This window comes from Novipirellula artificiosorum, from assembly GCF_007860135.1.
Lineage (GTDB): Bacteria > Planctomycetota > Planctomycetia > Pirellulales > Pirellulaceae > Novipirellula_A > Novipirellula_A artificiosorum.
This window is the reverse complement of the sequence record NZ_SJPV01000003.1, coordinates 154,698-212,368: the sequence shown is the minus strand read 5'-3', so window position 1 is coordinate 212,368 and position 57,671 is coordinate 154,698. Positions and strand designations below refer to the sequence as shown.

Annotated in this window: 58 protein-coding genes and 1 other RNA gene (1 of these 59 only partly in view); 36 read left to right on the top strand and 23 right to left on the bottom strand. The window is 55.0% G+C overall.

The window, feature by feature from the left end; genetic code table 11:
• The 4 genes from Poly41_RS10325 to Poly41_RS10310 all read left to right on the top strand — a co-directional run.
• Positions 1-920 carry the 3' portion of a DEAD/DEAH box helicase gene (locus Poly41_RS10325; RefSeq protein WP_146526126.1) on the top strand. Its footprint begins 736 nt before the window's first position, so 920 of the gene's 1,656 nt are visible here — the last part of the coding sequence; the start codon falls outside the window, past its left edge; the stop codon is at positions 918-920.
• Complete coding sequence (locus tag Poly41_RS10320; RefSeq protein WP_146526124.1) at positions 917-2,842, top strand: bifunctional DNA primase/polymerase; 1,926 nt, start codon at positions 917-919, stop codon at positions 2,840-2,842. Before Poly41_RS10325 ends, Poly41_RS10320 begins: the two co-directional genes overlap by 4 nt.
• 427 nt (positions 2,843-3,269) lie before the next feature.
• Positions 3,270-4,010: a hypothetical protein gene (locus Poly41_RS10315; RefSeq protein ID WP_146526122.1), complete on the top strand. Its 741-nt coding sequence runs from the start codon at positions 3,270-3,272 to the stop codon at positions 4,008-4,010.
• An 82-nt stretch (positions 4,011-4,092) separates the two neighbouring features.
• Positions 4,093-5,400 carry a DNA modification methylase gene (locus tag Poly41_RS10310; RefSeq protein ID WP_146526120.1) on the top strand — a complete coding sequence of 436 codons (1,308 nt, stop codon included), beginning with the start codon at positions 4,093-4,095 and terminating at the stop codon, positions 5,398-5,400.
• Here Poly41_RS10310 and Poly41_RS10305 read toward each other — a convergent pair.
• From Poly41_RS10305 to Poly41_RS10250, 12 genes are all read right to left on the bottom strand, one after another.
• Entirely contained in the window at positions 5,397-5,795 is a 399-nt protein-coding gene (locus Poly41_RS10305; RefSeq protein WP_146526118.1) for a type II toxin-antitoxin system death-on-curing family toxin, read from the bottom strand. The two genes, Poly41_RS10310 and Poly41_RS10305, sit on opposite strands and share 4 nt — an antisense overlap.
• Positions 5,796-6,023 carry an AbrB/MazE/SpoVT family DNA-binding domain-containing protein gene (locus tag Poly41_RS10300; RefSeq protein WP_146526116.1) on the bottom strand — a complete coding sequence of 76 codons (228 nt, stop codon included), beginning with the start codon at positions 6,021-6,023 and terminating at the stop codon, positions 5,796-5,798. It abuts the gene before it with no gap.
• Between the two features lie 101 nt (positions 6,024-6,124).
• Entirely contained in the window at positions 6,125-6,445 is a 321-nt protein-coding gene (locus Poly41_RS10295) for a hypothetical protein (RefSeq protein WP_146526114.1), read from the bottom strand.
• Between the two features lie 12 nt (positions 6,446-6,457).
• Positions 6,458-6,679: a DUF4314 domain-containing protein gene (locus tag Poly41_RS10290; RefSeq protein WP_146526112.1), complete on the bottom strand. Its 222-nt coding sequence runs from the start codon at positions 6,677-6,679 to the stop codon at positions 6,458-6,460.
• 11 nt (positions 6,680-6,690) lie between these two features.
• Positions 6,691-6,924: a hypothetical protein gene (locus Poly41_RS10285; RefSeq protein WP_146526111.1), complete on the bottom strand. Its 234-nt coding sequence runs from the start codon at positions 6,922-6,924 to the stop codon at positions 6,691-6,693.
• 240 nt (positions 6,925-7,164) lie between these two features.
• Complete coding sequence (locus tag Poly41_RS10280; RefSeq protein ID WP_146526109.1) at positions 7,165-7,398, bottom strand: hypothetical protein; 234 nt, start codon at positions 7,396-7,398, stop codon at positions 7,165-7,167.
• Positions 7,399-7,407: 9 nt separating this feature from the next.
• The gene (locus tag Poly41_RS10275; protein WP_197231204.1) at positions 7,408-7,905 is read right to left on the bottom strand and encodes a winged helix-turn-helix domain-containing protein; all 498 of its coding nucleotides are present in this window, start codon (positions 7,903-7,905) and stop codon (positions 7,408-7,410) included.
• A gap of 26 nt (positions 7,906-7,931) precedes the next feature.
• Positions 7,932-7,993: hammerhead ribozyme type II (locus Poly41_RS10270), an RNA gene on the bottom strand.
• A 59-nt stretch (positions 7,994-8,052) separates the two neighbouring features.
• Positions 8,053-8,304, bottom strand: a complete 252-nt coding sequence (locus Poly41_RS10265; RefSeq protein ID WP_146526106.1) for a hypothetical protein — start codon at positions 8,302-8,304, stop codon at positions 8,053-8,055.
• 282 nt (positions 8,305-8,586) lie between these two features.
• Positions 8,587-8,796, bottom strand: a complete 210-nt coding sequence (locus tag Poly41_RS10260) for a hypothetical protein (RefSeq protein WP_146526104.1) — start codon at positions 8,794-8,796, stop codon at positions 8,587-8,589.
• 132 nt (positions 8,797-8,928) lie between these two features.
• Complete coding sequence (locus Poly41_RS10255) at positions 8,929-9,204, bottom strand: hypothetical protein (RefSeq protein ID WP_146526102.1); 276 nt, start codon at positions 9,202-9,204, stop codon at positions 8,929-8,931.
• Positions 9,205-9,492: 288 nt separating this feature from the next.
• A complete protein-coding gene (locus Poly41_RS10250) occupies positions 9,493-10,353 on the bottom strand; it encodes an amidoligase family protein (RefSeq protein ID WP_197231203.1) in 861 nt (286 codons plus the stop codon).
• A gap of 269 nt (positions 10,354-10,622) precedes the next feature.
• Here Poly41_RS10250 and Poly41_RS10245 point away from each other — a divergent pair, with 269 nt between their 5' ends.
• Entirely contained in the window at positions 10,623-10,832 is a 210-nt protein-coding gene (locus Poly41_RS10245; RefSeq protein ID WP_146526098.1) for a hypothetical protein, read from the top strand.
• Positions 10,833-10,845: 13 nt separating this feature from the next.
• Here the strand turns inward: Poly41_RS10245 and Poly41_RS10240 are convergent, their stop codons facing one another.
• Positions 10,846-11,367 carry a hypothetical protein gene (locus Poly41_RS10240; protein WP_146526096.1) on the bottom strand — a complete coding sequence of 174 codons (522 nt, stop codon included), beginning with the start codon at positions 11,365-11,367 and terminating at the stop codon, positions 10,846-10,848.
• A gap of 55 nt (positions 11,368-11,422) precedes the next feature.
• Here Poly41_RS10240 and Poly41_RS10235 point away from each other — a divergent pair, with 55 nt between their 5' ends.
• Complete coding sequence (locus Poly41_RS10235; RefSeq protein WP_146526094.1) at positions 11,423-13,690, top strand: terminase gpA endonuclease subunit; 2,268 nt, start codon at positions 11,423-11,425, stop codon at positions 13,688-13,690.
• 94 nt (positions 13,691-13,784) lie between these two features.
• Here Poly41_RS10235 and Poly41_RS10230 read toward each other — a convergent pair whose 3' ends face one another.
• Positions 13,785-17,630 carry a protein kinase domain-containing protein gene (locus tag Poly41_RS10230; protein WP_146526092.1) on the bottom strand — a complete coding sequence of 1,282 codons (3,846 nt, stop codon included), beginning with the start codon at positions 17,628-17,630 and terminating at the stop codon, positions 13,785-13,787.
• 75 nt (positions 17,631-17,705) lie between these two features.
• The gene (locus Poly41_RS10225; protein ID WP_146526090.1) at positions 17,706-18,281 is read right to left on the bottom strand and encodes a sigma-70 family RNA polymerase sigma factor; all 576 of its coding nucleotides are present in this window, start codon (positions 18,279-18,281) and stop codon (positions 17,706-17,708) included.
• Positions 18,282-19,134: 853 nt separating this feature from the next.
• Here Poly41_RS10225 and Poly41_RS10215 point away from each other — a divergent pair.
• The 24 genes from Poly41_RS10215 (at position 19,135) to Poly41_RS10100 (ending at position 43,483) form a co-directional block, all read left to right on the top strand.
• Complete coding sequence (locus Poly41_RS10215) at positions 19,135-20,094, top strand: hypothetical protein (RefSeq protein WP_146526089.1); 960 nt, start codon at positions 19,135-19,137, stop codon at positions 20,092-20,094.
• A gap of 497 nt (positions 20,095-20,591) precedes the next feature.
• Positions 20,592-20,789 (top strand): hypothetical protein, encoded by a 198-nt coding sequence (locus tag Poly41_RS10210; protein ID WP_146526088.1) that lies wholly within the window; start codon positions 20,592-20,594, stop codon positions 20,787-20,789.
• A gap of 61 nt (positions 20,790-20,850) precedes the next feature.
• Positions 20,851-22,338 carry a phage portal protein gene (locus Poly41_RS10205; RefSeq protein WP_197231202.1) on the top strand — a complete coding sequence of 496 codons (1,488 nt, stop codon included), beginning with the start codon at positions 20,851-20,853 and terminating at the stop codon, positions 22,336-22,338.
• Positions 22,310-24,328: a phage major capsid protein gene (locus Poly41_RS10200; protein WP_146526085.1), complete on the top strand. Its 2,019-nt coding sequence runs from the start codon at positions 22,310-22,312 to the stop codon at positions 24,326-24,328. The genes Poly41_RS10205 and Poly41_RS10200 overlap by 29 nt, the downstream gene beginning before the upstream one ends.
• Positions 24,329-24,571: 243 nt before the next feature.
• Positions 24,572-25,312, top strand: coding sequence for a PDDEXK family nuclease (locus Poly41_RS10195; protein ID WP_146526083.1), 741 nt, complete (start codon positions 24,572-24,574; stop codon positions 25,310-25,312).
• Positions 25,313-25,642 carry a DUF2190 family protein gene (locus Poly41_RS10190; protein ID WP_146526082.1) on the top strand — a complete coding sequence of 110 codons (330 nt, stop codon included), beginning with the start codon at positions 25,313-25,315 and terminating at the stop codon, positions 25,640-25,642.
• Positions 25,639-27,207, top strand: coding sequence for a S1 family peptidase (locus Poly41_RS10185; RefSeq protein ID WP_146526080.1), 1,569 nt, complete (start codon positions 25,639-25,641; stop codon positions 27,205-27,207). The genes Poly41_RS10190 and Poly41_RS10185 overlap by 4 nt, the downstream gene beginning before the upstream one ends.
• Positions 27,204-27,581: a hypothetical protein gene (locus Poly41_RS10180; protein ID WP_146526078.1), complete on the top strand. Its 378-nt coding sequence runs from the start codon at positions 27,204-27,206 to the stop codon at positions 27,579-27,581. Before Poly41_RS10185 ends, Poly41_RS10180 begins: the two co-directional genes overlap by 4 nt.
• Entirely contained in the window at positions 27,578-28,021 is a 444-nt protein-coding gene (locus tag Poly41_RS10175) for a hypothetical protein (protein WP_146526076.1), read from the top strand. The genes Poly41_RS10180 and Poly41_RS10175 overlap by 4 nt, the downstream gene beginning before the upstream one ends.
• Positions 28,018-28,629: a hypothetical protein gene (locus Poly41_RS10170; protein WP_146526073.1), complete on the top strand. Its 612-nt coding sequence runs from the start codon at positions 28,018-28,020 to the stop codon at positions 28,627-28,629. Before Poly41_RS10175 ends, Poly41_RS10170 begins: the two co-directional genes overlap by 4 nt.
• A 12-nt stretch (positions 28,630-28,641) precedes the next feature.
• A complete protein-coding gene (locus Poly41_RS10165; protein ID WP_146526072.1) occupies positions 28,642-29,055 on the top strand; it encodes a hypothetical protein in 414 nt (137 codons plus the stop codon).
• Positions 29,056-29,083: 28 nt separating this feature from the next.
• Entirely contained in the window at positions 29,084-29,584 is a 501-nt protein-coding gene (locus Poly41_RS10160) for a hypothetical protein (RefSeq protein WP_146526070.1), read from the top strand.
• A 234-nt stretch (positions 29,585-29,818) separates the two neighbouring features.
• On the top strand, positions 29,819-30,061 hold the full coding sequence (locus tag Poly41_RS10155; protein WP_146526069.1) for a hypothetical protein: 243 nt from the start codon (positions 29,819-29,821) through the stop codon (positions 30,059-30,061).
• Positions 30,062-30,108: 47 nt separating this feature from the next.
• Positions 30,109-33,207, top strand: a complete 3,099-nt coding sequence (locus tag Poly41_RS10150) for a phage tail tape measure protein (protein WP_146526068.1) — start codon at positions 30,109-30,111, stop codon at positions 33,205-33,207.
• Complete coding sequence (locus tag Poly41_RS10145) at positions 33,204-34,010, top strand: hypothetical protein (RefSeq protein ID WP_146526066.1); 807 nt, start codon at positions 33,204-33,206, stop codon at positions 34,008-34,010. Before Poly41_RS10150 ends, Poly41_RS10145 begins: the two co-directional genes overlap by 4 nt.
• Positions 34,010-35,653: a hypothetical protein gene (locus tag Poly41_RS10140; RefSeq protein ID WP_146526065.1), complete on the top strand. Its 1,644-nt coding sequence runs from the start codon at positions 34,010-34,012 to the stop codon at positions 35,651-35,653. Before Poly41_RS10145 ends, Poly41_RS10140 begins: the two co-directional genes overlap by 1 nt.
• A complete protein-coding gene (locus Poly41_RS10135; RefSeq protein ID WP_146526063.1) occupies positions 35,650-36,186 on the top strand; it encodes a hypothetical protein in 537 nt (178 codons plus the stop codon). Before Poly41_RS10140 ends, Poly41_RS10135 begins: the two co-directional genes overlap by 4 nt.
• On the top strand, positions 36,183-38,570 hold the full coding sequence (locus tag Poly41_RS10130; RefSeq protein ID WP_146526062.1) for a LamG domain-containing protein: 2,388 nt from the start codon (positions 36,183-36,185) through the stop codon (positions 38,568-38,570). Before Poly41_RS10135 ends, Poly41_RS10130 begins: the two co-directional genes overlap by 4 nt.
• Before the next feature lie 56 nt (positions 38,571-38,626).
• Positions 38,627-38,992 (top strand): hypothetical protein, encoded by a 366-nt coding sequence (locus Poly41_RS10125; RefSeq protein ID WP_146526060.1) that lies wholly within the window; start codon positions 38,627-38,629, stop codon positions 38,990-38,992.
• Complete coding sequence (locus Poly41_RS10120; RefSeq protein ID WP_146526058.1) at positions 38,982-39,836, top strand: hypothetical protein; 855 nt, start codon at positions 38,982-38,984, stop codon at positions 39,834-39,836. Before Poly41_RS10125 ends, Poly41_RS10120 begins: the two co-directional genes overlap by 11 nt.
• Complete coding sequence (locus Poly41_RS10115) at positions 39,833-41,239, top strand: sulfotransferase (protein WP_231615563.1); 1,407 nt, start codon at positions 39,833-39,835, stop codon at positions 41,237-41,239. The genes Poly41_RS10120 and Poly41_RS10115 overlap by 4 nt, the downstream gene beginning before the upstream one ends.
• Positions 41,236-41,880, top strand: a complete 645-nt coding sequence (locus tag Poly41_RS10110) for a hypothetical protein (RefSeq protein ID WP_146526056.1) — start codon at positions 41,236-41,238, stop codon at positions 41,878-41,880. The genes Poly41_RS10115 and Poly41_RS10110 overlap by 4 nt, the downstream gene beginning before the upstream one ends.
• Positions 41,877-42,662 (top strand): glycosyltransferase family 2 protein, encoded by a 786-nt coding sequence (locus Poly41_RS10105; protein ID WP_146526054.1) that lies wholly within the window; start codon positions 41,877-41,879, stop codon positions 42,660-42,662. Before Poly41_RS10110 ends, Poly41_RS10105 begins: the two co-directional genes overlap by 4 nt.
• Positions 42,659-43,483 (top strand): radical SAM protein, encoded by an 825-nt coding sequence (locus Poly41_RS10100; protein ID WP_146526053.1) that lies wholly within the window; start codon positions 42,659-42,661, stop codon positions 43,481-43,483. The genes Poly41_RS10105 and Poly41_RS10100 overlap by 4 nt, the downstream gene beginning before the upstream one ends.
• 125 nt (positions 43,484-43,608) lie before the next feature.
• Here the strand turns inward: Poly41_RS10100 and Poly41_RS10095 are convergent, their stop codons facing one another.
• Together Poly41_RS10095 and Poly41_RS10090 are read right to left on the bottom strand one after the other, a co-directional pair.
• On the bottom strand, positions 43,609-44,043 hold the full coding sequence (locus Poly41_RS10095) for a hypothetical protein (RefSeq protein WP_146526051.1): 435 nt from the start codon (positions 44,041-44,043) through the stop codon (positions 43,609-43,611).
• A 124-nt stretch (positions 44,044-44,167) separates the two neighbouring features.
• Entirely contained in the window at positions 44,168-44,707 is a 540-nt protein-coding gene (locus tag Poly41_RS10090) for a hypothetical protein (protein ID WP_146526049.1), read from the bottom strand.
• A 289-nt stretch (positions 44,708-44,996) separates the two neighbouring features.
• Between Poly41_RS10090 and Poly41_RS10085 the strand changes: the two genes are divergently transcribed.
• The 6 genes from Poly41_RS10085 (at position 44,997) to Poly41_RS10060 (ending at position 53,382) form a co-directional block, all read left to right on the top strand.
• Positions 44,997-45,338, top strand: a complete 342-nt coding sequence (locus tag Poly41_RS10085; RefSeq protein ID WP_231615562.1) for a hypothetical protein — start codon at positions 44,997-44,999, stop codon at positions 45,336-45,338.
• 417 nt (positions 45,339-45,755) lie between these two features.
• A complete protein-coding gene (locus tag Poly41_RS10080) occupies positions 45,756-46,466 on the top strand; it encodes a transposase (RefSeq protein WP_146526047.1) in 711 nt (236 codons plus the stop codon).
• A gap of 176 nt (positions 46,467-46,642) precedes the next feature.
• Positions 46,643-47,230 carry an ECF-type sigma factor gene (locus Poly41_RS10075; protein WP_146526046.1) on the top strand — a complete coding sequence of 196 codons (588 nt, stop codon included), beginning with the start codon at positions 46,643-46,645 and terminating at the stop codon, positions 47,228-47,230.
• Positions 47,231-47,318: 88 nt separating this feature from the next.
• Positions 47,319-51,545 (top strand): protein kinase domain-containing protein, encoded by a 4,227-nt coding sequence (locus tag Poly41_RS10070; protein ID WP_146526045.1) that lies wholly within the window; start codon positions 47,319-47,321, stop codon positions 51,543-51,545.
• Positions 51,546-51,890: 345 nt separating this feature from the next.
• Positions 51,891-53,165 carry a hypothetical protein gene (locus Poly41_RS10065; protein ID WP_146526043.1) on the top strand — a complete coding sequence of 425 codons (1,275 nt, stop codon included), beginning with the start codon at positions 51,891-51,893 and terminating at the stop codon, positions 53,163-53,165.
• Positions 53,166-53,178: 13 nt separating this feature from the next.
• Complete coding sequence (locus Poly41_RS10060; RefSeq protein ID WP_146526042.1) at positions 53,179-53,382, top strand: hypothetical protein; 204 nt, start codon at positions 53,179-53,181, stop codon at positions 53,380-53,382.
• A 791-nt stretch (positions 53,383-54,173) separates the two neighbouring features.
• Here the strand turns inward: Poly41_RS10060 and Poly41_RS10055 are convergent.
• From Poly41_RS10055 to Poly41_RS10030, 6 genes are all read right to left on the bottom strand, one after another.
• A complete protein-coding gene (locus Poly41_RS10055; protein WP_146526040.1) occupies positions 54,174-54,488 on the bottom strand; it encodes a TMEM14 family protein in 315 nt (104 codons plus the stop codon).
• Between the two features lie 478 nt (positions 54,489-54,966).
• A complete protein-coding gene (locus tag Poly41_RS10050; protein WP_146526038.1) occupies positions 54,967-55,245 on the bottom strand; it encodes a VOC family protein in 279 nt (92 codons plus the stop codon).
• Between the two features lie 14 nt (positions 55,246-55,259).
• Positions 55,260-55,625 (bottom strand): YciI family protein, encoded by a 366-nt coding sequence (locus tag Poly41_RS10045; protein WP_146526037.1) that lies wholly within the window; start codon positions 55,623-55,625, stop codon positions 55,260-55,262.
• Positions 55,622-56,062 (bottom strand): VOC family protein, encoded by a 441-nt coding sequence (locus Poly41_RS10040; protein ID WP_146526035.1) that lies wholly within the window; start codon positions 56,060-56,062, stop codon positions 55,622-55,624. The genes Poly41_RS10045 and Poly41_RS10040 overlap by 4 nt, the downstream gene beginning before the upstream one ends.
• A 55-nt stretch (positions 56,063-56,117) precedes the next feature.
• Entirely contained in the window at positions 56,118-56,906 is a 789-nt protein-coding gene (locus Poly41_RS34810) for a YciI family protein (protein ID WP_146526034.1), read from the bottom strand.
• Between the two features lie 132 nt (positions 56,907-57,038).
• Positions 57,039-57,671, bottom strand: a 633-nt coding sequence (locus tag Poly41_RS10030; protein ID WP_315853732.1) for an RNA polymerase sigma factor, incomplete at its 5' end; no start/stop codon positions are given.

Sequence of the window (57,671 nt, the reverse complement as noted above, 5' to 3'; positions counted from 1 at the left end):
TGATCTTCGCAGCGGGCGTCGACCATGCTCATTCGATCGCTCTCGCTTTGAAGCAGCGAGGTCAAGACTGCGAAGTTGTGACTGGCCAAACCAGACAAGGCAAACGAGATCAAACGCTCGACGACTTTCGCAACCAGCGATGCAAGTACCTCGTTAACGTCGGCGTCCTGACCACCGGGTTTGATGCCCCTACGATCGACTGTGTAGCGCTTTTGCGTCCGACGATGTCACCCGGTCTCTACTACCAAATGATCGGCCGCGGCTTTCGTCTGCATCCCGGCAAAGAAAATTGCTTGATTTTGGACTTCGCCGGCAACGTGATGCGTCACGGTCCGGTGGACTGCATCGAACCGCCGACGCCGCAGCACGATGATCGGCCCAAAGCCAAAGAGTGTCCCCAATGTGGAGCCATCGTCGCGGTCGCCAAGCGGGAATGTCCGTCCTGCAACCATGAATTCCCAGTCATTGCATCACCCCGTGTGATCAGTCACACCAGTCAACCTGCATCGGCAGCAGTGTTGTCGGAAGACATCACCGAGCAAACGCACGAGGTCCAAGACGTACTCTACAGCGTTCATACCAAACGCGACGCAGAAGAGGATGATCCGAAGTCGATGTGCGTTGAGTATGTCATCGGCATCAACTTTCATCATCGCGAGTACGTCTGTTTTGAGCACACCGGATTCGCTCGCAACAAAGCGGTTTGGTGGTGGCGAGAACGATCCTACGAACCTGTTCCGCGCACGGCGGCCGAAGCGGTTTCGTTAGCGATCCGCGGGGCGCTCGCGTTCCCCGAGGAGATTACCATTCGCAGTATCGCTGGCGAAAAGTTCGATCGGATCGTCGACACCAAGCTAACTGAAAAACCCTGCTTCTGTCTCTCTGGCATGGATGACGACGATGACGAGGTTCCGTTTTGACTTCCCAAGCAAATATCTCCAAACTTCTCGACGCCGCGCTCACGCTGGCCGATCTCGGCTACGCGGTATTTCCGTGCGCGTCGGGAACCAAACAACCGATCACGTCGCATGGATGCAACGATGCGACGAAAGACCTGGATACCATCGAGGATTGGTGGCGACGGTCGCCTTCGGCCAATATCGGCGTTTCGACCAACGGCATCTTCGTGCTTGACGTTGACGTCGGTAGCCATTGGTTGCTCGAAGATCCCGAGCGATCGATGGACCTGGCCGTTGCACCTTTGTCGCTAACCGCACGAGGCGGTCGGCAGTACTTCTTCCGCCGTCCCGAAGGCGTCACCTGGAAGAATTGGAACAGTGAGCTGGCCAAGTTCGTCGACATCAAAGTCGATGGAGGCTACGTCGTCGTTCCGCCCTCCGTCCTCGAAGGCGGCCGGCGGTACCACTGGGCACCGACGATGGGACTCGATATCGGTCCCGAAGATCTGCCTTTGCCGCCTCAGTGGCTGGTCGATGATCTCAATCGTCTATCCGACGGCCACCCATCCGAACGTGTCACAACGACCGAGGTTGGCGGTAACCGAATTCCCGCCGGCCAACGCAACGGCACACTGGCCCGCCTGGGCGGCACGATGCGGCGAGCCGGAATGTCGGTCGACGAAATCGCTGCCGCCATTCAGGAAACAAATCGCGTTCGTTGCGATCCGCCGATGGATCGCGACGAGGTCGATCGGATCGCGGCCAGCGTTGCTCGGTACGAGCCTGATCAAATCAACGTGGCGACGATCGAGAATCATTTCGAGCAAGATCGTCGGGCTGCCGAAGAGAAACTGTTCAACATTGTCTCCAGTCGAGATCTCGACGCATCGCAGTACGATATGGAATACCTCATCAACGGTATCCTCGTCCGAGGACAACCGTCGATGATTGCCGGCCCAAAGAAAACGCTCAAAACCAACATTAGTGTCGACTTGGCATTATCGCTCGCCGAAGCGACACCGTTTCTTGGTAAATTCGATGTCAAGCTATCCCGACGTGTCGGTGTGATGTCCGGCGAGTCGGGTGCGGCAACCATCCAGGAAACCGCACGCCGAGTCGCGCGTTCAAAACAGCTTCGTCTCTCGGATTGCCAAGGTGCTGTCTGGTGCTTCGACGTTCCGCAGTTGACCAACCAAGAGCACATCGACGCGATGAAACGCGTGATTGAGGACCATGCACTTGACGTGCTGATCCTCGATCCGACCTACTTGATGATGCTCGGACTAGGCAACGACGCCGGCAACCTGTTCATCGTTGGCGGTCTGCTCAAATCCATTGGCGAGCTGGCGCAAGAGACCGGCTGCACGCCGATCCTGTGCCATCACCTCAAGAAGAGCATCGCCGACCCGTACGAACCTGCGGAACTGGAAAACATCGCCTGGGCTGGCTTTCAAGAGTTCGTCCGTCAATGGATTTTGCTGAACCGACGCGTCAAATACGATCCCGAACGTGGCGGCCATCACGAACTATGGATGAGTGTCGGTGGCTCGGCCGGCCACAGTGGTCTGTGGGGCGTTGATGTGCAGGAGGGAACGCGTGACGACCCCGGCGGTCGACGTTGGGACGTGAACATACTGGAGTCCAACGACGCATATGCACAGCGTGACGCCCAAGAGGAACAGGCAGGCGAACAACGCAAAGTGTCCCGCGCCGAACGCAAGCATGAGAAGGAGCGTGCGTCGCTGCTCAGTGCACTTGCGAAGTTCAAGACCGGTGAGACAAGCCGCGTCATCCGTGAAGCCGCTGGCGTCAGCGGCAACCGTTTCAACAACCTAATCGAGGAACTGATTGAAGATGGAATGGCCCGCCAATGTGAAATCACGAAAGCAAATGGACAAAAATATGAAGGCTATATCATCAGTGGGACTGAACTGTCCCAGTGAGTCCCACCAGTGGCGTTCGAATCGCCAGCGACAGTGGGACAACGCTGTCCCAGTGTGTCCCACTGCTGTTGCTGTGTTCACTGGGACCACTGGGACTCAGTGGGACAAACGTGTTGTCCCAGTGGGCGAGCACACCAGTGGGACAAAGCCCCTATAGGGGGCTGTCCCACTGATGTGCGGTGTGCCGTCGAATCCCACTGATGTGTCCCAGTGAAAGTTGTCCCAGTGAAATCGATGGTGGGCGAGCAGGGCTGACGCTGGCGAACGCAGACGAAAGATGACCCCGGAAACATTTTAGGTACTCCCCGGCGATTTGAACGCCAATATGGGCACACGGAACAGGCACCTTGTCCAGCACAGTTTGTTTTGATTGTCCGAGTGTGAGACAATACAATTAGCGTGATCGGTCACTGAAATGGAGGTTTCCATGCCTAGTCTCAAGAACAAGTCCCGATTAGCTCGTTGGTTGCTCCTAATTGTCGGTTTACTTTGCTTTGCGATCGGAGTGTGGTACCTGCTTTTGGCACCGCCGTTCGAAATGGCAGGAGCACATGGCACGCCTCTTACCTTTCTTGAGGAGGAAGTAGAAAAGAACACTCTGATTGTTGTTGGAGGGTTTCTACTCACACAATGGCTGTTCTTGTGTCCCCATGGTCGCTTGAAAATGCACCTGACCGATAGTGGACGACCGATGTGGTTGTCTCTCGTATGTGCGGCGCTGGCAACTGCAATGCTATCCATCGCAATGATCGCTACGCTTCTTGAGATCCCAAATCTGTGGGGACCATTTATTGAGAACATGAGTGTCGCCTGGACTGTAATCGGAATTCTCTGGCTGATATGGATTGGTGTATTTTTCGTTTACTGGCGTGGTGTCGACCGGATGGACTCCATGACGAGAATGATTCGCCTCTTGATCAAAGGGAGCATCCTTGAACTTCTTGTAGCCGTACCCGTGCATGTGGCTGTCTGGGATCGCGAGAAAGAGTGCTATTGTTCGCGAGGTTCGTACACCGGCATTGTATTAGGGACAACGGTACTGCTGTGGGCATTTGGCCCTGGGCTTGTTCTCCTCTTTGCCAGAGAGTTTCAGCAGAGGAAATGCCTCCACAAGATTAGTACCAGAGAAACGGTAGAGCAGCAGAGTTCCGAGAACGATAAGAACTAACCACCTAGCCAACCAAACATCTAACCATCCACCCAACGACCGACCCTTTTCCGTTTCTTCACCTCTGGAAAAGGACTCTGCCATGCAGGTCGAAATGTGGTCGCTTGATCGAATCAAGCCTTACGAAAACAATCCGCGTCTGAATGACGATGCTGTTGACGCGGTCGTTCATAGCATCAACGAATTCGGTTTCCGACAACCGATCGTCGTCGACACCGACGGCGTCATCATCGTCGGCCATACGCGGTTCAAAGCCGCCAAGAAGATCGGGCTGACCGAAGTCCCGGTCCACGTCGCAAAAGACATGGAACCCGAAGCGGTCCGAGCCTACCGGATCGCCGACAACCGTACTGGCGAGAATGCAGAGTGGGACTTCGACCTGCTGCCACTCGAAATGGGAGCGTTACAAGACGCAGGTTTTAATTGTGAACTGATCGGTTTCGATGCCGATGAACTCGCCAAATTGCTGCATGCCGACGAGACGCAAGGGCTGACGGATCCCGATGACGTACCCGAACCGCCTGATGAAGCCATCACCCAGTCCGGCGACATTTGGATTCTTGGCGATCACCGATTGATGTGCGGCGATTCGTCAAAACCGGACGACCTGGACCGGCTACTGAATGGACAACCGATCCATTTGATCCACATGGATCCGCCCTATAATGTCAGCGTTTCGCCCCGCAGCAAGAACGCGATCGCTGCCGGCAACAGCACCTTCGCCGGCGATGGCAAGAAGGCCAAAGGTGAGCGAAAGATGCGTGCCAAAGATCGCCCGCTGGCCAACGACTTCATCTCCGAAGAGGAGTTTGACCGGCTCTTGTTGGCTTGGTTCGAAAACGCTTCTCGCGTGCTCGTTCCTGGCGGATGTGCGTATGTGTGGGGAGGCTACGCAAACCTGGGTAACTATCCCGGCCCTCTCAAACAGGCCAAAATTTACATGAGCCAAGCGATTGTTTGGGACAAGCAGCATCCTGTGATGACAAGAAAAGATTTCATGGGCGCGTTTGAAATTTGTTTTTACGGTTGGAAAGAAGGGGCCGGCCACAAGTACTTCGGGCCGAACAACGCCACCGACCTTTGGCACGTCAAGAAGATCCCGCCGCAACAGCTCGAACATCTCACCGGCAAACCGGCGGAACTGGCGGTCAATGCGATGCAGTATTCGTCACGCAGGGGCGACAACGTGCTTGACTTATTCGGCGGCAGTGGATCGACATTGATCGGCGCGGAACAGACTGGTCGGAAAGCATACTTGATGGAACTCGATCCGCCGTACTGCGACGTGATCGTCGACCGCTACCAACGCTTCACCGGCAAACCCGCGATCTTGGAGCGGACCGGCGAATCGCCGATCCCAGTCGGCAAGCGTGAGGAAAATATGCGTTAGTCGGTTGAGACGTGATGTGACTCAAAGAAGTTGGCGATGTCTTGCTTCGTTACTTTGCTCGACGTTGTATCAAGCACAAGTTGCACAAGTTCCTCATCCGTCGCTTCAATTGCAACCTCGTTGATTTCCAAGAAGATTAATGCAGCTTCCAGTCCGACTCGTTTGTTGCCATCGACGAACGGGTGGTTCATGACCAAGTGAAACAAGTAAGCCGCGGCCATCTCGAATGGAAACACATGAAGAAAGTCGCCGCCGAAAGAAGCTTGTGGTTGTGCGATCGCAGACTCAAGTAGTCCCGCGTCTCGCAGGCCATCGTCACCACCATACGCTCGAATCTGAAACGCATGCGACTCCAGAATATCATCAACCGCCAGCAACAGAATGCCATCAATCATCTACTCCGCCAACTTTCTGAATGCCTCGGAGTGTTTCTTATTGACAGCTGTTCGAGCCGCGCGGACGCGAGTTTTCTTGTCAGCCTCGGAATAGGGAGCGATGTTAATCGTTCGCCCGTCCGTGGTCAGCTCGACCTGCGATTCCGGTTCAATTTTCAACAGATCCAAAATCGGGCGATCGATCACGATTGCCCAGCTATTGCCGTGCTTCACCAATTTCTTAATCATTTTTACCCCACAAACATGGTCGACCAATGTATCACCATTGTGATAACGCGGTATCCGGGCGTCAAGCCATGGGTCTGGACGAGAAATGCAAACGCAAATGACTAGAATTCCTTGCAAGACCAAGTTCCGTCTTCAAAGACATAGACGTATTTGGCACCGCAGTTCCTCGCGAACTCGATCAACGCTGCGCCCGTCGGCATCATCACCGCTGGGTGACCGTCGGAAAAGTACTCCGGCTCGCCGGACTCTCTTTGCAGGCAACGAAGGTCTCCACCAGCGACGAGGTTTGCAGCATCGGCTTGGTTCGCATAGTGGTGCATTAGTATTGCTCCAGTGTGGTCAGGGTATCCGTCATAGTGAAGGTAAACGGCGTCGTAGAAACCGTCGGCGCGGCGGACTGCGATGGTGGCACGGGTGGACATTGGGGTTGCTCCTTAGTTCGGTTGGTCAGGTTTGGTGGAAACGATCTCCACCTGGTCCGGCGGCATGGAAAGCATCAGCGATCGGCCGCAGTCCCAATCGACATCGACTTGCGTCCAATCGCCGTGAGGATAGACGCCGACGACCGTTCCGGTGGAGCCGGCGGGAATCGGGTCGGGATCGTCAGCCATCGAAAGCAGCCGCACGCGATCGCCCACCTTGAGTTTGGTTTGCATCGTGGTGTTCCCTAATTGCGAGCGTTGTTTGTTTCGTCGACCAGCGCGGCGACTTCCGAAAGTTGAGCGTTGATCAGGTTCAAAGCACGCAGGTGCGTCCAACGAAGTGCCTTGTTGTCGGGCCGAATCATTCGGTCAAGCTGCAACTCGATGTGTTGAAGCAAGTCGCGTGAAATTTGATGAGCGTTCTCGTAAGCCGCGGTCGGCTCGATTGGCCGCGGTGCGAGGGTTTGAAGTTTTGCCATATCGTTTCTCCATTTGAGTCTTTGCAAAACCGTTCGTACAAACACACAGGAGCCATGGGTTTGGCGAAAGATCAAGCTAGGACCGCAAAACATGTGAAGGATTCTGCATGTTTCTTGCGAGCGGCTGTCGGCCCGCGACGTTGCCGCGTGTCGCGTCGCTCAGGGGTTTCGCATCGTCATGCAATCAACGAGCAAACGCCCGTACGTTTTGAACGTCGGGCGTTGTCGGCGGCGTTCAGTTCAGAACGCGAGTGGGACCAAGACGTGGGCGTTCGTGCCCGTCACCGCGAACTCTTCTCCAGTCATGGTCCGCGCGTAGATGCAATCGCCGCGGCGAACCAAGCATTCCACCACGCTGGATTCAAAAGTGTCGCCGGCAATCGACCGCAACTCGTAGCCCCTGTCGGGTTTCGGCGATGCCGTTTCTCCGTCGAACAAATCCGCGACCTGGCGGACGTCGCAAATGAATTTCACAGCGTCACCCTACGCGCGTGCCGTGAACCGACCACGTTCAGTTTTGATAAACCGGCTTTCGTCGCCCTTCTTCATCTCGCGGAGGATCGCCGAGTACAGTGTGGCGTGGGGCGTCTTGCCTCCGGGGCTTTCCCACAAACCGGCCTCGGTCATCGCGGCGATCATTTCTTGAGCGTTCATCGGTCCGGGCGAATCTGCCAAGACTTGCAATGCCGCTTTGACACACGACAGCTTTTTCTCACCGTGGTCGACGTTTGTAGCTTTCGCTTTCTTAACCCTCTTCACCGCACGCGTTGGAGTCGATGGCTCTGCCGATTCAACCGCTGGAGTTTGTCGTGCCGAACCAAGCAGTCGCTGGGCAGACTTGATCCGCACTTTTTTATTGGTCGTCAAGTTCGTCGCGTCCCAGCCGCCGCTGGAATTCTCCGCGTCGATCCGAACAACCACCTTCCTGTTGGTGACGTTCGCGTAGTATTCGCCACCGATTCGTACTTCTGTTTTCTTCATCGTCGTTTCTCCAATTCGTGTTTTGTAGTTGGCTGCCATCGTCAGGCCGCGGGAACCACCCGCGACAACGGTGGCGGGCGTTTCGGCTTTCATCCCTGTGAATTGCGCTGCGAATCCGTCCGCGGCGTTGGCCTTTTGGCCGGCGGGTTATACGATCGCGCCAAGGACGCTCTTATTGAGCCGATCCAGCATCTCGCAAAAGATATAGTGCTCTTCCAAGATCGGGCCGTTCGGTCCCAGGTCCGCATCGGCCTTTTCGAGGGCGTCGACCAAGGGGCGAAGGTTGTCGGCGATTCGGTAGTAAGATTCGCGAATGTCTTGGTAGGTCGCCGGGTCCAGTTTTTTCATCTCTGTGCGAAGGGCGGCGGCTCTGGTCTTTTGGGATTCGTTCATGGCCATGCTTGGGTCTCTCGTGCAAAGGGTTTTGAAATCGTTTTGCCGTTTGGCGTTAACACACATCAGCCATGCTCTTGGGAACACATCAAGCGAAGTCCGGCAGCAATTCGCACTCTTTTGCGATATTTTCAAGCTTCGCCGACGTTCGCGTTTGTGGGCCGGAAAGAGATGTCGGCATGGTCTGCCGCATGTTGGCAACCGCTCGCAACACGGGCTAACGTCGGCGGCGATTCAACGAGAAACAGCCACGCTGGCGAGCGTGGCGGAAAGGTTGCGGGTGAGAATCTATTCGCCGGCCGGAGCAACGAAATCTTTCAATTCTTTGAGCCGCTCGCAAAGGTGTTGCAGCGAACCGACGTGTTCCCAATTAATGGGATGGTCGGAGTCGGGGGCCGGCATGTCTTCGACGATTTGGTGAAGGTCTTCGAGCAAGGTCAAAGCCCGGACATGCGCGGTTACGTAAGCGTCTTCAACTCGAGCGGTGTTTTTTGCCATGGTTGGGTCTCCGTTATTGGAAAGGGGAAATGCGTTTGCGTTGACACACATGAGCCATGCATCGCCCGCAACATCAAGCGAAGTTCGGAAAACGTTTTGAATGTTTTCCAAACACTTTTTCGCCGGCCGAGATCAGCTCGTGCGAGCAGTTTCCCAAGCCCGTTTGCTGCCGTAGCAAATCTGCCCACCTTCGACGATGTAGACCATCGCGTCGTCGGCCACGTCTTGGTCGTCGAAGTACTCGCTGGGGTCATCTTCGCTCGCTTCGTTCATTTCCGCGCCGCTGGTCACACCGGCAATGCGGTTCTCGAATGGCCAGTTCTCTTGCGTCATCAACCGTACCTCGGCGTCGCCGCCGTGTTCTTCTGCGTATTCGGCCAACAGGTTGATCAAGGTTTCGAGCGTCATGTTTGGGTCTCCGTTTCGGTGAAAGTAAATGCGTTTCGCATGTCTACACATCAGCCATGGATTTCAGAACACCTCAAGCAAGTTTTGCGAGGAACATGCAGTCTTTTTCAATGTTTCTGGATGTCGCCGACGTGGCCGACAACCGCATCGTGTGGCGTCAGGGAACACAATGGCCTCCTACCTTTGACCTACCGGAAGATCGCGACGTTTGACGAACGTTGCGGCGAGAACACGAAGAAACGCCGCGTTGCGGTCCGCGGCGTTACATGCTTGGCGATTGGTCGGTTATCAAATCGCCCGGTCGTACTTGCGGGCCATTTCCAAAAGCTTCGTTTTGGTCGCCTTCCAGTCGCATGTTTGGTCGGCGGCCGAAAGTTCACCGAACCGTTTGTTGCAAAGGTTGCCCTTGTACCAACCCTTCGTCCAACCGAGCCGGTAGAAGAGTCGGTTGAGCTCCGTTTCGCCTTCCCCCGCGCCGGGGCGATCCCAGCAACTCTTGGTTCCGGGCTTCTTGGCGTAATCCCAGCCGCTACAGCGATTTGTATTCAAGGCGAGTTCTACCAAGCCGATGCACATTTGGATGTAGCCGAGGGCCTTGGCCTTGTTGGTCGTTCCGGCGAAGGCCCGGAATTCGATTCGGTTTCGGCCGCGGGCCATGTGCGTCAGGTTCAAAAGGTGGTAGCGGTCCGATTCGCAGCGTCGTTTCGCTTCGTCTTTGTTGCCGTAGGCTTTGACCGTTTTGGCCCAGTTGGTTCGTTCGCGTCGTTTCGTTCCGGTCGAGGCGTAGATGGCTCGTTCGTGGTTTCCGACCAAGCTGATCAGGCGGGAAAGGGCCGCGGCGTCTCCGTTGAATTCGATCGTGACGTGGACGCCGCAAGAAAAGTTGACCCGCGCGCCGTGCGCGTTGATCTTGTCGAGGGCCTCTTCGACCTGGCGGAGCCCTTCGTAGCCGCGAAGTTTCGGCGATACGAATTCGCATCCTTTGCGGTTGGGAGCAAGCGTTCGAATACTGCTGTCGCGTTCGGCTTTCCAGCCTGTCGGCAGCCAAGATACTTGCGTTCCGTTGTGGTATCCGCCGATCGGCGTTGTGTCATTGGTGGGGAGGGTCGTTTCGAATTCAATACCGAAGGCGATGTTGTTGGCGTGCATGTTTGGGTCTCCGAAGGCTGGTTGGTTATGTGTGTGTTTCGTGGTTGCGTTAACACACATGAAGCCATGGCTTTCGGGACACCTCAACTCAGTTCTGGCAGTAATGTTTCAATAATCCTAAGCTTTCCTTTCACCCCCACACGCCGCCAGTTTTGGCCCACTGTCGCGTGAAATACATGCTCGCATTACTAGGCAAACATGGACCAATGACGCGACACGCAACGACGTGTTGCCGACGTTTCGAAATTCACAAATCACGGAGAGATGAGATGACAAACCCATCAGGGCCGGTCGATCCAGGGCGGATGTCGATTGAAGTGGCTGCCAAGCTTTTGTCGTCGGCGTATCGGCAACGGATTGCCGAAGAAAAGATCCGACAAGACGTCGCCAATGGAGCACCAACCAATGCCGACGGAACGATCAGTGTCGTGGCGTATACGGCCTGGCTGCTGCATCAAACGCTACGCGATGAATCGTAGTCAAGAGAGCTGGCTATTGAATCGGATAGAGTTCAGCGTTGCGTTTCGCCTCGTCCGCCATCTCTCGATTGAACGAACCGTGTGGAAGGGTGCCATCTTGGAAATACCTTTTCAAAACGGCACCAGGGTTGATCCAATGAAAAGCAAACCCGCGAATTGGATGAACCACCGAAGGATCCAACGAATCGATCTTGCCATCGTGGAGTCGTTTCATTGCCTCAAAGTCAATACGGACGTTCTGTTTCGCTGCGTCGATTGTCTTGGGATCCGGCAAATAGGGCGAGAAGTACTCGTAGCCGACGAGGTCATCCCACTTCGCCGGCGGCTGGCCACCATGCTCTTCAGCATACGAAACGATGATGTTCGTGACGCCCCATTCATAGTACGACGAATGAATGCCGCGTTGAAGATTCACGACAGCCCAGACACCGACGGCAAAGAGCAGAATGCAAACCAATGGAAGCGATCGAAGAAGCCTGTTCGGTCGCTTCTTCGTGTCATCGGATTTCTTCGTTTCGCGATCTACGGGATCCATATCCCAAATTGTACCTAACGGTTGGCATCCATGTTGACATCCCAGGAGACGAAGAATGGCTATTGACCCACGGAAACTAAAGCCTAGCGAATGCGTTCGCACGCTCAACTCAACGAGTCTGGGCGAGGTCTCGAGTGAACGCCAACTGTACCGACACCGTCAACGAGCAGGGCATCGCATCGGTGATGGAAAGCACGTCGATTTGCTCCGCTACTGCGCTTGGTTGCATCAAGAACGGCATGCGCCAACCCCGCCTGCCGAAGTAGATCCGTATAGCAGAGTCAAAGACAAGGCTCGTGCACGAAACGCCGCGATCGCCTTGGCCGGTCGCGACATCGGTGACTTGCCTGATGTTGAGAATTCAGAGCGAAAAGAGAAGGCCGCGGGAAGCTTTCGTTCATTTTGCGAAGCGTATTTCTCGTTGACGTTTCATCTTGCATGGTCGCCGGACCACTTGAAGGTAATCGAACGCATCGAAGAAGCCGTCGTTCGCGGCGGGTTGTTCTCGTTGGCAATGGCACGCGGTAGTGGCAAGAGTTCGCTTGCGGAGGTCGCGTGTATCTGGGCGGTGTTCAATGGCTACCGTGACTTCGTCTGCTTGATCGGCAGTGACGAAGGTCATGCCTGCGATATGCTCGAATCAATCAAAACCGAACTCGACGCCAACGAACTGCTCTTGGCCGACTACCCTGAGGTTTGCTTTCCAATCCAGGCGTTGGACGGCATCTCCAACCGAGCCAACGGGCAACTCTATCAGGGCAAACGTACGCAAATCGGTTGGACTGCAAAGGAAGTCGTTCTACCAACAATCGCCGGCAGCAAAGCGAGCGGCGCAATCATCAAGGTCGCAGGCTTGACCGGCCGCATCCGCGGGATGAAATTCAAACGCCCCGACGGAAAGACCGTTCGGCCGTCGCTCGTGGTGTTGGATGACCCGCAGACGGACGAGTCCGCGAGGTCGCTGTCGCAGTGTGCAAACCGCGAGGCCATCCTCGCCGGTGCCGTCCTCGGACTCGCCGGACCCGGTAAGAAGATCTCGGGCATCATGCCATGCACCGTGATCCGCCCCGGCGACATGGCCGACAATATCCTCGATCGCGACAAACATCCCGAGTGGAACGGTGCGCGGACGCGAATGGTCAATTCATTCCCAACCAACGAGACGTTGTGGGAACGCTACGCCGAGATTCGTGCCGAAGGTTTGCGTGCCGGCGACGGTGGCGCGACTGGCACCGAGTTTTATCGACAGAACCGCGAGGCAATGGACGAGGGTGCCGAGGTTTCATGGAAAGAACGCTTCAATCACGACGAGTTGTCGGCGATTCAACACGCGATGAATCTAAAACTGCAAGATGAAGCCGCATTTTTCGCCGAATACCAAAATGAACCATTGCCGGCTGAGACGATCGACGCCGATCAACTCACTGCCGAGCAAGTCGCCAATAAGATCAACGGAACGGATCGGTGCTGCGTTCCCATCGCGGCAAACCACCTCACCGCTTTCATCGACGTCCAAGGCAAGCTGCTGTTCTACGTCGTCGCCGCATGGGAGGACGATTTTACTGGCTATGTCGTCGATTATGGAACTTTTCCTGATCAGAAGCGAGGCCATTTCACGCTGCGAGATGCACGCCAGACGCTCGCTACCGTTGCCGACGGAACCGGTCTCGAGGGATCCATCTACGCTGGCCTCGATGCGTTGACCGACGATCTACTCGGCCGTGAATGGCAGCGTGACGACGGCGCGGCAATGAAGATCGGCCGTTGTATGATCGACGCAAACTGGGGCCATTCAACCAACGTCGTTTACCAGTTCTGCCGACAAAGTCCGCACGCATCGATCCTGCTCCCCTCACATGGTCGCTTCGTTGGCGCCTCATCGAATCCGTTCAGCGAATACAAACGCCGACCTGGCGATCGTGTTGGTCTCAACTGGCGAGTCCCCTCGATTCACGGCAAGCGAGCGATCCGGCACGTCATCTACGATACGAACTGGTGGAAGTCGTTCACGCACGCCCGTCTTGCGGTCGCGATGGGAGATCGAGGATGCCTCTCAGTCTTCGGAGACCGAGCCGAACAACATCGCATGTTCGCCGAGCAAATCACCGCTGAGTACTTCATCAAAACCGAAGGCCGCGGCCGAACCGTTGACGAATGGAAAGCCCGCCCCGAACAGCCCGACAATCACTGGCTCGATTGCCTCGTTGGCTGTGCGGTCGGAGCGTCGATGCAGGGTGCGTTGCTCTTCGGAACTGATGTGTCTAGTTCACGGACTCGCGGGCGGTTGAGCTTTCGGGAAATGCAGCAGCGGAAGCGTTGCTGATCTCAGAAGTCATCTCCGGTCGATGGAACCGAATTCGACTTGCTTTCAGTAGTTAGTCGGACACAACTCGTTTCCATGAAAATGGTACACCGCTTCACTTCTCAGCAAGCACTGACTCGGCCTCGGCTACGATCCGATAGACCGGCCCTTGGTTTGTACGCAGTGAGCGGACTCCCTTTCGCGCTAACTCTAGTTGCTCGCGGGCAAGGTCGGCATTGCCTAGTTGATACAGGACGATGGAACGAACAGCTCTCGCGTAAACTTGTAGGCCGAACGCTGTCCCAAGAGCATCATTATCGATGTGATTCCACTGAACACCTTCGAGCCCCTTCAGAGCCTCATCGGCTTCTTTCAGATGTCCTGAACGGAACAGAGCCACGCCTTTTGTAAATTCATATTCTGGACAGTCAGGCACACACTTCGTGGCTTTTGTTGCCAATTCAAGTGCTTCCATATACCGTTCGCTGTTCTGTCTAAACAGGATCTTGCGGCTTTCGGTCTGCATTCGATACGGAATCTCGTGCTGCTCGGTCGGATTGGACTTGGCGAACTCAGGAACTGTCGGGCGATGGCGTTCGCTGGCCTCAAAGATTTGAATCTTTCCTTCTGCACCGATACAGGCAACGGTTTCGTTGGTGGGGTCGTAAGCCAATCCATAGCTACCCTGTTTAGCCCACTCGTAGATGACATTTCCGTCATTCGAATCAAGGATCATTGCCGAATAGTCTTCCATATCCGGCATTAAGAACAATCGTTTTCCGCTCTTAGAGAAAGCAAGCCCCCAAACATACCTGGAATGCCTTTTTTTCCATTTCAACTCCCCTGACTCTAAATCGAACAACCAGTACCAATCTGTGGTGAGACCTGCGAGGGTCCTTGAATCGGGTGAAAAAACAAGGTTTTTTGTTCGTCCAGCAGGAACGCGAACTGTTACCTTGGATGCCTGGCCGTTGAAGTCCCGGATGACAACTTTTTGCCCTGCTGCGTAAGCGACCCACTGGCCGTCAGGAGAGGACGCGAGCGCCGTGACATTACTAGTACGCTCAGCGAGATCCGACTGTGATAGAGCGTCCCGATTCAGTTCCAATATCCCCCGATCCGGCGTGCCAAATAGCAATTTGCTCTTGCCCGGCGCAACAGCCATCAAATGTACCAATTGGGGTGGCGAATCAGCATTGGTTCGGTGCTGCCAGCTTGGTTTTCCCGCAGGAACATCCCACGCGATCACTACTCCGTCTGCATCCGTGCTGTACAGCGATCCATCGTGATCCCAGACGAGTTCTCGCACGGTGGATTGGTGTCCGTGCAGGAGCTGCTTGGTCGTCCATGTCGTGGTATCCCAAACCATGATGGAGCGATCGGTCCCGGCAGCGGCAAACCAGTTTCCATCTGAGCTGAAAGCGCTGGCCACAAGGTATTCGTCGCGAAGCCCCTCCAACGCGATCACCCGTTTATTAGTATCTTTGTCGTGACTATCCAATCGATGAACACGAATGCAGCGGTCGTCGAAGTAGGCGAAAACGTGTTGATCTGGACTGAAGTTCGACCACCAGTTGTAGGATGACGGGCTCTTGATTGTTCGAGTGAGTTTTCCAAGACGCCAATCCCAGAATTGGATCATGTGATCCCCACAAGCGGCAAGCACTTCACCATCAGGACGAAATCGCACCGATTTGACGTTGTCGAGGTGCCCGGAGAAGTCTTGCTCTACCTGCCAGGTTTCTGTGTTCCAGATCACAACACCCGATGCCCCACCGCCAACGAGAAAATCGCCGGATGGACTAAAGGCAAAGGCAATGCACTTCGCAAAGGCAATGGACTTCGCGTACTCTCCCTCAAGCTTAAGATGACGGACGAAATCCAAAGTCTCCGCATCAAAGATTCTGATTTTTGGGATTGCATCATCAGTGCTGGTGACCCCTGTGGCCAGATACCGCCCCCGAGCATCAAATTCGATGCCGCGCAGTTGATCTTTCAACTCCTTGGAGGCGAGCATCATCGCCGATTCGACGTCCCACAGCTTTAATTGGCCATCGTGACAACACGATGCCAACCGGCTTCCATCGGGACTGAATCCAAGTCCGTTCACACGACCAGAATGAGCACGATCAATTTTGTGGCGCACCTGACGACTCTCGAGATCTACCAGGAAAAGATTTCCTTCTCGATCCGCCACTGCCACTAACTGGTTGTCAGGGTGAAGGGCGCTCATCATCAGTTCCAATTCGCTGACCGGAATCACGTCGAGCAACTCTTGCGTTTCAATGTCCCAAATGCAAAGCCCGCCATCGTTGTCATTGAGCCCGATAGAAACCATTTGATCGCCACGTCCTGGAAAGAGCGGGACTTGGCAGCCGGGAATCGGCGAGTCGAAGTTCGTCACGAGATGCATCAACCGGTCGTATTCCCAGTCTCGCTGGTTCTCGGGACATTCGGCCAACACTTCTCTAGCGTCGTCGTACGCGAACTGGAACTCCAGTTCGGAAGCCTTTTGGATCTGTGTGCGATACAACTGTCCTGCCAATTTCTTGGCCAGTTGCTTGTTTAATTCAGCTTGCAACTCAGCTTTCTTTCGAGCCGCATCGGTTTCATCCCGTTGGTGTGCCAACGCAGTTCTGTCCCTGGCCGATTGACGCCACATCTCGTCCGAGTGTCGCCACATTGCCGTGCTAAAAACGGTGGCTGCGATCATAGTCAGACAAATTGCTGCGGACGAGCCAACCAATGCCCGATGTCGACGGACGTATTTGCGCATGCGATACACCATAGACGGTGGTCGTGCCTCAACGGGTTGATTGTCCAGGTATCGTTCAACGTCGCGACACAAATCCAGTGGTGTCGGATAACGCCGATCGCGTTCCTTTTCTAGTGTTCTCATCACGATCCATTCGAGGTCTCCGCGAATCTGGCTGGCGAGCAGATCGGGTTTCAGGCCACGATGTTCTGCAATATCAAACAACTGCTGCTTTTCGGTCGTACTAAGTCGATCGCTGGGACGTACCGGTTCCTGTTCGCAAATCATCCGTTGCACTTCGAGATGCCCGGCTTCGCGGAATTCATCTGCGGTCAGCGGCGTGGTGCCCACGAGTAACTCGTACATTAGCACACCGAGTGAATAGATGTCACTGAGTGTGTCGACGCCCAATCCGCTCATTTCTGCTTGCTCCGGACTCATGTACTGCGGCGTACCGATCATCTGCCCATAACGCGTGAAAAAGAGATTGTCTGTCAATTGTTGATTAATGGCTTTTGCGACACCAAAATCGATCACTTTGACCACCGGTGTCCCGTCATGAAACGTCACCATCACGTTGGACGGCTTTAGGTCGCGGTGAATGATTCCTTTCTGATGTGCGTGTTGGACCGCTCGGCACACGTCCATCAAGAGCCGTAACCTTTGTTCCAACCCCAGTCGTTTTGCATCGCAAAACTTAGTGATCGATACGCCACGGACAAGTTCCATCACGAAGTAGGGCCGGCCTGTGGGCGTGTAACCACCGTCAAACACCGATGCGATGTTCGGATGACTCATCATCGCGAGTGCCTGTCGCTCGGCTTCAAACCTGCCGACAATTTCCTTGGAGTCCATTCCTGGCTTGATGATTTTTAACGCGACCTTGCGCCGAACCGGACTTGTTTGCTCCGCCATATAGACGACGCCGAATCCACCCTCTCCAATTTTCTGAAGCAACACGTAGTTGTCGATCGTCTCTCCTTCCGACTCAACTGGATCGCGGCTTTCGACCGTTTCAGGAACGGGAACCAGCGGTTTCTCCAAGAAGCTGTCGCCTTTGTCAGCCTCAACAAGCTTCAGGATTCGCTCATAGCGCTCGGCGTTGTCGCCGCAGACCTGCTCGAGATAGACTTCGACCGCATCCAGAGAATCCAGCTGTCTGGCTATATTGAAAAGGTCTTTGTCGGAAAGATGGTCGCTGGCCATGGTTCGCTCCTGTCACGCACGCGGGAATGTCTGTGTAGGGCAATGCGATAATGATGCGAGTTTTCCCTAACAAATTCAGGAATTTCCTCCTTCATTCTCCGGAAAAATCTGCACGCGTAGCCAGCTTCGTGCAAAAGCCCAGTCATTGTCAGCCGTTGCGGGACTGATCCCAATCGCTTCGGCTGCCTGCTTGATCGTCATACCACAGAAGAATCGTAGTTTGACGACCTGTGCAGCGCGGGAATCCTCGACTTCCAGTCGTCCGATCGCGTCATTCAGCGCGATCACGTCCAACTCGAACCCGCCACCAGCCAAGTCCACGTCGCCAAGGTCCACGCGTTTCCGTCCCCCTCCCCGCTTCACGCTATTCTTCCGTCGGGCCTGCTCCACCAAGATCCTCCGCATGGCTTCAGCAGCGGCTCCGAAGAAGTGCGCCCGACTATCCCAATGTTGAGCTTCAGGAACATTGACTAACCTTACGTACGCTTCGTGAACCAAGGCCGTTGCCTGTAACGTTTGACCAGACTTCTCGTGTTTGAGTCGAGCCGCGGCAAGGCGTCGCAATTCCTCATAAACAAGTGGCAATAACTCGTCCGCCGAGGATGAATCCCCTTGCTCAAGCTGGTAAAGAATTTGAGTAACATCAGTCATGCACACCAATATATCGACTGGGCGGGTACGTTGCAGCTCGCCTTTCGAGGCATTCCATCACGACTTTCTATCGTGGGCTGAATGTGTGGTAATTCCGCGTGGGATTTACGACCGCCGCGCCAATCTGGACCTCACTCATGACGCGAGCCTGTTCGCCTGTGCCAGCTTTCGATGTTTTTGAAACCGCATCGGCAAAAAGCACCACCCTCAAGCGACATCGATCCAGCTAGCGTGCGACAGTGGCGGCAGCAACTCGTCGAGCAAGCACATCTTCAACTACGATCTCCAGAAAGTGACTAGAACTCGCTTCGGTCCGCAACACCAAGGCCAATTCGGGGGTGTTCTTCTCCGCCACGGCAGAGCCCAACTCAGCGAGCGTCAGATCCCTCGAAACGCCGAGGAAACCAACTGCATTTAGCAGCGAAATGTCATTCGCCAAACCACGTTAGTAGTCGGCTTGATGAGTCGTCTCATTCCCCGCACTCAGGCATCGCTGTCAGGAAGTTTCGGTCGTCAGCAGTAAACGTCGGCTCCAACTGGGCTAGGGGCAGGACTGAAATAGGGGGTGGCGAAATTGCCAACCCCCGAGCGACTACGCCGTGAATGGGTGCAGAAGGAAATCGAGATTCAGGGATATCGCGGTTAACTGACGCAGGACACTTGCTAGAGAACACGTGGCAATAAGTGTGTGATATTCTGAGTAGTGCGTCCGTAAACCAAGACGTGGCCGGCGGGGCAGCTCAATCCTACGTGTCAGTAACTAATCAGTTGACTCAGCGTGCTCGTCGCGCCAAAACAAATGCCGCCCAATCGGCGTATCCTCACGTTTTCAACACTTTGGAGAAGACTTGTCATGTTACGAATTGCACTTCTCGTTGCTTTAGCACTATTCAGTTCGTACTCGGTTTCGGCACAGCAAGGCGATCCAATCCCTGACCAACTGCGAAAGCAGTTCGAGTCACTAGTGGGAAAGTGGCACATGACCGGCACCGTCGCCGAAGGCCAAGCCAGGGCCACCATGACGATGCGTTGGGCGCCAGGTAAGCACGCGATACTCTTCAACTCCAATTGGTCCGATCCGGACAGCCGCTCACTCGGCTCGGGCGTCTTCGGTTGGGACGGCTCGGAAAGGAAAGTGCACATGTCGGAGTTTTGGGATGACGGGTATTACCATCACCGCCATTTCGACATTAAGTCCGACACATTGTGGGAAGGCGAGCAGTTCGCCGGCGCGACCCCAGATGGAGAACAAATACGCGGCACAATCCGCATGGAGTTCCACGGTCCCGACGAGTGGACGTTCAACGCAACGAGCTGGACGCACGGCGGCCAGGAGCAGGAAAAACCGAAATTGACATTCAAACGGGCGAAGAACACTGCAACGAAAGAAGAGTTCGCCGAGTTTCTGCAGGCGATGAATGGGCAATGGACTGGCGAAATTACAATTCTCCAAGATATTCCGGGCGTTGCGAACAAGGGTGACCAGCTCAAGGTCAGCGGCGAGCACGTCTTGACCGACGACGGCAACGCGATCACCAGCAGTTTTCGTGACGAACAAGGAGCGACGTCTTCTTCCCTAACGTTCTTTGACCCATCGACGCGTCAAATTCGCGAGCAAACTGTATTTAGCAGCGGCACCGCAATCATATCATATTATGTGAAGAATGGAGACAAGTGGCAGGTTTTCAGTGTCACCACGGATTCCGAGGGGAACCGCGCCTCCGGAACGGACGAATTGACCATTTCGAACAACGGCAACACGCATACGTGGAAGCGAGGAGGACAAGCCAACGTCTGGCATCGAAACCAATAATTGGAACAGTTTCAGCCACGCTGTAGAAGACGCGGGCAAATTTGCCGGCCGATGATTGTGGCCGCCTCGATGCCATTGGCGGTGGAACTCGCTATCTATTTCGGTTCGTCCAGCGCCACTCGATGCTCACATTGGCAATTTTGCCGATGTGGGCTAGGGGACAAGACTGAAATAGGGGGTGGCAAAACTGCCAGGTCACGACCGACTACGCCATCTTCGTGTAGGCGGAAAGGAAATCGAGGCTCGCCGATCTCGATAGGTGCAAGTGCGGCTGAAAACTAGTACGGCAAGCGTTCCGCCGCCGGGATCGCGGAATGAAGCCGGACCGCCACCCTGCCGACCATATCTACTTTGGCATAGCTTCGGGAACGGAAAAGGAATGCAGTGGCAATAGCTAAATTGGACTTTTTTCGCTGGCGGTCCGCCAGTCTGCTTCGGGTGGGAGTAGTTCAAGGGGTAGAGAGTCTAATCACCTACACCAACCAAGTTGCGAATCCATGCCCGACAACCTCGAAGATGAGATTCGCGAAAACGCTGCTGGGCCGGCGAAGGCGACGGGCGATGCCGGATCGGTTGAACAGCACAAGCTGACCGACCAAATCGCAGCTGACAAGCATCTGGCGGGCAAAGATGCCGTTCGCAAGCCGAATCGCGGCTTGCGGTTCAACAAGATCGTGCCGCCATCGACTGGCTGATCTCACTTTCACACAACACGACCAAAAGAGCTGCCGGGGACGGCAACAGGAACAAGCAAGGATGCTGAAACGTTTGTCAGGGATAATTGAGCAATTGCGCGGCGGGAATGTGCCTCCTTCCACCGCCTCTGGACGCTCGCCCCGGCAGCCCTTTTTCTCGCGTTTGCGTGCCAAGTACGACGCCGCAAATACGACGCTTGACAACATGAAGCACTGGTCGCGGGCTGATGGACTATCGGCCGCGTCGGCAAACAGCCCCGATGTACGTCGAACGCTTCGCAACCGATCGCGATACGAGGTCGCCAACAACAGTTACGCTCGCGGGATTACGCTGACGCTCGCGAACGACGTGGTCGGCACGGGACCGCGACTTCAAATGCTGACGCCAGACGCCAATGCCAATCGAATCGTGGAACAAGAGTTCTTTGCCTGGGCCGAGTCGGTTGGGCTGGCTGAAAAGCTACGCACGATGCGTTTGGCCAGAGTCTCCGATGGGGAAGCGTTCGGGCTTCTGACTAGTAACGACAAGATCGATGCAAAGGTGAAGCTGGATGTGCGGCTGATCGAAGCGGATCAGGTTGCTTCGCCAACGCTAACACTCGATCGCGAACGATACATTGACGGCATCACGTATGACGCCGACGGGAATCCGGTCAGCTACGACGTTCTTCGCCAACATCCCGGCGACGTGACCTTTGCGGCGGACGAAGATTATGACACCGTCCCCGCAAACGGCGTATTGCACTACTTCCGCTGCGATCGACCGGGACAGATTCGTGGCATTCCGGACATCACGCCGGCCCTGCCACTGTTTGCACAGCTGCGCCGCTTCACATTGGCGGTACTTGCTGCGGCTGAAACGGCCGCCGACTTCGCTGGCATCCTCTACACAGATGCTCCCGCCAACGGTGAAGCGGATGCAGCGGAGCCATTCGAGCCGATCGAACTTGAGAAACGAATGCTATTGACTATGCCTGGTGGATGGAAGATGGCCCAAATGCGTAGTGAGCAACCCAGTACCACATACAGTGAGTTCAAGAAAGAGATCCTCAACGAGATCGCTCGTTGCTTGAATATGCCCTTCAATGTGGCCTCTGGAAACAGTAGCGGATATAATTATGCAAGTGGGCGGCTCGATCACCAAACCTATTACAAATCGATTCGCGTCGAGCAGTCGCAACTCGCTCATGCGGTACTCGATCGCATCTTACACGCTTGGCTCCGCGAAGCCGTTTTGATCGAAGGTTATCTGCCGAATTCGCTTCGCACTCTCGATGCCGACACGACTCATCAATGGTTTTGGGATGGTCACGAGCATGTCGATCCAGCCAAGGAGGCGAACGCCCAAAAGATCCGCCTCGCCAATCATACGACGACTCTGGCCATCGAATTTGCGCGGCAGGGGCGTGATTGGGAGGCGGAGCTAAAACAACGTGCCAAAGAAATGGAACTGATGCGTCAGCTGGGGTTATCCGCCAGCGATGAAGAATCACTCTCTCCAACCCAGGTCAAGGAAGACAATGCCGAAGACGTCCCCCACGCAAACTGAAGTCGAAGCCGAATCGGTCCCCAGTTCGTTAAGGATCGTTTGCGAGGAAGCAACCACGATCGCGTTGCAGGCGGCCGACACGCCCGAGGAAGGTTCTGAAAAACCGGCGCTTCGTAAGTTTTCGATGACCGCTTACACCGGCGGCGCGATGCGGCTTGGTGGTTGGCCTTACCCGGTGGTCGTTGATTTGTCGGGGCTTCGAGCATCGCGAAAGTCACGGCCAATCTTGAAGGACCATGATCGTGGCAGCATCGTTGGTCACACCGATGACATCGCCATTAGTGAGACAAAGTTGGAAGTGACCGGCACGATTTCGGGTGTTGGAGCAACCGCGAAGGAAGTGATCGCAACCAGCGAGAACGGATTCCCTTGGCAGGCGTCGCTCGGCGCGAGCGCCGATAAGGTTGTCTTCATTCCCGAAGGCAAGACCGCGAAAGCAAACGGTCGCGAGATTGCTGGTCCGGTTTACATCGCTCGTAAATCGACCCTTGGGGAGGTGAGCTTCGTCGCTCTTGGTGCCGACGATGACACGGAAGCTCGCGTCGCTGCCGGCCAATACGCTGATGTCGAAGATGGCGACGATGCCGCGGAAGACACGAACGATCTCGAACCCGTTAACGCAAGTTTGAACATGAGCACGAAGCCAGAAACGAAACAAGAACCATCTGCGGTTGACCAAATGCGTGCCGAAGCGGCAAACGAGTCACGCCGAATCGCGGGCATCCGAAAGATTTGTGCCGGCAAACACGATGAGATTGAAGCCGATGCGATCGAACAAGGCTGGAGTGTTACCAAGACGGAGCTTGCTGTGCTGAGAAGTGAACGACCGAAGGTCCCTGAGCAATCGGCATCAAAGCCGAGTTTCACTCGCGAAATCCTCGAAGCCGCGGCGTGTCTTTCGGTCGGTATCGACGAAAAGACGCTATTGGCCAGCTATGGCGAACGGACGCTCAACCAAGCCGATCCAATGCGGCACATCGGCTTGAAAGAACTCGTAGCCGAGTGTGCTCGGATGGAAGGCATCGAGGTTCCTCGTGTATTTGGTGACGGGAGTGCCACGATCCGCGCCGGTTTCTCTTCTATGAGCCTACCGAGCATCATGGAAAACGTGATGAACAAGACGTTATTGGCGGCCTACACAAACACACCGATCGCTGCGTTTGATCTGTGTAGTGTTGGAACGGTGTCGGACTTCAAGGAAGTGGCTCGCTACCGTTTGTTGGGGACGGGCGGATTTGAACAAGTCGCACCCGACGGCGAACTGAAGCACGGAAAACTGTCGGAACAGAAGTATTCGAACAAGGCCGACACGTACGGTCAAATCTTGATGCTGACGCGGCACGACATCATCAATGATGATCTTTCCGCCTTCATGGATATCCCGCGTCAAATGGGACGCAGTGGTGCGGAATTGATTGATGACCTCTTCTTCACATTGTTACTCTCTAATCCCAAGAGCTTCTTCTCCTCGGGGAACAACAATCTGCTGACTGGTGCCGACACCAAGTTCGGTCCTGACAGCCTAACGGTTGCCAAGACCACTTTCCGCAAACAAAAAGCTGGTCCCGGTACGAAGGGGAAGGATCAAAAGCCGATCAATGTGCGGCCTGAGTTCCTCGTGGTTCCGGTCGAACTGGAAACCGAAGCTGAACTGCTGATGGGTTCGGCCCAGTTGATGATCGATGCATCAGGAACACCGACCAAGATCCCGGTCGACAACCCTCACCGGAACAAGTACCGCGTGATCAGCACACCGCATTTGTCGGACAGCTATTACACCGGTGCCAGCGGCAAGGCTTGGTACCTGTTCGCCAACCCGAATGTTCTGCCGGCATTCGAGATTGTGTTCCTCAACGGTCGACGCACGCCTGTGATCGAGCGAGTCGAGATGCCGCCAAACATGCTCGGCATGGGCTTCCGTAGTTTTTTAGATGCAGGAATCCAAGAGCAAGATCACCGAGCGTCGGTGAAGTGTAAGGGAGAAGCCTGAGCCAGTTAGGTTGGCATTGAGATCACGAACATGATTTCGACGGAGGAGTTTAAGCAGAAAGCGATCGCAAAGCACGAGGCGAGGTTTAATTATGACTCGTGTCGATACAGGGGATCTACGAAACCGATCCGCATCACCTGTCGCGACCACGGTGTTTTTTGCACGACACCAAAGTCTCATTTACACACCCAATCGGGTGGATGTTCTCAATGTCTAAAAGTGATTTTGAAGGCGACGCTAAAGATGACACGCGAGGAATTTATCTCGCGTGCGGTTGCCATTCACGGTGACCAGTACGACTACACACTCGTTAATTACCGTGGTACACGAAGCAAAGTAAAGATTTTTTGTCCGAAGCATGGCGGTTTCATGATGACGGCCGCACGCCACATCGCCGGACGTGGTTGCGAGAGGTGTTGTTTTGAACGATTTCAGCGAGAGAGACGCCTTTCGTTCTGGGAATTTGTCGAGGCGGTGGCAAATACTCATGGTCCGTATCGGTACGACTATCAGCTTGAAAACCACATCAACCAGTATTCGAAAATCAAAATCATTTGCCCCAGTCATGGCGAATTTTTGCAATCGGTTGCCAATCATATGCGGGGTCACGGCTGCCCAACATGCAGCGAGTCCGAGGGAGAGAGACGCGTCCGTGAAGCACTAATGGCACTGAGTATTGGCTTCCTTGAGCAACATCGATTCGCTAACTGCAAATCCAAGCGAGCATTACCCTTCGATTTCTATGTGCCCGAACACAAACTGGCGATTGAATTTGACGGACAACAGCACTACGAAGCCTCTAACTATTGGGGTGGAGAAGCGAAATTCGAACAAACGAAGAGACATGATCAAATTAAGTCACGTTTCACCCGCGAAAACGCACTAACGCTACTGCGCATCCCATATTGGGAAATGGATTCTGTCGAGGATTTGGTTCTCGACGCTCTAGTCACAACCTCTAACCACACAAAGAAGGTCTCGTAAATGTCACACGCTGAATTCGTTCAACAAGGTGCGGCAGTCGATTACACGCCCACCGAAGACACGCCCGCTGGCACCGTCGTCGTTCAAGGCGATCTGGTCGGTATCACCAAGCACGACATCAAGGCCAATGTCCTGGGGGCGGTTTCTGTCGAGGGTGTGTTCGATGTCGTCAAAGACTCCGCCGCAGCAATCGGAGCAGGGACCAAGTTGTACTGGGATAGCACGAACTCTCAGGTCGCAACCACAGCCACCGGCAACAAGCTGCTCGGTAAAGCAACGCATGATGCTGCAACGGGGACCGAAACGGTACGAACGCGGCTTAGCCAATGATTGCTCACTGGCTGCGTGCAGGTGTTGCGATTCTTTTCTCGTATTTGCGGATCCACCGTTCCATGAGTGATATGTTCAAGAAACTGATCGAATCGCGACTCTTCTGGGCTGCCCTGGGTGTGCTACTGATCATCCTGCTGTTGCCATTCGAGATTCAGCTGCTCGCAACCATCTTGCTGGCAGCCTGGATCGTCGGTGATTCGATTCGTTCGACCACCAAGGCGATCTTGCTTTCGCTTATGTTAGGATCGCTCGCGACCTGTGCCATGGCCAGCGACCTGCATGATCGCTGCCGCGAAGCAACGGTGAGGATCCGCAATGGCAACTCGATGGGCAGCGGCACCGTCTTCCGTGAATCTGCAGATCACTTCTACGTCCTGACCAATGCCCACGTAGCTGGAACCGATCTTGGGAATCAAGTGTCGCTCGAGTTTTGGAAGGACGGGCATCAATCGCGCCCCGTCACGGGACAAACCGTTGCCGTGGCCTACATCCCCAGAGCCTATCGAGATATCGCGGTCGTGCGGGTCGCCAAACAGACGCTTGGCAGTTACCGTCCCCCCGTAATTCCCCTTGCCGGTGAACAGGACTCAGTCGATTACCGGGCGATATTCTCGGTGGGTTGCGCTGCTGGCCGCTGGCCGACCGCCTTTGAGGGGTTCGCTCTTCGTCGCAACACCAACGGTGGGGATACGATCCACTTTGTCCCTATGCCAGCCGGTGGGAGGTCAGGCTCTGCGATCTTCGACGTGCTTGGGGAAGTCCCCAAAATTGTAGGCCTGATCGCATGGCGGAGTAGTGACGACGGTGGCCATGGCTACGATGGGCGTGGCGAGACGCACGGGTACGGCATCGCAATGACGCATCAGGAGATCTGGTCGGGACTGCTGGGCAAGCGAACCACCGGTGAAGTGCTGCTTGTCCCGCCCGAAGGAGCAGAACCAGTCAGTACGCAGGCAGTGCCGGCGCCCGTGCCTGACAAGCAACCCAACGCCATTCCCGAGTCGGGTGGGATTGTGCTCAAGTACTCCGACTCGTTTGCCGTTCAGCCTGATTCATCGCGGAGCCGTTTGAGGGTTCCGACAACGGGCAGCAGCGATGACATCATGTTGCTGTACCAAAGTGAAGTCACACCAGAAGGTCCGCGGCTCGAACCGCCGCCGCTCTCTGCTTATGGCCAGTGCCCGCCTGGGGGAGACTGCCCGCCACAGCAACAGCCGTATGGCCAAGAGCAATTCGGTCAAGACCGAGGCGGGAGTGGACTCTTTCCTAGCCTGCCTTGGAATCGGGAGCAAACTGAACCTGAGAACCGACTGATTCCAAGACCTCGTGACTGGCTAATGGATCGGTTGCCCATCCCGTCGTTCACTCAAGTTCTCCCCTGGCTGATCCTGATCGTTGTTTTGGGTGTTCTTGGTTTTCGAACCTTAGCATCCACGCTGAGTCGCTGGGTGGACAATGCGGCTCGCGAGCTGCGTGATCGCGAGGTTGCAGAACCTGAAGATCCTACCCCTCCGCCAACTCCTGCGCCCCGCAAAACCACCCGCCGGACTCGCGCTCGATGAGCGACATGCTCCAGCGCGGCCAACAGTGGCTCAGTGAAAGGCTGACCGAGCATGCCTCGCGCGAAGTCATCTATCGCCGAGGTGAACTTGGCGTCGAGCTGCAAGCGACGATCGGCAACTCAGCTTATCAACAAGATGACGGCGAGGGGGCGATCACTCGATGCCAAGTCCGAGACTACCTGATCAACACCACCGATCTGTTGCTATCAGCGATTGGCACCCTTCCGCGCCGTGGCGATCGCATTGTCGAAGAGGGCGAACCCAGTGTCGTCTTTGAAGTGATGTCTCTCGGAGGCGACCCTCCCTGGCGTTACAGCGATCCCTATCGGCTGAAACTGCGAATTCATACCAAACAAGTGGAGACCATCGCTTGACCACCACCGCAAATGCGACCGTTTTGCAAATTGCCGATAGTATCGTCGCCGAGCTCAATGCGGCAGAGCTGTCTCATAAGTTCAAGTCAGAACGTCTCTACGTTCCCGATTTCGACTTGGAAGACGTGAAGGAGCTTCGTGTTACTATCGTGCCTCGTGAGGTGGAATACCTGCCACTCGATCGAGTGTCAAACAAGCTTCATGCGACCATCGATATCGCAATCCAGAAGAAGTTTTCCAAAGGTGATGCCAAAGAGATCGATCCGCTGGTGATGTTCGTCGAACAGATCGCCGACTACTTCCGCCTGAAGCGGCTCAACTCGTACGTCGCGGCTCGCTGCGTCAAGGTCGAAAACTCTGTTCTGTACTCATCGGAACATTGGCAGCAATTCAACCAATTCACCAGTCTACTGACGCTGACGTTTGAGTTGTCGAAATGATCGGACTTCGTGTCCGCATCAAGTTCGATGGTCAGCAACTAAAGAAAAAGGTGAAAAACGCGACGTTTCGGTCGCTCGGTCAAGCCGGTGGTGCCATTCGCTTGACAGCGCGTCGGAGCATCAAACGAAAGAAAGGCCCATCCCGTCCAGGAACCGCCCCCCATACGCAAACCGGCAACATCAAACGGACGATTCGCTATGACGTGGGTAAGCAGAAACAGGACGTGGCCGTGGGGCCGGTGCGAGTCACCGCATCGAAACTGTGGGAACTACACGAGCATGGCGGAACGAAAACCAGTGGAAAGCGACAACTCGTTCACTCTACTTTTCGTGTTGGCGACTTTGGCCCTATTCGCAAAGGTCGTATCGTTCGGCGCACCACCAAGTCAGGCCGCACTCAAACCTACCGATACGCTGACAAATACCAGCGGATCAAACTCAAAACCCAAGCACAAGCAGCGCGAGCGACACGATTGATCGCCGAAGAGAACGCTCGACGAGCTAGCGACAACTTGGTTCGCCACTACCCCAAGCGACCCTTCATGCGACCAGCGCTCGTCGCCATGACGCCAAGGCTTCCAAAATTCTGGAAAGACTCGATCCGCTAAGGAAACCAAATCATGCCAGCTGAAGTTGTACTCGGTCTCGATGCGACGCTGTCGATCGACGGTGCGGAGATCACCAACGTCAAGGACTTGACCGTTAATCTGGAAAAGGCAGAGGCCGACGCATCGACGCGAGCGAGCAATGGCTGGCGAGCGACGGTGGGAACGCTCAAGGACGCATCGATCGAATTCACGGTGCTCAACAAAACGAGTGACACTTCATTCGCGACCCTGCAGGCGTTGTTCATGTCGGGGGATCCCTGCGAGGTGTCGGTCAGTGACGCCGGTGGAACGCTTGACCTAACATGCGAATGCATGGGATTCAACGTCAACCAGAGTCTCGAAGAGGTGGTTTCAGCCGATGTGACGCTCAAGCCAACTCAGTCATCGAGTGGCACCGGCATGAACGCTTCTGGTGGTGGAACCTAATTTCAGCCTATTGTGGTAAGGAAACCCAATGCAAAAGTTCGCTGACCGTCGCGGTCGCGTTTGGATCGTCGACATTGACAACACGACCCTTCGCCGCGTGAAATCGCTCACTGGCATTCGTTTGCTCGATGCCGTCGATGGCGATCTTGTCGTACAACTATCAAGCGACCCACTTCTACTCGGCGATGTACTCTACGCCACCTGCAAGCCACAAGCGGACCAGCAAGAGATTTCGGACGAAGCGTTTGGCGAAGGATTGGCCGGCGATGTGATTGCCGACGCCACCCATGCATTGCTCGAGGCACTGCTTGCCTACTTCCCGGAGGACCGCCGCCGTCTTCTGCGGAAGGCGGCGGAGAAGCAGAAGCTGATCGAGACACGGGGTTTGGCAGCGATCGAGAAGCGACTGGACGATCCGACCCTGGTGAACAACGTGATCGAGGAGATGGAACGCAAGCTAGCGGTGCCGACATCGAGCGACTCGTCTTCCGCCTCTCCGGAATCGTCGGTGTCGACCCAGGCCCCCTAACGCTTCGCCAACTCGTATGGATGGCCGATGGGGCGAGACAACATCATTGGACGCTCACCAGTAGCCTGATGGCTCTGCAAGCCGAGATCAACCGAGATCGCCGCAGACGCCGGAAACCTTTTAGGCCAGACGATTTCAATCCCTATGTCGTCAATCGACCAATTCCTGCGAAAGCAAGTGTTGAGCAAGCCGCAAAGCTGCTTAGAGCAAAATATTACCCGAAGGAGATCAATTGTGGTAAAGCAGAAGTGGAAAATTGAGCTTGATTTTGAATGCGATGACGGAAGCAACAGGACACTGAGGACAAGCTTTAAGATCGACGGTGAAATGGATGGAATCAAAGGTGCTTTCGCCATCAACGAGAGTCTCGCAATGGATATGGGTTGCATCTTGCAAACGCTTCTTGCGAGTGGAGTAGTCGTAGGCGTGACTTGCATTGAAGAGACAAGCAAAGCGTTTGAGTTGGCAATCAAGTAACGAATCTTGTAACCATCCTAAAGACTATCCTCTAACTGCTTCCTCCCATGTCCCAAGTCCGAGCCGGTGCCGCCTATGTCGAGCTGACCACGAGGGATTCAAAATTCCTCAAGGGATTGCAGTCTGCGCAGAAACGGCTGCAGGCTTTTGGTCAATCGACACGGTTACTTGGCACTCGTTTGATGGGACTCGGAACGGCCGCAGCCGCGCCGCTGGCCGCCAGTGTTGCAGTCTTTTCATCATTCGATGATGCGATGCGCGGTGTGGCTGCGATCACGCAGGCTACGGGAGGGGAACTCGAAAGCCTTCGCAATACTGCCAAGAAACTCGGAGCAACCACTAGCTTTTCGGCGAGCGAAGTCGCATCGTTGATGACCGAACTTGGTCGCGCAGGCTTCGATCCGACCCAAATCGAGCGGATGACCGCCTCGGTCATGAACCTGGCCCGCGCCACCGGGACCGATGCGACACAGGCATCCGGCATCATGGCAGCCACGATTCGACAGTTCGGAATGGAAGCTGGCGAAGCGACCCGTGTGGCCGATGGGCTGACCGCTGCGGCCAACAAGTCGTTTAACACCGTTGAGTCGCTGGGCGAAGCGTTGTCTTATGCCGGCCCCGTGGCTGCGAACGCCAACATGAGTCTTGAAGAGACACTCGCAATCCTCGGCACACTCGGCAACATGGGGATTCAAGGCTCCTCGGCCGGTAGTGCGATGCGCCGATTGCTCACGATCAGTGCTGCAGAGAGCGAAAAGTTCCACAAGGTCTTCGGTGTGACCACGAAAGACGCAGAAGGGAACGCTCGTTCGCTGGTTGATGTGCTCGGAGAAGTGGCCGCAGCGACCGAGAACATGGGCACAGCCGAGAAAGCCGAAAAGCTCAACGAGGTCTTTGGGCTGCTTGGCATCACCGCCGCCAGTTCGATCGGCAAAAGTGTTGCCGATACGCGAGAGCTCTATAAGGAATTGCAAAAGGCAGGCGGGATCGCTGAAAAGACGGCCGAAGAAATGGAAGGCGGACTTGGGGGTGCCTTCCGGATTCTCAAAAGCTCGATCGAAGCGGTTGCTATTGCCATCGGTGAATCACTTGAGGGGAGCGTGACCACGATGATCCAGGCTTTCTCGCGAGCCGCGTCGGGACTGGTCGAGTGGATTGGCAAGAACCAACGTGTCGTGAAAATCGCCGCAGCGAGTGTCGTGGCGATTATCGGCATTGGCGCAGCGCTGTTCACTCTCGGCTCCTTCGCTGCTGCCGCAGCTTTTGCGGTTGGCGGACTCGCCTCGATCTTCTCCTTCATCGGTGCATCAATCGGTGTCATTGTCACGATGGTGGGAGCACTATTCACGCCTCTTGGTGCCGTTGTCGCAGCCGTTGCTGCACTTGGTGCCTACTTCCTCTACAGCACAGGTATCGCCGGAAAAGCGATCGAGTATCTCAAAGGTGTGTTTGAAACGCTCAAGGCCGATACGCTCGCCGCATTTGGAGCGATCGCTAACGCATTGAAAGCGGGAGACATCACGGCGGCAACCGATGTGATGTGGAGCTACCTAAAGCTTCAGTGGGTCAAAGGGACGACCTACATTAAGAACCTTTGGACAGACTTCACCCAGTACATCGCCGAGGCATGGTCGGACTCCGCATTCGCTCTAGGCGATGTGATGATTGCTGCGCTGTCCGGCCTCGTCAGCGTCTGGAACAGCACCCTCGGATTCATGGCCGATGGCTGGACCATTCTTACCTCAGCGGTACAAAAAGGCTGGAACAACACGATCGGATTCCTCAAGAAGGGGTTTTTGAAACTTCATGAATTGGTTGACATCGCTGGCGATGTGGCGGTTAAGATTGGTGGCGTTCTGGTCAATGCTCTGGCAGGTGTTGAAACCGCTTGGGTGGAAACGGTTGACTATCTGACGGACACTTGGACGGTCTTCGTCGGGCAAGTCAAATCGATGTGGAATTCGACGGTCGGGTTTCTACGGAAAGCCTGGATCAAACTCAAGGGGCTGTTTGACGAGGACATTGACGTCGACGCCGAGATGCGAAAGATCGACGCGGAGACAAGTCAATCGGATCGCCAAGACGAACAGAAACGTCTCGAAGGGATTTCGCAGCGTGAACAGAAGCGAAAGCAGCGCAAAGCGGAGATTGAAGCGAACCGCCAACAGATGCAGGAAGGGATCCAGCAGCAACTCGACGCTCGTCGAAAAGCCCGCGAAGGCCAGAATGTTGACGCCGACATGCGTGCGATCGACCAAGAGACTGATGCCAGGAATGCGGTCGTCGATCAATCCAGGGACATGCAATTCGCCCAGAACGAGGCGAATCAGTCAGGTCGCCAACAAACGATTGACAATACGACTGCGGGGGTGCAAGCCGTACTCGATCAGATGCGTGCGGACTCACAAGCGGGAACGCCGAGTAAAGATGACAGTCAAAACGATGGTGGCACGGCAATTGACAAGGCACAGGCCGATTTTGATGCAGCCGTTGAGCGAGCCAAGCAGGTCGGTGCAGATGCCACCGGCGATGAAGTCGGTCGTGCTGAACAGTCCGATCCCGCAATCCCAAAGGCGCCGCCGGCACCTCAGGCTCCCAAATCTCCGGAAATCAGCGCTCCAGATCTTGAATTGCCAGAAGACAAGGACCTGCGACTTGGCCTTGATCGCGGCGCAAAACGGTCGATCGATCAGTTCGCCGCAGGTCCCGATCTGGAAAACGTACGTTCCGAGGTGGCCGGTGAATTTGATGCTCGCAGCCTGGGATTGGGAGGCAGCGCGTCGAATGTCCCGCCAATGGCGATGCTTGCTCCCGAGGATGATGCGCTCATCGAGCGAGTCCCAGCACCACTGTTGAAGCTCACACCCGAAGAAGAGCCCTCCTTACCGCCGGGTGAACTCGACGAATCCATGGTTTCGGAATTCCCCGCGGTGGATATTGAATCCATCAACGCAGCTTTTGAATCGGCCGCTAGGAATTTGGGTCGCTTCGATGCCGCGATTTCGGCAAGCACATCCAACCTGCAGTCTGCGTCGGTTGGTTACGACGGTTTCAGCGAAGAGATGAAGCGTGCCATTCTGCAAACGGCTACCAACACGGAACAACTCGTCCGCTTGACTCGCAATGGAGGCTTGTCATTCGCATGAGCCTTTTTATCAGCGATGATGGAATCGCCGTTGAGCAGCGTCCGCTCGACCATGAAGCCTATGGAGGGAGGCTCACTGGTGAATCCACACGCTGGCTGACCCGCGGTGAATACGACATTGAACCGTCCCAGGCGGTTCAAGCCATGGTTGAATACCTGAAGTCTCAAAAACTGGATCCATCGAAGTTTGATATCCAGGCAACTCAGGTTGCCGAAAAGCTATGCCATGTGGACGTGAGCATTCGCTCTCAACTGGAAACTCCCACCAGTTTCAGTACCACTGGCGGTACGACGCACCTGAACCAATCCCTTGTGACCCGGGGCATTTTCGCTGCGCCCGGTTACGCTACCGCTAACTATCAGGGGGCCATCGGTGTTGATGACACTTCCGTGCAAGGTGTCGACATCACGATTCCAGCACTCCAGTTTCAACTGCGCCGGCAGTTCAAGACCGTCGATGTCCCCTATCTGAACACCCTATTTCGGTTGACGGGCTGCGTTAACGATTCGGGCTGGGGCCAATTCTCGGCCGGCGAAGTGTTGTTCCTTGGCGCCGAGGGTGGTGAGAACGAAGAGAACAATGTTGACTTGACGTACCAGTTCGCCTGCCGGCCAAATCAGCTGAATTTCAATGTCGGCAATATTCTGGTCGTCGAAAAACGTGGCTGGGACTATCTGTGGGTCAAACACGAAGAAGCGTTGGTAGGCGATCGGATTTTGCGTGTTCCCGCTGCAGCCTATGTCGAGCAAGTCTATCCAACGGGGGATTTTGATCTGCTGGCTCTCGGCGAGGGGGGCTTGTAATGACCGCGCGTCGCGTCAACCCCGGTGATCCGCTGAAGATCAAGGCAGCCGAATACAATCGTCTGCTGCGTGCTGCCGACGCCGTTGCCCAGTCCCGGTTCGATGGAGCGGCACCGCGCCAAGACCGCCTTCACCTGAATGCATCGGTGCTGCGAGTTTACAATGACTCGGATGTCACCATCCCCATCGGTGGAAACGTCGCCATGGAGTCGGTTATACCCGACCCTGATACCGATGTGGTCAAGGCCGCCCGCGATACTACGCTTCGTGTCGTCGTGCCGAACGGGGAATCGTATCGTGGCAAGATCGCTGTGGCTGTCGAGCCGATCGCTCCCGGAAGAATCGGTCGTGTTGTAGTCGACGGTGTAGCGGTAGCTCAGGTCAATGTGATTGAATCATGGCACAACATGGCCGATCTCTCGGGCAGCGTGTCGGATCTTCGATCGGCTCCCGACGGAACAGCACAAATACTGTGGCGACGTGATCCGGAACAGACCGGTCCGCAGTGGGCCGTGGTGCGAATTGGAAACGTGCATCCGAGCAAATACCTCGCCAAAGTTCCCAGCGACGGCATTCCGGCACGCGTCGGATCGCGAACGGGCCAGTCCCAGTGCGAACTGCACCATGTGAACTCAGACGGTGATGTGGTTTCCGTGGTCGATCCAAGTAGCAACCCGATCACCGTCTCGGTTCGCCACTATGGAACGCAACCGATCCGCGGTTCTGTCGGAGCGGAAACTCAGTATGTCGGGGTCACGTACGACGGTCGTGGATCCTGGCTACTCGAGCCGCCTAAGCAAACCCTTCTTTGCAAGCCAACCAAGCGGATCAAGGCTAAGTCGTGGGGTGCGGCAAGAGAACTGAGATTTGGCGGCACTGCGTGGGCACCGAGTGGAAACATTGTCTCGGTCTACAACGTCTGTGATTACGCATTATTGACGAACCAACAAATCGTCTGTCATTTCCATGAGGATACATCAAGCTACCTGACCATTGGATGCCGATGCTGCGATGGCTCAAGCAGTTCGTCAAGCAGCGACAGTCACAGCGATTCGGGATCACCCTCGGAGTCGTCATCGAGCGAGAGTGATTCGAGCCATAGCCTGTCGCTGAGTAGTTCGTCGGAGGTGTCAAGTAGCGACAGTTCACAAAGCACACCAAGTTCGTCAAGCGAGCCGTCAAGTCACAGCACCAGCGACTCGAGTTTGTCGATCGATCCGAGCCACAGTGATTCGTCAAAGAGTGGTAGCGAGTCGGAACCATCCGAATCGGATAGTGAATCAGGATCGGACGTCGGGAGTCATTTAGGATCAGAGTCACAGAGCGATTCGGATCAAGCGAGCGATTCGGACGAACCGAGTGATTCCGAAAGCGACTACCCAAGCGGCTCCTACAGACCGAGCGAGTCAGAACGTCCCAGTGACTCCGACGGGTACAGCGAATCGTACTGGACGAGCGATTCCAATCAAAACAGTGATTCCAACCCGCCGAGCGATGGCTCGGGCAGCGGAAGTGATGATTGTCATTCCGTATGGGTCTGGTCTTGCGGATGGGAGTTATTGAACTCCGATTGCGACGAGGTGGGCGAGCCGCCAAGTGAGTCCGCGTCCTATGACGGACAAGTGTTGGAGATGGCAGGATGATGCAGTGCCCTCACTTGATCGACAACCAATGTCGGGTTGCAACGCAAATGGCCGACTGCTCCGTCAAGCCGAGTGCAGCGGCATGCCTCGATTGCCAGGGATGCGAGAACCCAAGAGCCGTTAACTTGGTCACCATTGGCATGGCGATCGTCCACCGCAAGCGACGAAACCGTGACACAGCGGCACTGCGGAACCTTCTCAAAAACTACCTTCCCGGTGTCAAACCGCCCGAGACCCACACGTTAAAGATCACCGACTTCCGGCCTGGGCCTGGCACGGAACTGAAGCGGATGCTTGCTTGGTTCGCGCAGCCCAACGACTCGTGCCAGTGCGAAACTCGCGCTGAAACCATGAACGACTGGAGCGCCGATGGATGCCGCGACAACCTCGATACGATCGTTGGCTGGCTAATGGAAGAAGCCGAACTGAGAGGTTTGCCACACGGCAGCATCACCCGCACCGCGGCCAAGACGCTGGTTTCGACTGCGATTCGCAAGTTTGAACGAAAGTATCCGGAAGGAGCCGAAGCGTGAACTCCCAGCGAAGCCTATCACTATTGGCCCAACCGTTCAAAGCACCCTTGCACGCGAGGCAGCGTTTGTGGAGCCCGCTTCAGTTGCCGACTCTGCTGCAGTACGCACTTGGGAAGTCAAAGTCCGAACCCTACACGGCAATTGACGGCACCGAAGTGCTAACGCCACTCGAGCCGCATGGATCGCTGAGAGTTCCAAGAAGTGGGCGATGCTGGGAATTTGACGGAGTGGACGACTCTGCCGGTTGTGGTTCCGTCGCAACCCAGCTGGCGGGGAAATCATCCTGGACGATCTCACTCTTCGCTAGAAGTACGTCGGGTGCCTACACGGTCGTGCCAGCAGCAATCTCGATTGGAAACGAAACCAAGACAACCTCCACGATCATCTACCTGTTTGATCCTTACGGTGGCGGCATGGGGCTACGGATCTATCAGCGATCGAGCAAATACATCGACGTCAATACGGAAACAGACTTGCAGGTCTGGAGTCACTACCTCGTCACGTCAATGCCGTCGGGCGTCGTCTGCTACAAGAACGGGAATGTGCTGGCAACTCATACGCTGCCTTTTGAAATCGATCCAACGGCGACGGTTTTCGCGATTGGATCGTGGATCCAGCAACAATACTTCGGCGGGCAACTACGTGACATTCGTGTCTTTGATCAAAGCAAAACCCAACAACAAGCGATCAACCTTCGCGACGGGCTCATCGACATTGATGGGCTGGTCGCCAGCTACCACTGTAACGAAGAATCGGGGGCAATCGGCTACGATTCATCAGGCAACGGACATCACCTTCAACTAAGCGGAATCGACCAAGCGTCATTCCACGCGGTTGAATCCAATGTTCCAAATCCATCCAATTCGATTGGTTGTTCAATCGCCGTCGACATTCCCGCCGCCAGTCCTCACGACTGCGTGGTGTTTCCCCCTGAGGCAGCAGGCCAAACGGGCCTTACGGTTGAGTTCGACTTACTCACCACGGACCCAAGAGGTGTTCTACTCTGCTTCAATGGATCGTCCTATGCCGTAGCCTTTGCGGTGGACAGCACCTCGGCTACTTTCGGGAATTCGTCTGCGACCTCCCTGTTGATCGACGGCGTGGAACACCTTTCGTCCAACCGTATGCAGGTCCAAGCGGCACTTTCTACTGGTGACTGGGTTCATGTCAAAATCGCCGGACTCGACGTATCACAGTGGTCCGCCATTCGAACCGGTTTCGCAGCCACTCCCGATTACAACCTCGCAGGGGCGATGCGGAACTTCAGCGTCTCCAAACCTGGCGATTGGACACTCCGGTCAGCATCGGGCAACGACAATGGCTTCCGTTGGTGGGGCAGTTTGAAAAGCCTCGTGATCCCAGCCATCAATGAAAACACAAATGCCTTGGGCGGCGTTCTGCAGTACACAGGAAAATCGCCCCTACCGATCGCAACCAAAGTTCCCTGCGTGACACTCAGTGGGGCGACTAACTATGTGGATATTGGTGAGGTCGCATCCAGCCTCAGCGGGGCGACTTCGATTCGGGTTAGTGGCAAGTTTCGAAGCAATTCTAACTCGCTCCAAGCAATCTACGGACAAAACACCGCCAGTGGTGATAACATGCTGGTTGTCTACCTGAATGCAACCGTGGGTGCGGGCACTGGCGGGATCGGTTCTATCAGTGTGAATTCCAAATTCATCTACGGACTGACCGTCGTTGGCAACTTCAACGATGGGAATTGGCACACGTTTGATCTGGTCGCCAACAAATCGGGAACCAGTACGCTGGTCGTCGATGGGTTCGTTGCAACCGGCACACTTGTTCCGATCGATCCACTTGCAAGTGACAGCGTTCAACTTGGTATGGAATACGACGGCACCAATCCGTCGGACTTTTTCAATGGCCAGTTGTGCAACCTTCGCATTCACAATGGCGAGAATCTTGTTGCGAGCTATCCGCTACAGGAAGGTGCTGGACGAACGATTTACGACGTTGCTGGCGCACATCATGGACAGATTGTTGGTGGCGATTTGGCGGTTACGTGGGGCAGCCAATTGGTGGGCAAAGACCACTGTGTCGAGCATGGTGGCCGAATCGGTGATTTGGGCCAGTGTGTTCCCGGTCTGGCAAGTAGCCCTAACGCCGCCGACGGAATGCCAAAGACGCTCTCTCCCGGCAAACTCGGCCCTCACACCTTAGTGGACCGCAACCCATTCGATGCACCCGAACTCCATGGGCTTGGTTGCGACGTTCCAAGCTTGGTTGGCACGGACGTCTCCGCAATCGTGCCAATCAATACGAAGTTCGCCCGCTCCTTCAATGGCGACGATCGTCTGTTTACCACAAAACTGCCTCTAACAGGGCGTGACCTGGCTAGAGCCAAACGACACACCTGGAGCTAAACCATGGCGAAATAGCAGAAGTGCAGCCAAATCTCAACATGGAAAGGAGTCAGTTGATGTTAACTCTCAATAGCGGTGATGCCCGCACTGCCAGTTACACCGCGGACATCGAACTCTTTGCTGGCGGGCTTCGCGTTTACGCTCCTGGAAAGAGCTTTGAGCAGAATGACCCGTACGAGTTTGGCTGCTCGATCCACTGGATCAATAAGCAGACAGTCGAACTCAAAATCCTGCCGGAAACAATCAAACCGCCAGTTCTCTACCGTCAGGCAATCTGCAAAGCCCTTCGTGAACTGGGAGTCGAGACACTCCTTTGGAAGCGACGCACGAAGAAGGGCGAGCGGACTGTCAGACTAAAAACGTTGACGGGGCGATCGGCAAAAGCCAAGACTGATACTCAAGGAGTTACCGATGTCATTTGAAGTCCTTGACACTGAAACAGCGGACGTTGACCTCGTGACGGGCGCAACGGTATTGACCTATACTGCCACAGAACCCCGAGTCTGCTCCGTCTCAATCCGACTTGGAAACGGGGTCAAAGACCTCGACGGCAGCGGCGGCGACTTTGAAGTCACAATCTTCATTGACGGGAATGCCTGGTTGGGTGGCCCGGATGTGCAAGAACTCGGTAGCGAACCGCGAGCCCTCCTGCAAACCCAGTCTTTCGTCGTCCTGGCAGGCGAAGAAGTAACGGTCCAGATCAAGAGCCCCAACGTCGCAGATACGGATGTCGCCGTGGCGGTGTCATTGGTGAGTGAAGAATCAGCGAGCGTTTTGGATGTAACCGCCGCTCGTAACGATGTCATCGCCCATGGCGACATCACCTGGCTAACGCCCATCTATGATGACTCGTCCGTCCTTGAGGCCATTGGCAGCATCGACGCCAAACTGGTTGGCCGAGTCGTTACCTCGCAGCCAGTAGTCGGTGACGGTGAAATCTCGAGTCCTGTCATCATCGGCGACGACTATCTCTCACGCCATGCTCGCCATTTTCGCTGGAGTGTCACCCCACCACCGAATGTTGCCGTCGGCGATGCTTCCTGTCAATTCGGTGCAAGACACCAATCCTTGGGGGATTCCTTCTTGGTGGAAGGAACCGTGAGCGAAGAAGCAGACCAGTGGATGCTGGCATTCGATCTACCGCGTGTCGAAACCGATGGAATGCGGTCAGGCCAGTACGACTGGTCAGTGCAATTGAAAGACGAGCAAGGATCCGAGATCACGACGATCCGAGGCAAGTTGGAAATGAGGAGCAAACAAACGTGATCACGGAAGTCGAATCCAGTACAGCCACAAGTCAACTGTTACCGCCTGCAATCGTCGATCGATGTTTTCTCATTAACCTCGATCGCCGGGAGGATCGTTTGCGAGAATGGATGAGGCAACTGCCCCAGCCTTGGCCATTCCCAAAGCCCGAACGCTTCGCAGCGATCGACGGCCGCCGCGTCCCTACACCACCCCAGTGGCGTGCGGGCAATGGAGCATGGGGCTGTTACCGATCCCATGCCTTGATCCTGGAAAAGTGCCTCATTGAGGGGGGCGATTCCTACGTTGTCTTTGAAGATGACGCGGGGTTCATCGACGGATTCCCCAAGTTGTTCCATCAATATGTTGCGAGCTTGCCCACCGACTGGGGACTGGCCTACCTGGGCGGCCAGCACTTGTTCGCCGGCAAACACCCGCCTGTGAAAATCAATGATCAGGTCTTCCGGCCGTACAACGTCAACCGGACCCATGCCTTCATGGTCCGTGGACGCGAAGCGATGAAGACGATCTATCGCCATCTCCACGCCTCGGACTGGAAAACCAAGCATCATATCGATCATCACTTGGGACGATTGATCCAGCGACGCTATGAGCTGATGCAGGGCAAAAGTATCGAAAAGGAATCGGTCGCGGTTTACGCCCCCGATCGCTGGCTCGTCGGACAGCTTCCCACCAAGTCGAATATCTGTGGACGCAAGTGGGATCAAACGCGGTTCTTCAATGACGCTCGGAACGCCGATCACAGCGATACGCCGTTCTTCGCCGTCCTCGGTCCACATCGCAGTGGCACGTCATGCGTTGCGATGGTGATGCATCATCTTGGCGTCCACATGGGCAACCAGCTCGGCGGCTACGAAGCGACCGGAGGCGGCGAAGCAGTCGGTCTCGCCAATCTGTGTGAGAAGGCGATGCGTTTTCCCGCGACGGATCCGACGATTGCCGATGAGGAATTGGTTCGCCGTCTAAAGAGTTTTGTCATCAACAAGAAAGCGGAAGCCAAACGAGATAACACCGTGGCCGGCGGCAAGTATCCCCACCTGTGCCGATTCGCCGATCATCTGTACCAGGCAATTGGCGAGTCGCTGCGAATCGTCACCATCGACCGGCCAATCGAGGCCTCGATTCGTAGCTTGCAAGCTCGCAGCAAAAAGCACCGCGGCCAATGGTTCGCGGCCGACGATGAAACCTGCGACCGTCTTCAGCGTAGCCTTCTCGAACACCGCGAGCAGTTCATCCAGTCGCATCCCAACACTCCCGTCCATCGCGTTGACTTCCAAGTACTGTGCGACGATCCCCGAACGGAGGTCCAGGAGTTGGTTGACTTCTTAGGGATCAATCCGTCGGATGAGGAGTTTGACGCAGCGGTCGATCACGTCAACCCGGAACTTAGGAAACATGGATGACGGATTCTTCGGCTCCCCGCCTATGTCGAGACCAAGGAATTCTTTACGTTGCGATCGGCGAATCGATGCGTGAGCCACTTGCTCGTTCGATCCAGTCGGCGCACAAGCTTCTCGACTTACCCATCACGGTGGTCACCAACCTGGCCGACGTCGAGGATGCGGACGAGATTGTATTTGTGACCTGGCCAGGCAATTCTGGCTACGCGGTGAAACCGGCCTTCATCCCGCGGTTGCCATACACTCGGACGATGTTTCTTGATACCGACACCGTCATCAAACGCAGTGACGCGGCGTCGCCGCTACGGCTGCTCACCGACAACTACGGATACCACGCTGCTGCCATTCACGGACTTTCTCGCAGGTTCCAGCATGTCGATGTGTTGCCATGCACACCCAGTTGTAATTCCGGTGTCTTGTTCCTGCGCCACTCGCCCGTGGTGCAACAGGCCATGCAGCTCTGGCAAGCACTTTACCCAGGCTACGGCGCCGACGAAACCTACCTGACACGAGCGTTGCTTCAGTCCAAAGTGCCAACTTACTGGCTGCCGTGCGAATGGAACTACCGAGGAGCAGGACTTGGGAAACAGCACCATGTGCGTATCGAGCATCTTTCTCGCACCAAGGAGGCCACTCAGCTGTGAAGCTTGATCAAATCACCTTCACGATCAAAACGATTCATCGTCCTTGGGCGTGCCTTCGATTGATCGAGTCCATACGCAAGTATGCACCAGGTGCAAAGATCCATCTGCTGGATGATGGCAAGCCACGATTGAGGTTCTCCGCAAGATACCCGGATACCGTGCGGTCACTGGACCGGCTCATCCAGACGCGATTCGACATCGGAATCTCCGCTGGCCGCAACCGGCTTCTTGATTCTGTCGAAACCCCGTACTTCGTGCTGCTTGATGATGACCATGTTCTCACCAAATCCTCGAACGTTCCCTTAATGCTGGAAAAGCTGCTGGGGATCGAGGACCGTTGTGATCTGCTGGCGTTCGGCGGCGGGTCGGTGGCACGCTGTTTCGTCAAGAGCAGCGACCGCATCATGTATGCCGACGTCGCGCATCGAGGAAACGAAGGTGACATCTACTGGTGCGATATTGTCATCAATGGGTTCCTGGCAAAAACCGAGGCTTGTCGCAAGATCCGCTGGGCCAGTGCGCTGAAAACGTGTGAACACTGGGACTTCTTCTTACGGGCAGTGTACTCAGGCATGCAAGTCGCGTTGGCAAAAGAGCACGGCATCGATCATCTGCACGTCAGCAACAAAAACTACGATCCAATGCGACGCCGCAGCCATTTTCGGCAAATCGCACTAACACGGCACAAGCTACGTGGCTTCAAGTGGGAAAGCCCACCCGACGGAGTTGTCGTGCATGACGTCAAGACGCGGATGCTCGACGAACGAAAGGACGCAACATGATCCACTGTCGATCCCTTGAATTTCATGTCGTTCATGGTTGTAATCTCTCGTGCCAACAGTGTTCACACTATTCAAACTTTCTCCGTGGCGGCATTGTGACCGTCGAAGAAGCTCGAGAGAATTTCGATGCTTGGTGCAAACGCATTCAGCCGCGGCGGTTCACGATTCTCGGTGGCGAACCCACGTTGAATCCAAACCTATGCCGAATCCTCGTCATGGGACGTTGGAAGTTTCGACGCTCGAAGCGACTGCTGGTCACCAACGGGTTCTTCCTCCATCGCCATCCAGAGTTACCGAAGGTCCTGATCAATCAAGGCTACAAGCTTGAGATCTCGCAGCATGGCACATCATCAGACTATCTGGAGAAGTTTGCAGCGGTTCAAGAAACGATCGCGAAATGGCGCCGCGATCATCCAAGGTTACGAATCGGGGTTCGCCAATCCCATTCCGGTTGGCGACGCCAGTACAACATGGTCGACGGCAAGGCATTGCCGATCCTCTCAAATCCACGCGACGGCTGGAAGGCCTGCATCCAAAAGCATTGTACGCAATTGCACCTGAGTTGCCTATGGAAATGCCCGGCCCTAGCGTACCATAGCCAGTTAGAACGCAAACTAGAACTTCAAAACATCCCCGCCTGGCAACTCTTCCGCGACTACCAAGCGATCCCGCCCACCACAACCGACGCCGAAATCCGCCAATTCTTCGCCACCAAAGAAATTCCCCAATGCGGCCTCTGCCCCGACCATAAGATCCCATTCCTGCACGCTGATCCCACAGTTCATGAAGTTGGTTTGCCGGTCGTCACTTCTATTGCATAGGCCGTGAAGACTTATCCCATACGCAATGGGATGCGTCGCGAGTCATTCATCCGGGCTTCTTGAACAGACGCCTTGAACTTCGGTTCGCACCTCGCGACGTCAAGGTTTTATTGGTTAGATGGCCATTATAAATTGAGGGCATTTAGAAAAAACGATAAGTTGGGTGCGATTTCCACCCACCGACTGTGCTTATTGTCTTCATGCCAGCGGTAGTGAATGATGCGAGGGTTCACGGTCGACGTTCGATAATCGAGGGCGAATGGCGCATCGAATCCTATGCCGACGTCACCGATGAGTACAGTTTTCGAGGGTTCCATATCCCCGGGTGAGTGCGCGCTGTCGGCATTGCCTCGAAAACAAGAGCCGTCTACCGCTAGCGAGAGCCACCAACTGGTTTCCTTCTCCATTTGGGAAGTGGAATAGAACGTCACCCCTGAATGTTCGTCGACAAAGGTGTCGAACACGCTGCGGTCATCGGGTGGACACCACCTGTTCGACCCAATGAGTGCAACCAGCAACGCGGGCAAGTCGAGTGAATTCACATGTGTGACAGATGCCATATTGGGCCATCTAACGACGGGGATCAGCGGGAACCGGGAGTTGAGCATCCAATCGTGAAAACGAACCATCGATCATCCGTTGCATCCGATGATTCCGCCACATGTTTCGTCTAGCAACAGGAAACTATGGTTTATCGACGCGTTTGTACACATCGTGGTAGTGAGGCAATTCTTCGCCATCGAGGTGCGCCGTTCCGTCACCGATCCAGACATTTCCACCCTCTTCGAAGACAAGTGTGCCAGAACCCTTTAGCTTCTTCCCATCGGTCTGGGCACTAACATGTTTCCAGTGCCAAGTCTCATTCGCCTTCCAATAGGTTGTTGTAGAGGTCGTGCCAGCAGAGCTTATTCGCACTGCCTTAATGGTCTTTGTATCCACGTCCCAAAAGTAGATGGACTTTGTCAGTCCTTCGGCGATCAATTCGTCTTCGATCAACGCGTGCTTGTTCGCCGTCCATTTTATGGTGGTGTATCCGTTTACCTTTTCGCCCTGTTTCTTGCTGAATTCAGGCCAATCAGCGATGAGCGTGATTTGTGACGCCCAACGGCCTACCAGTTGGTTACCCAATTCGGAAAACTGTTCCGGCGTCGATGTTTGTGCGTGCGCCGGCAATGCAGTGAGAGAAAACGCAACGACACACAATGGTAGCAACCGGTAAGTCATGATCTGTCTCCGTAGATAGTGGATGGGAGGGTTAAGCGTCCGACGAAGATTGCGTGACAAAAATTGTTTATCACCATAGGGACCGGTGATATTCCCTTTCAGGGACCTACTCTCACCGGTTCCCAACGTCCGAACATTATCGACGGTTCGAATGTCCACGTCAAATTAGTAGTGGCATGATTGAGACCAGCCAACTGCGGTGAAATGACGCATCGGCGTGTCCCTTATCAACGCCAGTCTTCGGCGCGATCGACGATTCTGCAACCGTTTCCCTGTCGGGTTGCAACGAGTGCGAAACCACCAACGAACAATCCTCGCCCAATCGCTGCCAGTCGCTATCGACAGCGAGAGCTGGATTACCTCGGGACGCCGATACGACCACGGCCAAAACGGCTCAACCGGCGTGTTGCCCCATTGGGAGAAGTTCAAGAAGACACAACGTGGACACGGCATCGCAGATCCAAAGTTAGTCTGCATCGACATTCAACCCTACGGAACCAGCCAGGCTCCAGAGCGAGACGACATCCTGAACATCGGCGGCTTCAGTGACGCAGTGTTCAACGTCTGCTCATCGTTCCTTGAGAACGACGCATCCCGATTCGTCCGCGAAGTGGAATCCGTCGAACTGTAAGTCGAAAGACGAACTGAAACCCGAAACGCCCGCGGAGGAGCAAACCCACGCGGGCGTTTTTTTTCCGACACTTCTCGCTAATCGCCACCACGACTGGATTCGGTATGGACACGAAAAAACCTGATTGCTTTTATTTGGTTTTCTGAAGACACAAAAAAAGGAACCAGGCATGGATGCTAAAAAACACCCACCAGAAAGATACGAGAATCCTGTCATCCGCGAAAGGCAGCTTGCCCAAAATGTGGAAAACTTGGGCGACGTAGACGGATTCGAGTTCGTCGTGTCCGCTCGATAGCATTTCAGCAAGAACTCTTCAGAGAAGTCCACTATGGCGAATACGCGGCGAAGTGCGACTGCTGCAAGACCTTCCGCACGTCTCCCGACGATATCGAACCCAAGGCCAGATACGACAACAAGGTGCGGCAGGCAGTCATTGATCGCATTTTGGTCGACAAGCTCAACACGACCTCCGTTGCCCAAGCCATGGAGCGAGACTTCTTGCTCAAGTTGTCCACCGGATTTCTCTACGACTGTTTGGAATACGCGATTCGTAAATTTGATGGCGCGGAGTTTCGTGCCAAGGTTCTGAGCGAATTTTCCGGCTCGCTTTGTGTCGACGAAATTCATCTTGGTCACCGAGTCGTTTTGCTCGCCAGCGATCCGGTTTCGGACAATCCGGTTGCCTGTGCGTTGGTTTCCAAGAACGATGGGGCGCACATGTTGAGGTTCTTGCAAAACCTGAAAAACCATGGGTTCTCACCCGAAACCGTGATCTCGGATCGCTCGCCGCTGTATCCCAAAACGATCGCCCAGGTCTGGCCCGAAGCCAACCATCAGCTTTGCGTTTTTCATGTGATTTCCGAAGTGAACGATCATGTGCTTGATGCCGTTCGCGAGGTCAGGCGGGTGATCAAACCCAAGCGAGTCAAGAAAGGAAGAGGACGGCCAAGCAAACGCAATCGCGCTCGGGTGAAGAAACTCAAGGAGCAACGCGAACAAGCCGACCGTCTGTTCCGGCGACGACGAACGATCGTCCGTCACATCCTGCTCCAGTTTGGAAACTGGATGAAACGCAAAGAAAACAGGGCCGAAATGGCCGCGCAACCAATCAACCAAGGTGGCGATTAGCGAGAAGTGTCAAAGTATTTGCGTGATATCCGACGAGCACAGGAGCATAGTGAAGTTCATCCCGAATGGGTTTTGAGTTTGAGTAACTCACTTCGCTTGTCTCTGATCTGGATACTTGTTTCTTTCCCCGTGGGGGCGGACAATATCGGACACCCAAATGAATCGGGTATCCCACCATGAGTGACGTCACACAAATCCTTCGGCAAATCGAAGACGGCGACGACCAAGCCGCTGAGAAGCTGCTGCCGCTGGTCTATGACGAGCTGCGCAAGCTAGCCGCGGTTAAGATGGCCCAAGAAAAGCCAGGGCAGACCTTGGATCGAACAGCACTGGTCCATGAGGCTTACATACGGCTTGTCGATGTCGCGGAGACGCGGCATTGGGATTCGCGTGGGCACTTCTTTTCGGCGGCCGCGATCGCGATGCGCCGCATTCTGGTTGAGCAGGCAAGACGCAAACGACGACAAAAACGAGGAGGCGAATGGCATCGGATTTCACTCCGGCAAATTGAATTGCCTTGCGGATTACCCGTGGATGACTTGCTCGCCTTAGATGAAGCGATCGAGAAGCTGGAACATGAATCTGCTGAAAAAGCCAAAGTCGTGCAGCTCCGTTTCTTCGTGGGCATGAACCACGAAGAAATCGCCAAGGCTTTAGGGGTCTCCGTCGTAACCGTAGGCAGGAACTGGCGTTATGCGCGCGCCTGGCTACGTCGCGAATTGCACGGAGGAGCGGAAGGCGACGAAAGCGAGGACTTTCATTGAACCGAGTTGAAAATTCTTTTCAGAATTCGTGATCGCTTTTCCGTACGAACGTCGCATTGTTCTATGTGAATCCTTACGGAGACCTACTGTGGCCACAACACGACTCAAAAAAGACGAAATCTTCAACGCCGCTGCCGAAATCGATGACTTGGAGAAGCGTGCCGCTTACATCGATCAGGCATGTGGCGAAGACGTAGAACTAAGAACCGAAGTCGAGGGTCTTTTACGATACGACGATACCAAGGATAGCTTTCTTGATTGGTCCGCTCCAGGACTAGGCCTGCACAACGACCAAGCCATTTCCGAACAGGTTGGTGGCAGGATCGGTCCCTACACGCTACGCAAACTGTTGGGTGAAGGTGGGATGGGGGTGGTCTTTCTGGCCGAGCAAGAACAGCCGATCCGACGCCAAGTGGCATTGAAAGTCATCAAGCCGGGGATGGACACCAAGAACGTGATCGCCCGTTTTGAGGTCGAGCGGCAGGCACTGGCGATGATGGATCACCCCAACATCGCCCATGTCCTCGACGTTGGCACGACCGAGTTCGGGCGGCCTTACTTCGTGATGGACCTTGTTCCTGGCGTTGCGGTGACCGATTACTGTGATCGACACAAATTGTCCACCCCCGAACGCCTGAAGCTTTTCGTGTCAATCTGCCAGGCGGTCCAGCACGCACATCAAAAGGGGATCATTCATCGTGACATCAAACCGTCGAACGTATTGGTTACGCTGAATGAAGATCTGCCGGTCGCCAAGATCATCGACTTCGGTTTGGCCAAAGCGATCAATCAACGACTCAGTGACGTGACAGCGAACACACAAGTCTCTCAGATCGTGGGCACACCAAAGTACATGAGTCCGGAACAGGCGGATTTGTCGAGCACGGACATCGACACCCGTAGCGACGTCTATTCACTCGGAGTGCTGCTGTATGAATTGCTGACCGGTACAACGCCATTTTCCCAGCAACAATTGGACGACGCGGGTTTCATCGAGATGCGGCGCATCATCCGCGAACAAGAGCCGACTCGCCCCAGCAATCAAGTTAGCACGTTCGGCGCTCAGGAATTGTCAACCATCGCGGACGAGCGAGGCGAAGACCCAAGTCATTTGTGTCACATTCTGCGCAGCGAACTGGACTGGATTGCGATGAAAGCGCTCGAAAAGGACCGTGATCGTCGCTACGAATCGGCCAGTGCTTTCGCCGCGGATGTGCAGCGTTACCTCGCCGGCGAGGCGGTCGAAGCCTGTCCGCCGTCGACGACCTACCGGTTAAAGAAGTTTGCTAGGCGAAACCGAGTCGCGATTCTGACGGCTTCCCTGATCGCTTGCTCGATGTTGATCGGAACGGGCGTCAGTGTTCGGCAGGCGAGCCGGGCCATCGAGGCTGAGGGTATGGCTAGTGCAAACCTCGTTCAAGCGAGGAAAGATCGTGCCGATGCTCTCGACGCCTGGGCTATTGCCAAGAAGCTAGAACAAGTGGCCAAACAGCAACGGAACGCTGCGTTGTTGAACCAGTATTACTCAGAGATCGTTTCCGGTCAGATTGATCAGCAACAGGGTGAAACAGAGCGGCTTGAACAGAAGTTGATCCGTCATTTGCCGTTCTTGGACCAGGAGGATCGTCGCGGGTGGGAGTGGTATTATCTTTTCTCCTTATGTCATCCAGAAACACGAACCTTCTTCTATTACCCTTCCGGTGGTGAATCGAACGCGACGTGGAGCCCGGATGGCAAATACATCGCGATTGCCGGAATGGTCGTCAGCGCGGAGACAGGCGAATGTTTTCGCAGCCTTGTGCCATCCCGGCTTATAAGGATGCGTGGATGTTGGAGCCCGGACAGTCAGATGTATGCCTGGGGAACTTGCAGCGATGACAGTTGCATCTATATCTGGAATCGACAATCCGACGAACTCACAGAATTACGTGGGCACACGTCGAGCGTCTGGTGCGTCAACTGGAGCCCCGATAGCAAGCAGCTAGCGTCTGGAGGCATGGACAAGGAAGTATGGATTTGGGACGTCGCGGCAGGGGCACCGATTAAGAAGTTCGAGGCAGTCGATTTTGTTTCGGATCTCGCCTGGAGTCCCGACGGCGAGATGTTGGCCGCGAGCACCAAATGGCACGACGTGAAAGTATGGAATCCGAAAACTGGGGAGCTCGTCGCGTATCTTGAGGATTTGGGCGAACGCGGTGTTGGCTACCGAGTTCAACTCTCTTGGCATCCTGAAAGCAACCAGCTGGCAGTAAGCACCACGGAAGGCTGGTTCCTGGTGCGACGGTCCGATTGGACTGTGATACGGCGAGAAGATCGAGAGCAGGCACGGGGCTATGCCGTTGCTTGGCGCCCCGACGGTAGAAAAATAGCAGTAGCAAACAGCGGATTCATGTCTATCTTGAATCCCGCTGACGACAAAGCTGCACCAGCATTGTACGGCCCCATGGGGTCAGTATCGTCTGTCGCGTGGAGCCCGGACTCACAGCAGTTGGTGACGGCTGACGATGATGGATACTTGATGACTTGGGACTTAAACTTGCCGTTCCAACCACCTGTTCTGTCCACAGGCAACCCAATTCAGTTACTTTCATGGCTACCAGACAGTGAAACGATCGTCGCAGTTGATGCGATCGAGCATTCGACATCCTTCTGGGGTGCAACCGATGGAAGTCGGCGAAAGGTCGAACCAGCACTTGCTGACGGGCTAACGCATTGGGGGCCTGACCGCCGTCTCGTTGCTTGCCTCCCCAAAGACAACCGAAAAGACATTCGGATTCTTGACGGAACGACTGGGGCAGTCCATTCAATATGGGAGCAAGATTCTGACGATCGAGTCCAAGGCGTCGCCTGGTCCAGGGACGGGACGAAGCTTGCTATTAGAATAGGTATCGGCGCGAGAACGAGCGTGGAACTGTGGGATGTTGACCACGAAAAACGAATTTCCATTTGGCGTCACGCGGGGGTTCCTTCTCATCGCGATATCTCAAACGCGATGGCTTGGTGTCCGGATGGAACTCGAATCGCCATCCCCGCGCTAGGTCAGGAAGGTGACGACGGCGGTCCGGCATATCGGCCGCATGTGTATATAGTGGATGTCTCACGTGGCGTCACCATTCTGAAACACATGCTTGCGGCTCAGCGGGGTCCGATCGTAACTAGCCTCGCCTGGAATCCAGATAGCCAAACGTTTATCGCGGGCACCGACAGAGGAACTGTCGAGGCTGTTGATGTCGACTCAGGGCTAACTCGATACAGCAATCGACTTTCAGACACACCGGTTCGCTTTCTCGCATGGAGCCCCGACGGTCGGCGGATTGTCTCGGCTTCAGAAGACGGCATGGTCAAGGTGTGTGCGGCAGGCAACGGACAAGATCTTCTGCGATTCCAACTTGATGATGGCGTCGGACAGGTAATCTGGAGCCCAGACGGCAAGCGTCTGGCGGCCGCCACCGACAGCGGAGAGATTCACGTGTGGGACGCCACGAAGGCATACGAATATTCCGAGCAGGGGAGTAAAAGAGGAGAGTTGGCCTGGGCATACTATCGATCACCACGACAAACAAGTGATGCCGACGAGGAAGCTCGATTGCGGAAAGTGTTAAAGCTTGCACCGGATAGCCTTAGTTTCTGGCAGCTTCGCGGGCATGCCAGCGCAAAAATCGGTGACTTTGAGAGGGCGTCACAGGAGTTCGCTAAAGCCATCGGACCTGGGCTTCGTCGGTCTTTCCATGCTGCTATGTGGTATGGCCAGTCGCTGCTCGGTGCCGGGAAACCACAAGCCTATCGTCGGCACTGCGACGCATTGCTGAAAGCGTTTGCAAACACAGAAGTTCCTTCCTCCGGTATGCATGTAGCTTGGCTATGCGTCCTGATAGAGAACAGTCAACTGGATAGCGAGACGGTTCTTCGCTTAGCCCGCGCGGAATTGAATGGTGTTGGTGGATATCAATCTAAACTTTGCCTAGGAGCAGCCTTTTACCGAAACGAGCAGTTTAAGGCCGCTGCCGACATGTTAACAGAAGTGGCCGATCAAATCGAATCTTCATCAGATCCTAACCAACATGGCAATTTGGCATGTTCACTCTATTTCCTGGCGATGGCGCGCCAACGCTTGGGGCACGTGTACCAAGCTCGTCAGGTTCTCGCGGACGCAACGGAAATCAAACAAAAAATCCCAGCTACTTCATCCTGGACCAAACGCGTCGAGTTGAAGGTGTTGGATCAAGAAGCGAGGGCATTGATTCATGCGGCCGGGGAAATTCGGTCCACCGATATGCCAGACCTCCAAACCGAGGAGCCAAAGTACGTCCCTTAATCCACTCTACGAAAGCTATACAAAAAAGCGCCCGGCGAGGTTGGCGACGGCAATCACGACCCTCGCCGGGCAAGACATCTCCCCACGCGGCTCGTTTTGCGTGCCCGTGGGAACATGGCCTTTTGCATTATAGCTAAGTAGGCCAGGACTTGTCCTGGCAATTCGAACGCGTGCCAGGACAAGTCCTGGCCTACGTGAACAACGTAACGAATCAAGAAAGCGGCCGGTGAGCAACAGCCGCGAAGCAACCACTCACCGGCCTGATGCGACCCAGGACGCTTGGTCTGCGCGTTTCCGGGGCGCGTCCATTTCATTGTACTGCAGACCAAACAGGGAGATAGACCGATGAAACGAGAAACGAGCTTGCCGTACCGCCACACGACTCGACCGCGTCGCTCAAGTCCTGGACGCGCCCATGTGATCGGAGGGTTGTCGATGACATTGATCATCGCCCTCTTGTTGGCAGTCTGTCTGCCACTGGAAACCTCGCTGGCCAAGAAGCCGACCACAGATCCAGATCCGCCTCCGGTGCTGTACCAGATCGACTTCTTTAATTTGCCCAATAACGGATACGGTTTGTTGGTCTTCGACATTAACAATTTTGGATGCGTTGTCGGCAGTTACGCCGAACTCCAAGACGCAGGTGAGAACCAATACGGTTTCGTCTACGACCATCCCGGATACCCGGATCGGGTCATCGATCTCAACGATCTTGATTACGACGAAAATGCAGGTATCCCCGACGGCTGGCAAATAACACATGTCTGGGGCATCAACGATTTAGGAGACATCGTCGCGAATCTTAAACGCAAGGATGAATCAAATAATCTGTGGCGAGCATGTGCCATCAACATGAATGTCACCCCACACCAGCTGATCGAGCTTAATCCGGACAATATCGGCATGCGCGATTGGGTTGCGGGAATCAACCTTTTAGGTGACATCGTCGTTTCGTACGAGGATGCTGACGGATGGTTTGAAGCATATCTGTACAACCTGTACGTCCCGGGGCTCTACGACGAAACCGAGATCCCAGTCGCTCTTGACCTCGGACGAATCACGTACCTCTCGATCAATGACAACCGTGAAATTGCGGGCCAATGGTACCCTGATGGTCCCGATGAGGATCGCATTGTTTTTCGCTGTCAGATAGACGACGACGGAGTCGCACTCCCCAAAGAAACGTTTCCGGAAATCGATAGCAACTATCTCTCGGTTAGTGAAATCAACAATAAGGGGGTCGTGCTTGGGAAATCGATATATTATCCAGGCAAAGGTCAAAAAACCGTGACCGCGTGCTTTCGAATCTACGAAAAACCGGAGTTCCTCGTGTTGCTCGACAAGACTGCACTGGGTTTTCCCGAATCGATCAACGACCAAGACGATTTCATCACTAACTACCTAATCTATCATGATCAACACGGTTACCTTCACCCAGATGAGTTGATCGATCTGACTGACTCTGATGATGCGGCGGACTGGTTCGGCAGTGATTTTTCCAGCATCTATGCGTTGAACAACCGAACGACGGATGATGGGTTCGGGCAAATCGCGGGTGTGATCTCCAATGATGGAGTCAAACGTGGCTTTGTGCTGACGCCCCGGCCACCAACTGATTGATGGATGTCAGGAGATGACACATCGACCGGCAACTCATGCTTTGCATGACAACGTGTCGGGGATGTCGGACAACCACCTCAACCAGCAAACACACAACAGTTCCCGAGTTCGTGCGACGATCGATCCTCAGGCCGTTGACCAACTCTATGTCATGGATGACGAAGACGACAGCGCCGGTTGGCTGGAGGAGGACTTGCTAGATCTGAGGTTGTCATAACCCAATCGATTTGTGGAACGCCCGCGGTGTACGCAATCAATTGACGCACCCTGGGTCACCGATTGCTCGACACACCCAAACCAGAAAGGGTTTTGCAAATGACATAGCAGCTGACGAGACAAAGCAAGCTAAGTAGGCCAGGACTTGTCCTGGCAATTCGAACGCGTGCCAGGACAAGTCCTGGCCTACGTGAACAACGTAACGAATCAAGAAAGCGGCCGGTGAGCAACAGCCGCGAAGCAACCACTCACCGGCCTGATGCCACCCCCAGGGCGTTTGGTCAGCGAGCTCCGGGGAGAGGCCATTTGATTCTACCGCAGGCCAGCTCGGGAGATAAACCGATGAACCGACATCTTCGCTTGCGTTACGACCGCGTCACTCGACCGCGCCACTCAACACGTCGCAGTTCATCTGTCATTGGAGGTTTGTTGACGATGCTGATCTTTGCCCCCTTGCTGGCCGTCTGTCTGCCACTGGAACCCTCGCTGGCCAAGAAACCGACCAAGCCTGATCCGCCGGAACCGCCAACGTCTCCAGTGCAGTGTAGTTTCCAGCTGTTGGAACTGCCCTGGAGATGGCAGTCAAAAAGGGGACCAGTGTGGCAGCCAAAACGGGCTCCACCCGAATGGTGGTAGCCAAAGGCGATCTCAATCAGGAAACACCGACGCGAGTTTTTGATTTGATCGACTCTCCGATTGGTTCCAGCCATTGAAGGACGACCAAAAGAGACGCGGGTCTTGAATGGACGCATGGAACCGACATCGCCCGCCGTCCGCTTTGATTCACGGGACCTATTTAAAAAAACTGAAAAGGAGCGTGCCGACGGTGATGAAACCCAGGACGACCACCAGCAGGTTTGGCATTATCTTGAACTTCTTCAGCAACGAGGGGCCAAACTGGCCAATCAACAGTAGCGAAACAACTATCCCTAGAATTGCCCCTGCTGTAATGCCTCTCGCAATCAGAAACGCCGAGAGCAGAAGGAGTCCGCCAGTGATGCTGCCTGCGATCAAAGAAGCCTTGCTTGCAGCTTTGACATAGCCCATGACTCCTCCAAAGACGACAAAAGCTCCAAAGATTGCTGTCACGATTACCGGAAAGTCCACACAAGTCTCTTTAATTTAGATCGCGAAGTTCTGGCAGAAACGATTCAGCGGATTCGAACACAGATCCATCCACGCAAGCTGCCTTTCGCTGAATTGTAATGAGTCGCCCCCAAGGTGCCAGCCACGAAAGGCACCTCTAAGTATTTCGTACGACTCCCTCGCAGGACTCAAAGCTGCGTCCGGTGCTGCGTCCGGTGCCATCCATCATCTGGGCGCGGATTTCCGTGTCGATGCGTCACAAACCTCTGCACCGTTCAGCCTCAGTGAGAAAGCACTCCATCCTGCTCGCTCCATGAGTCATTGTGAACGGCTCTCCACCCACCGCATGACAACCAAGGACAGAGCCCTAAGGATAGGCGATTGCACTGGGAATCACTGGCTGAAAACGACCTGTCATCCCATCCGGTCGTAAGTCGTCTGTTCTTCACTACAAACTTGGCTGTCTTTTCGTGCTTCAGCAGGCTTAGTGCGGTCCGCCTCAGTGTGCTGAAATTCTCAACGTATCAATCTCGTCCTGGTCGTCACAAGCGACAGAAAATGAAAATGCATTGCTGAAGCCGAAGTCTTGTCCGGCGTTGAGAGCACAAACCGGCAAGCCGCCAAGCACGAAGTTGACGACGAGCACTCCGCTGGTCGCGGGATTGTTTTGGATACTCAAGATTTGCGAGTCCGGTATGACTGAGGTGTAAAACTCGGCAGCCTCTTTCGCTTGCGTCGTGAAGGTAAGCCACGGCGTCACTTTTGTTTCAATTTTCATGGATGCAATTTCATTCAATGAGTCGGTGATTGAGCTTGAGCGGGAAGTGGTTCGATCGGACGGATTTCGACAGTGCCTTTGCTTGCGGGAGGTAGCTTCGCGGCGATCGCGATGGCTTCATCGAGGTTGTCGACATCGAGTATGTAGTAGCCGCCAAGTTGCTCGGCGGTTTCGGCGAACGGGCCGTCGGTGATTTGTTTTTTGCCGTCACGCACTCGTACGCTGGTCGCTGTGGTGACGCTTCGTAGCGGAGCCGACTCGACCAACTTGCCTTGTTGCTTCAACTCCTCGCTGATTCTCGACGATTCGATCATGCAGGATTCATGCTGCTCTTGCGTCCAGTCGTCTTCGCTGCCGTAGATTAATAACATGTATTTCATGTTGAGGCTCCTTGGCCAGTTTCATCCTGAGAACTCGGCGGAATCGCAGCCGGGTCCATCCAAAGAGGTTCCCAAACGTGTCCATCGAGATCTGAAAAGAATCGACTGAACATGAAACCATGATCGAGAGACGGATTGATGTCGGCGGTTCCTCCATGTTCGCCGGCAAGTCGATTGATTGCATCGACCTCTGCTCGGCTGTCCAGATTGAAACACAGCATTACTTCGCTGGAAGTTGTCGAGGGAATAGGGCGGTCCGTAAACGTTTTCCACTTGTCGTGAGTCAGCAACATCACATAGATCGCGTCGCTCCAGACCATGCAGGCAGCCGTGTCGTCGGTGAAGTCAGGATTGTTGGTGAAGCCGACCGCTTCGTAGAAAGCCATCGACGCTTTCAAGTCGGCAACGGGCAGATTGACGAAGACGGATTTGCTCATGGATATTTCTCCGGGGCATCTAGGAGGTGCGAATTAGTCGTTCTTCTTTCGAGTGCTACGGAGTATGCAGCCCGAACATGTTGCCCTCGGTATCGATGCCGATCGCCATGAAACCGTACGGACCGATGGACGTCTTCGGACGCTCCAGCTTTCCGCCCGCCGCTTCAATCCGCGAGGCCTCAACGCCACAGTCTTCGCAACTGAAGTAAACCATCGTGCTGCCGCCACCAGCCTTGACGCCCTCCATTTTGCAAAGTGCACCGGACGCTCCTGGTGAGGTCATCGACATCGGAAAAGCCATCATCTGCAACTCGCTTGTCGGGGCTTCGAGCTTCTCGAGTTTGGTTTCCAGGACCGATTCGTAAAACCGTGTCGCACGCTCCAGGTCATCCACATAGATTTCAAACCACGGCACGGGATTGCATTTCTGCAACTGGAGCCGCATTTCCGACTCGCGTTCAAGCACTGAACCATCCGGATCGCTATCCGCAAAATCTTCGGCTTCGAAGAGCGGACGAATCTCAATTTCAGAATACTCTTTCATGGGATTGGGGCATTTCTTGACCCACTCGACCGCATGCTCCATCGAATCGACCTGCCACAGCCAGAATCCGGCGATCAACTCCGTCGTTTCAGCAAATGGCCCGTCGATCACGGTTCGCGACTCGCCCTCGAATCGGACACGCTTACCAACGGAGGTTGGCTTGAGGCCTTCGCCGGCTTTCATAATGCCCGCTTCGACGAGCTGTTCGTTGTACTGCCCCATCGCGCTGAGCAACTCTGCACTCGGCATTTCGCCCGCTTCGCTACTCGGAGTGGCTTTGATGATGATCATGACTCGCATGGCTTAGTCCCTGGTCAAGGAGCGTTCGGTGTGAGAAAGCGTGCCATCGTTGGCGGACGCACGAGAATTGGTCGAATGAGACCCAACCAAATCGACAACAGCGTCAAAAAGTTTTTCAAAAATCTTTGCCGATCAGAGCATCGAGCGACAGTCGGCCAGCTTTCGCCGCAAAAACCGCTGTTCGGCGGGGTTTTTGGTCATCGATTCAGCTCGCTCGAAGGCTTCGATTGCCAGTGCAATCTTGCTTGAGCGAACCAGCAACTCGCCACGAGCCGAGTGAGCCAATGCGTATCGGTCCAGTTCACCACCGTCGACGAGACGATCAATCAGGACAAGCCCGGCATCCGGGCCGCGCAGCATCGCGACGGCGACCGCACGGTTGAGTTCAATGACTGGCGATGGACGAACTCGGAGCAAGAGGTCATAGAGTGCGATGATTTGCGGCCAGTCGGTTTGATCGGATGATTCGGCGGTGGCATGCACCGCAGAAATTGCCGCTTGCAGCGTATAGAAACCGAAGCGACCAGAACGCAATGATTGCTCGACCAGGCGTTGGCCTTCATCGATCATCCCTCCGTTCCACCGGCGACGATCCTGATCTTGCAACAACACAATCTCGCCGGCCTCGTCGAATCTCGCTCCGCGACGTGATTCATGCAGTAACATCAACGCGAGCAGCCCCGTGACTTCGGAATCTGGTAGTAAATCAAGAAGCAACCGACAAAGTCGAATCGCCTCAACGGCCAATTCATTCAGGTCTTCGCT

Bases quoted from the DNA above. Each gene is read 5' to 3' on its own strand.
- Poly41_RS10185 (WP_146526080.1), top strand. From the start codon at position 25,639: ATGATTGCTCACTGGCTGCGTGCAGGTGTTGCGATTCTTTTCTCGTAT.
- Poly41_RS10275 (WP_197231204.1), bottom strand. From the start codon at position 7,905: ATGAAGAAAACAGAAGTACGAATCGGTGGCGAATACTACGCGAACGTC.
- Poly41_RS10165 (WP_146526072.1), top strand. From the start codon at position 28,642: ATGCCAGCTGAAGTTGTACTCGGTCTCGATGCGACGCTGTCGATCGAC.
- Poly41_RS10290 (WP_146526112.1), bottom strand. From the start codon at position 6,679: ATGCAAACCAAACTCAAGGTGGGCGATCGCGTGCGGCTGCTTTCGATG.
- Poly41_RS10245 (WP_146526098.1), top strand. From the start codon at position 10,623: ATGACAAACCCATCAGGGCCGGTCGATCCAGGGCGGATGTCGATTGAA.
- Poly41_RS10225 (WP_146526090.1), bottom strand. From the start codon at position 18,281: ATGACTGATGTTACTCAAATTCTTTACCAGCTTGAGCAAGGGGATTCA.
- Poly41_RS10265 (WP_146526106.1), bottom strand. From the start codon at position 8,304: ATGGCCATGAACGAATCCCAAAAGACCAGAGCCGCCGCCCTTCGCACA.
- Poly41_RS10120 (WP_146526058.1), top strand. From the start codon at position 38,982: ATGTCATTTGAAGTCCTTGACACTGAAACAGCGGACGTTGACCTCGTG.
- Poly41_RS10235 (WP_146526094.1), top strand. From the start codon at position 11,423: ATGGCTATTGACCCACGGAAACTAAAGCCTAGCGAATGCGTTCGCACG.
- Poly41_RS10240 (WP_146526096.1), bottom strand. From the start codon at position 11,367: ATGGATCCCGTAGATCGCGAAACGAAGAAATCCGATGACACGAAGAAG.
- Poly41_RS10075 (WP_146526046.1), top strand. From the start codon at position 46,643: ATGAGTGACGTCACACAAATCCTTCGGCAAATCGAAGACGGCGACGAC.
- Poly41_RS10150 (WP_146526068.1), top strand. From the start codon at position 30,109: ATGTCCCAAGTCCGAGCCGGTGCCGCCTATGTCGAGCTGACCACGAGG.
- Poly41_RS10300 (WP_146526116.1), bottom strand. From the start codon at position 6,023: ATGATTAAGAAATTGGTGAAGCACGGCAATAGCTGGGCAATCGTGATC.
- Poly41_RS10045 (WP_146526037.1), bottom strand. From the start codon at position 55,625: ATGAAATACATGTTATTAATCTACGGCAGCGAAGACGACTGGACGCAA.
- Poly41_RS10145 (WP_146526066.1), top strand. From the start codon at position 33,204: ATGAGCCTTTTTATCAGCGATGATGGAATCGCCGTTGAGCAGCGTCCG.
- Poly41_RS10140 (WP_146526065.1), top strand. From the start codon at position 34,010: ATGACCGCGCGTCGCGTCAACCCCGGTGATCCGCTGAAGATCAAGGCA.
- Poly41_RS10170 (WP_146526073.1), top strand. From the start codon at position 28,018: ATGATCGGACTTCGTGTCCGCATCAAGTTCGATGGTCAGCAACTAAAG.
- Poly41_RS10040 (WP_146526035.1), bottom strand. From the start codon at position 56,062: ATGAGCAAATCCGTCTTCGTCAATCTGCCCGTTGCCGACTTGAAAGCG.
- Poly41_RS10250 (WP_197231203.1), bottom strand. From the start codon at position 10,353: ATGCACGCCAACAACATCGCCTTCGGTATTGAATTCGAAACGACCCTC.
- Poly41_RS10160 (WP_146526070.1), top strand. From the start codon at position 29,084: ATGCAAAAGTTCGCTGACCGTCGCGGTCGCGTTTGGATCGTCGACATT.
- Poly41_RS10210 (WP_146526088.1), top strand. From the start codon at position 20,592: ATGCCCGACAACCTCGAAGATGAGATTCGCGAAAACGCTGCTGGGCCG.
- Poly41_RS10285 (WP_146526111.1), bottom strand. From the start codon at position 6,924: ATGGCAAAACTTCAAACCCTCGCACCGCGGCCAATCGAGCCGACCGCG.
- Poly41_RS10315 (WP_146526122.1), top strand. From the start codon at position 3,270: ATGCCTAGTCTCAAGAACAAGTCCCGATTAGCTCGTTGGTTGCTCCTA.
- Poly41_RS10195 (WP_146526083.1), top strand. From the start codon at position 24,572: ATGACACGCGAGGAATTTATCTCGCGTGCGGTTGCCATTCACGGTGAC.
- Poly41_RS10200 (WP_146526085.1), top strand. From the start codon at position 22,310: ATGCCGAAGACGTCCCCCACGCAAACTGAAGTCGAAGCCGAATCGGTC.
- Poly41_RS10125 (WP_146526060.1), top strand. From the start codon at position 38,627: ATGTTAACTCTCAATAGCGGTGATGCCCGCACTGCCAGTTACACCGCG.
- Poly41_RS10060 (WP_146526042.1), top strand. From the start codon at position 53,179: ATGACACATCGACCGGCAACTCATGCTTTGCATGACAACGTGTCGGGG.
- Poly41_RS10100 (WP_146526053.1), top strand. From the start codon at position 42,659: ATGATCCACTGTCGATCCCTTGAATTTCATGTCGTTCATGGTTGTAAT.
- Poly41_RS10205 (WP_197231202.1), top strand. From the start codon at position 20,851: ATGCTGAAACGTTTGTCAGGGATAATTGAGCAATTGCGCGGCGGGAAT.
- Poly41_RS10110 (WP_146526056.1), top strand. From the start codon at position 41,236: ATGACGGATTCTTCGGCTCCCCGCCTATGTCGAGACCAAGGAATTCTT.
- Poly41_RS10135 (WP_146526063.1), top strand. From the start codon at position 35,650: ATGATGCAGTGCCCTCACTTGATCGACAACCAATGTCGGGTTGCAACG.
- Poly41_RS10065 (WP_146526043.1), top strand. From the start codon at position 51,891: ATGAAACGAGAAACGAGCTTGCCGTACCGCCACACGACTCGACCGCGT.
- Poly41_RS10230 (WP_146526092.1), bottom strand. From the start codon at position 17,630: ATGGCCAGCGACCATCTTTCCGACAAAGACCTTTTCAATATAGCCAGA.
- Poly41_RS10255 (WP_146526102.1), bottom strand. From the start codon at position 9,204: ATGACGCTCGAAACCTTGATCAACCTGTTGGCCGAATACGCAGAAGAA.
- Poly41_RS10090 (WP_146526049.1), bottom strand. From the start codon at position 44,707: ATGACTTACCGGTTGCTACCATTGTGTGTCGTTGCGTTTTCTCTCACT.
- Poly41_RS10095 (WP_146526051.1), bottom strand. From the start codon at position 44,043: ATGGCATCTGTCACACATGTGAATTCACTCGACTTGCCCGCGTTGCTG.
- Poly41_RS10190 (WP_146526082.1), top strand. From the start codon at position 25,313: ATGTCACACGCTGAATTCGTTCAACAAGGTGCGGCAGTCGATTACACG.
- Poly41_RS34810 (WP_146526034.1), bottom strand. From the start codon at position 56,906: ATGCGAGTCATGATCATCATCAAAGCCACTCCGAGTAGCGAAGCGGGC.
- Poly41_RS10215 (WP_146526089.1), top strand. From the start codon at position 19,135: ATGTTACGAATTGCACTTCTCGTTGCTTTAGCACTATTCAGTTCGTAC.
- Poly41_RS10050 (WP_146526038.1), bottom strand. From the start codon at position 55,245: ATGAAAATTGAAACAAAAGTGACGCCGTGGCTTACCTTCACGACGCAA.
- Poly41_RS10260 (WP_146526104.1), bottom strand. From the start codon at position 8,796: ATGGCAAAAAACACCGCTCGAGTTGAAGACGCTTACGTAACCGCGCAT.
- Poly41_RS10310 (WP_146526120.1), top strand. From the start codon at position 4,093: ATGCAGGTCGAAATGTGGTCGCTTGATCGAATCAAGCCTTACGAAAAC.
- Poly41_RS10295 (WP_146526114.1), bottom strand. From the start codon at position 6,445: ATGTCCACCCGTGCCACCATCGCAGTCCGCCGCGCCGACGGTTTCTAC.
- Poly41_RS10180 (WP_146526078.1), top strand. From the start codon at position 27,204: ATGAGCGACATGCTCCAGCGCGGCCAACAGTGGCTCAGTGAAAGGCTG.
- Poly41_RS10305 (WP_146526118.1), bottom strand. From the start codon at position 5,795: ATGATTGATGGCATTCTGTTGCTGGCGGTTGATGATATTCTGGAGTCG.